The organism is Viridibacillus sp. d25.2, assembly GCF_055456015.2.
This window is the reverse complement of record NZ_CM196652.1, coordinates 1-57,671: the sequence shown is the minus strand read 5'-3', so window position 1 is coordinate 57,671 and position 57,671 is coordinate 1. Positions and strand designations below refer to the sequence as shown.

The 57,671-nt window shown below is 39.9% G+C and carries 57 protein-coding genes, 6 rRNA genes and 1 pseudogene (1 of these 64 running past the window's edge); 60 read left to right on the top strand and 4 right to left on the bottom strand.

Features of this window, described 5'->3' with window-relative positions; all coding sequences use genetic code 11:
* The 47 genes from rpoB to rpsI form a co-directional block, all read left to right on the top strand.
* Positions 1-2,878, top strand: the 3' portion of a protein-coding gene (rpoB, locus tag ACZLO7_RS00320) for a DNA-directed RNA polymerase subunit beta (protein WP_464939391.1). Its footprint begins 686 nt before the window's first position; the window shows 2,878 of its 3,564 coding nt (coding positions 687-3,564); the start codon falls outside the window, past its left edge; it ends in the stop codon at positions 2,876-2,878.
* Between the two features lie 130 nt (positions 2,879-3,008).
* Entirely contained in the window at positions 3,009-6,608 is a 3,600-nt protein-coding gene (gene rpoC, locus ACZLO7_RS00315; RefSeq protein WP_464939390.1) for a DNA-directed RNA polymerase subunit beta', read from the top strand.
* Between the two features lie 132 nt (positions 6,609-6,740).
* Positions 6,741-6,989 carry a ribosomal L7Ae/L30e/S12e/Gadd45 family protein gene (locus tag ACZLO7_RS00310; RefSeq protein WP_464939389.1) on the top strand — a complete coding sequence of 83 codons (249 nt, stop codon included), beginning with the start codon at positions 6,741-6,743 and terminating at the stop codon, positions 6,987-6,989.
* 100 nt (positions 6,990-7,089) lie between these two features.
* Positions 7,090-7,509 (top strand): 30S ribosomal protein S12, encoded by a 420-nt coding sequence (gene rpsL / locus ACZLO7_RS00305; RefSeq protein ID WP_427752584.1) that lies wholly within the window; start codon positions 7,090-7,092, stop codon positions 7,507-7,509.
* Between the two features lie 36 nt (positions 7,510-7,545).
* Complete coding sequence (gene rpsG, locus ACZLO7_RS00300; RefSeq protein ID WP_038179053.1) at positions 7,546-8,016, top strand: 30S ribosomal protein S7; 471 nt, start codon at positions 7,546-7,548, stop codon at positions 8,014-8,016.
* Between the two features lie 42 nt (positions 8,017-8,058).
* The gene (gene fusA, locus ACZLO7_RS00295; protein WP_464939388.1) at positions 8,059-10,137 is read left to right on the top strand and encodes an elongation factor G; all 2,079 of its coding nucleotides are present in this window, start codon (positions 8,059-8,061) and stop codon (positions 10,135-10,137) included.
* Between the two features lie 136 nt (positions 10,138-10,273).
* Positions 10,274-11,461, top strand: a complete 1,188-nt coding sequence (gene tuf / locus ACZLO7_RS00290; protein WP_038179057.1) for an elongation factor Tu — start codon at positions 10,274-10,276, stop codon at positions 11,459-11,461.
* A gap of 145 nt (positions 11,462-11,606) precedes the next feature.
* The gene (locus tag ACZLO7_RS00285) at positions 11,607-12,290 is read left to right on the top strand and encodes a response regulator transcription factor (RefSeq protein ID WP_464939440.1); all 684 of its coding nucleotides are present in this window, start codon (positions 11,607-11,609) and stop codon (positions 12,288-12,290) included.
* Positions 12,291-12,296: 6 nt separating this feature from the next.
* Positions 12,297-13,322, top strand: a complete 1,026-nt coding sequence (locus ACZLO7_RS00280) for a sensor histidine kinase (RefSeq protein ID WP_464939387.1) — start codon at positions 12,297-12,299, stop codon at positions 13,320-13,322.
* Positions 13,323-13,421: 99 nt separating this feature from the next.
* Positions 13,422-14,183: an ABC transporter ATP-binding protein gene (locus tag ACZLO7_RS00275; RefSeq protein ID WP_464939386.1), complete on the top strand. Its 762-nt coding sequence runs from the start codon at positions 13,422-13,424 to the stop codon at positions 14,181-14,183.
* Positions 14,173-16,161: an FtsX-like permease family protein gene (locus ACZLO7_RS00270; RefSeq protein ID WP_464939385.1), complete on the top strand. Its 1,989-nt coding sequence runs from the start codon at positions 14,173-14,175 to the stop codon at positions 16,159-16,161. The genes ACZLO7_RS00275 and ACZLO7_RS00270 overlap by 11 nt, the downstream gene beginning before the upstream one ends.
* 124 nt (positions 16,162-16,285) lie before the next feature.
* Positions 16,286-17,602, top strand: coding sequence for a Na+/H+ antiporter family protein (locus ACZLO7_RS00265; protein ID WP_464939384.1), 1,317 nt, complete (start codon positions 16,286-16,288; stop codon positions 17,600-17,602).
* 314 nt (positions 17,603-17,916) lie between these two features.
* Positions 17,917-18,225 (top strand): 30S ribosomal protein S10, encoded by a 309-nt coding sequence (rpsJ, locus tag ACZLO7_RS00260; protein WP_004233624.1) that lies wholly within the window; start codon positions 17,917-17,919, stop codon positions 18,223-18,225.
* Positions 18,226-18,272: 47 nt separating this feature from the next.
* Entirely contained in the window at positions 18,273-18,902 is a 630-nt protein-coding gene (rplC, locus tag ACZLO7_RS00255; protein WP_464939383.1) for a 50S ribosomal protein L3, read from the top strand.
* Between the two features lie 26 nt (positions 18,903-18,928).
* Positions 18,929-19,552 (top strand): 50S ribosomal protein L4, encoded by a 624-nt coding sequence (gene rplD / locus ACZLO7_RS00250; protein ID WP_427752596.1) that lies wholly within the window; start codon positions 18,929-18,931, stop codon positions 19,550-19,552.
* Positions 19,552-19,833 (top strand): 50S ribosomal protein L23, encoded by a 282-nt coding sequence (gene rplW, locus ACZLO7_RS00245; protein ID WP_038179071.1) that lies wholly within the window; start codon positions 19,552-19,554, stop codon positions 19,831-19,833. Before rplD ends, rplW begins: the two co-directional genes overlap by 1 nt.
* A gap of 41 nt (positions 19,834-19,874) precedes the next feature.
* On the top strand, positions 19,875-20,705 hold the full coding sequence (rplB, locus tag ACZLO7_RS00240; RefSeq protein WP_464939382.1) for a 50S ribosomal protein L2: 831 nt from the start codon (positions 19,875-19,877) through the stop codon (positions 20,703-20,705).
* Positions 20,706-20,765: 60 nt separating this feature from the next.
* On the top strand, positions 20,766-21,047 hold the full coding sequence (gene rpsS / locus ACZLO7_RS00235) for a 30S ribosomal protein S19 (protein ID WP_038179075.1): 282 nt from the start codon (positions 20,766-20,768) through the stop codon (positions 21,045-21,047).
* Between the two features lie 21 nt (positions 21,048-21,068).
* A complete protein-coding gene (gene rplV / locus ACZLO7_RS00230) occupies positions 21,069-21,413 on the top strand; it encodes a 50S ribosomal protein L22 (protein WP_038179077.1) in 345 nt (114 codons plus the stop codon).
* A gap of 3 nt (positions 21,414-21,416) precedes the next feature.
* Complete coding sequence (gene rpsC / locus ACZLO7_RS00225; protein ID WP_464939381.1) at positions 21,417-22,073, top strand: 30S ribosomal protein S3; 657 nt, start codon at positions 21,417-21,419, stop codon at positions 22,071-22,073.
* Position 22,074: 1 nt separating this feature from the next.
* Complete coding sequence (rplP, locus tag ACZLO7_RS00220; protein ID WP_427734157.1) at positions 22,075-22,509, top strand: 50S ribosomal protein L16; 435 nt, start codon at positions 22,075-22,077, stop codon at positions 22,507-22,509.
* Positions 22,499-22,699 carry a 50S ribosomal protein L29 gene (rpmC, locus tag ACZLO7_RS00215; RefSeq protein ID WP_038179082.1) on the top strand — a complete coding sequence of 67 codons (201 nt, stop codon included), beginning with the start codon at positions 22,499-22,501 and terminating at the stop codon, positions 22,697-22,699. Before rplP ends, rpmC begins: the two co-directional genes overlap by 11 nt.
* Positions 22,700-22,716: 17 nt before the next feature.
* Complete coding sequence (gene rpsQ, locus ACZLO7_RS00210; protein ID WP_427752600.1) at positions 22,717-22,980, top strand: 30S ribosomal protein S17; 264 nt, start codon at positions 22,717-22,719, stop codon at positions 22,978-22,980.
* A 42-nt stretch (positions 22,981-23,022) separates the two neighbouring features.
* Entirely contained in the window at positions 23,023-23,391 is a 369-nt protein-coding gene (gene rplN / locus ACZLO7_RS00205; protein ID WP_464939380.1) for a 50S ribosomal protein L14, read from the top strand.
* Between the two features lie 36 nt (positions 23,392-23,427).
* Positions 23,428-23,739 carry a 50S ribosomal protein L24 gene (gene rplX, locus ACZLO7_RS00200; protein WP_427752601.1) on the top strand — a complete coding sequence of 104 codons (312 nt, stop codon included), beginning with the start codon at positions 23,428-23,430 and terminating at the stop codon, positions 23,737-23,739.
* 26 nt (positions 23,740-23,765) lie between these two features.
* Positions 23,766-24,305 (top strand): 50S ribosomal protein L5, encoded by a 540-nt coding sequence (gene rplE, locus ACZLO7_RS00195; protein WP_464939379.1) that lies wholly within the window; start codon positions 23,766-23,768, stop codon positions 24,303-24,305.
* A 21-nt stretch (positions 24,306-24,326) separates the two neighbouring features.
* Positions 24,327-24,512, top strand: coding sequence for a 30S ribosomal protein S14 (rpsN, locus tag ACZLO7_RS00190; RefSeq protein WP_008406949.1), 186 nt, complete (start codon positions 24,327-24,329; stop codon positions 24,510-24,512).
* A 29-nt stretch (positions 24,513-24,541) separates the two neighbouring features.
* Complete coding sequence (gene rpsH, locus ACZLO7_RS00185; protein ID WP_038179093.1) at positions 24,542-24,940, top strand: 30S ribosomal protein S8; 399 nt, start codon at positions 24,542-24,544, stop codon at positions 24,938-24,940.
* A gap of 31 nt (positions 24,941-24,971) precedes the next feature.
* Positions 24,972-25,511, top strand: coding sequence for a 50S ribosomal protein L6 (gene rplF / locus ACZLO7_RS00180; RefSeq protein WP_464939378.1), 540 nt, complete (start codon positions 24,972-24,974; stop codon positions 25,509-25,511).
* A 33-nt stretch (positions 25,512-25,544) separates the two neighbouring features.
* Positions 25,545-25,904: a 50S ribosomal protein L18 gene (gene rplR / locus ACZLO7_RS00175; protein WP_038179097.1), complete on the top strand. Its 360-nt coding sequence runs from the start codon at positions 25,545-25,547 to the stop codon at positions 25,902-25,904.
* Between the two features lie 21 nt (positions 25,905-25,925).
* Positions 25,926-26,426, top strand: a complete 501-nt coding sequence (rpsE, locus tag ACZLO7_RS00170) for a 30S ribosomal protein S5 (RefSeq protein WP_038179099.1) — start codon at positions 25,926-25,928, stop codon at positions 26,424-26,426.
* A 13-nt stretch (positions 26,427-26,439) separates the two neighbouring features.
* Positions 26,440-26,622: a 50S ribosomal protein L30 gene (gene rpmD / locus ACZLO7_RS00165; RefSeq protein WP_038179101.1), complete on the top strand. Its 183-nt coding sequence runs from the start codon at positions 26,440-26,442 to the stop codon at positions 26,620-26,622.
* 33 nt (positions 26,623-26,655) lie between these two features.
* The gene (gene rplO, locus ACZLO7_RS00160) at positions 26,656-27,096 is read left to right on the top strand and encodes a 50S ribosomal protein L15 (RefSeq protein ID WP_464939377.1); all 441 of its coding nucleotides are present in this window, start codon (positions 26,656-26,658) and stop codon (positions 27,094-27,096) included.
* Entirely contained in the window at positions 27,096-28,382 is a 1,287-nt protein-coding gene (secY, locus tag ACZLO7_RS00155) for a preprotein translocase subunit SecY (RefSeq protein WP_464939376.1), read from the top strand. The genes rplO and secY overlap by 1 nt, the downstream gene beginning before the upstream one ends.
* Positions 28,383-28,448: 66 nt before the next feature.
* Positions 28,449-29,102, top strand: a complete 654-nt coding sequence (locus ACZLO7_RS00150; RefSeq protein WP_464939375.1) for an adenylate kinase — start codon at positions 28,449-28,451, stop codon at positions 29,100-29,102.
* Positions 29,103-29,559: 457 nt separating this feature from the next.
* A complete protein-coding gene (gene infA, locus ACZLO7_RS00145) occupies positions 29,560-29,778 on the top strand; it encodes a translation initiation factor IF-1 (protein ID WP_038179110.1) in 219 nt (72 codons plus the stop codon).
* Between the two features lie 37 nt (positions 29,779-29,815).
* Entirely contained in the window at positions 29,816-29,929 is a 114-nt protein-coding gene (rpmJ, locus tag ACZLO7_RS00140) for a 50S ribosomal protein L36 (RefSeq protein WP_000868344.1), read from the top strand.
* 23 nt (positions 29,930-29,952) lie between these two features.
* Positions 29,953-30,318 carry a 30S ribosomal protein S13 gene (rpsM, locus tag ACZLO7_RS00135; protein WP_038179120.1) on the top strand — a complete coding sequence of 122 codons (366 nt, stop codon included), beginning with the start codon at positions 29,953-29,955 and terminating at the stop codon, positions 30,316-30,318.
* 25 nt (positions 30,319-30,343) lie between these two features.
* Positions 30,344-30,733, top strand: a complete 390-nt coding sequence (rpsK, locus tag ACZLO7_RS00130; protein ID WP_053418552.1) for a 30S ribosomal protein S11 — start codon at positions 30,344-30,346, stop codon at positions 30,731-30,733.
* Between the two features lie 140 nt (positions 30,734-30,873).
* Positions 30,874-31,818: a DNA-directed RNA polymerase subunit alpha gene (locus ACZLO7_RS00125; RefSeq protein ID WP_038179123.1), complete on the top strand. Its 945-nt coding sequence runs from the start codon at positions 30,874-30,876 to the stop codon at positions 31,816-31,818.
* Between the two features lie 54 nt (positions 31,819-31,872).
* Entirely contained in the window at positions 31,873-32,253 is a 381-nt protein-coding gene (gene rplQ / locus ACZLO7_RS00120) for a 50S ribosomal protein L17 (RefSeq protein WP_038179125.1), read from the top strand.
* Between the two features lie 421 nt (positions 32,254-32,674).
* Positions 32,675-33,520 carry an energy-coupling factor ABC transporter ATP-binding protein gene (locus ACZLO7_RS00115; RefSeq protein WP_464939374.1) on the top strand — a complete coding sequence of 282 codons (846 nt, stop codon included), beginning with the start codon at positions 32,675-32,677 and terminating at the stop codon, positions 33,518-33,520.
* The gene (locus tag ACZLO7_RS00110; protein WP_464939373.1) at positions 33,496-34,368 is read left to right on the top strand and encodes an energy-coupling factor ABC transporter ATP-binding protein; all 873 of its coding nucleotides are present in this window, start codon (positions 33,496-33,498) and stop codon (positions 34,366-34,368) included. The genes ACZLO7_RS00115 and ACZLO7_RS00110 overlap by 25 nt, the downstream gene beginning before the upstream one ends.
* Positions 34,365-35,162 (top strand): energy-coupling factor transporter transmembrane component T family protein, encoded by a 798-nt coding sequence (locus ACZLO7_RS00105; protein ID WP_464939372.1) that lies wholly within the window; start codon positions 34,365-34,367, stop codon positions 35,160-35,162. The genes ACZLO7_RS00110 and ACZLO7_RS00105 overlap by 4 nt, the downstream gene beginning before the upstream one ends.
* A 22-nt stretch (positions 35,163-35,184) precedes the next feature.
* Entirely contained in the window at positions 35,185-35,934 is a 750-nt protein-coding gene (truA, locus tag ACZLO7_RS00100; RefSeq protein WP_464939371.1) for a tRNA pseudouridine(38-40) synthase TruA, read from the top strand.
* Between the two features lie 172 nt (positions 35,935-36,106).
* Positions 36,107-36,544: a 50S ribosomal protein L13 gene (gene rplM / locus ACZLO7_RS00095; RefSeq protein ID WP_038179134.1), complete on the top strand. Its 438-nt coding sequence runs from the start codon at positions 36,107-36,109 to the stop codon at positions 36,542-36,544.
* 21 nt (positions 36,545-36,565) lie between these two features.
* The gene (gene rpsI, locus ACZLO7_RS00090) at positions 36,566-36,958 is read left to right on the top strand and encodes a 30S ribosomal protein S9 (RefSeq protein ID WP_038179136.1); all 393 of its coding nucleotides are present in this window, start codon (positions 36,566-36,568) and stop codon (positions 36,956-36,958) included.
* A 525-nt stretch (positions 36,959-37,483) separates the two neighbouring features.
* On the opposite strand, the gene ACZLO7_RS00085 is transcribed toward rpsI, so the two are convergent.
* The gene (locus ACZLO7_RS00085) at positions 37,484-38,032 is read right to left on the bottom strand and encodes a DUF4097 family beta strand repeat-containing protein (protein ID WP_464939439.1); all 549 of its coding nucleotides are present in this window, start codon (positions 38,030-38,032) and stop codon (positions 37,484-37,486) included.
* A 256-nt stretch (positions 38,033-38,288) separates the two neighbouring features.
* Between ACZLO7_RS00085 and ACZLO7_RS00080 the strand changes: the two genes are divergently transcribed.
* The 5 genes from ACZLO7_RS00080 (at position 38,289) to salA (ending at position 42,068) form a co-directional block, all read left to right on the top strand.
* Positions 38,289-38,438 carry a hypothetical protein gene (locus ACZLO7_RS00080; protein ID WP_464939370.1) on the top strand — a complete coding sequence of 50 codons (150 nt, stop codon included), beginning with the start codon at positions 38,289-38,291 and terminating at the stop codon, positions 38,436-38,438.
* 15 nt (positions 38,439-38,453) lie between these two features.
* Complete coding sequence (locus ACZLO7_RS00075; protein WP_464939369.1) at positions 38,454-39,194, top strand: MerR family transcriptional regulator; 741 nt, start codon at positions 38,454-38,456, stop codon at positions 39,192-39,194.
* Between the two features lie 34 nt (positions 39,195-39,228).
* Complete coding sequence (locus tag ACZLO7_RS00070; protein ID WP_464939368.1) at positions 39,229-39,885, top strand: GAP family protein; 657 nt, start codon at positions 39,229-39,231, stop codon at positions 39,883-39,885.
* A 328-nt stretch (positions 39,886-40,213) separates the two neighbouring features.
* Positions 40,214-40,927 carry an N-acetylmuramoyl-L-alanine amidase gene (locus ACZLO7_RS00065; RefSeq protein WP_427752614.1) on the top strand — a complete coding sequence of 238 codons (714 nt, stop codon included), beginning with the start codon at positions 40,214-40,216 and terminating at the stop codon, positions 40,925-40,927.
* A gap of 79 nt (positions 40,928-41,006) precedes the next feature.
* Positions 41,007-42,068 (top strand): iron-sulfur carrier protein/transcriptional regulator SalA, encoded by a 1,062-nt coding sequence (gene salA / locus ACZLO7_RS00060; protein WP_464939367.1) that lies wholly within the window; start codon positions 41,007-41,009, stop codon positions 42,066-42,068.
* A 58-nt stretch (positions 42,069-42,126) separates the two neighbouring features.
* On the opposite strand, the gene gerD is transcribed toward salA, so the two are convergent.
* Positions 42,127-42,732, bottom strand: a complete 606-nt coding sequence (gene gerD, locus ACZLO7_RS00055) for a spore germination lipoprotein GerD (RefSeq protein WP_464939366.1) — start codon at positions 42,730-42,732, stop codon at positions 42,127-42,129.
* A 150-nt stretch (positions 42,733-42,882) separates the two neighbouring features.
* Here gerD and ACZLO7_RS00050 point away from each other — a divergent pair, with 150 nt between their 5' ends.
* Entirely contained in the window at positions 42,883-43,563 is a 681-nt protein-coding gene (locus ACZLO7_RS00050; protein WP_464939365.1) for a KinB-signaling pathway activation protein, read from the top strand.
* 145 nt (positions 43,564-43,708) lie between these two features.
* Here ACZLO7_RS00050 and ACZLO7_RS00045 read toward each other — a convergent pair whose 3' ends face one another.
* Complete coding sequence (locus ACZLO7_RS00045; RefSeq protein ID WP_464939364.1) at positions 43,709-44,362, bottom strand: hypothetical protein; 654 nt, start codon at positions 44,360-44,362, stop codon at positions 43,709-43,711.
* A 261-nt stretch (positions 44,363-44,623) separates the two neighbouring features.
* Between ACZLO7_RS00045 and ACZLO7_RS00040 the strand changes: the two genes are divergently transcribed.
* The 4 genes from ACZLO7_RS00040 (at position 44,624) to ACZLO7_RS00025 (ending at position 50,395) form a co-directional block, all read left to right on the top strand.
* A 16S ribosomal RNA gene (locus ACZLO7_RS00040) occupies positions 44,624-46,176 on the top strand.
* A gap of 184 nt (positions 46,177-46,360) precedes the next feature.
* A 23S ribosomal RNA gene (locus ACZLO7_RS00035) occupies positions 46,361-49,290 on the top strand.
* Between the two features lie 187 nt (positions 49,291-49,477).
* Positions 49,478-49,593 (top strand): 5S ribosomal RNA (gene rrf, locus ACZLO7_RS00030).
* The 16S, 23S and 5S rRNA genes sit together here, the layout of an rRNA operon.
* A gap of 187 nt (positions 49,594-49,780) precedes the next feature.
* The gene (locus tag ACZLO7_RS00025) at positions 49,781-50,395 is read left to right on the top strand and encodes a Type 1 glutamine amidotransferase-like domain-containing protein (protein ID WP_464941438.1); all 615 of its coding nucleotides are present in this window, start codon (positions 49,781-49,783) and stop codon (positions 50,393-50,395) included.
* On the opposite strand, the pseudogene ACZLO7_RS00020 reads toward ACZLO7_RS00025, so the two are convergent.
* Positions 50,360-51,361 (bottom strand): annotated as a pseudogene (locus ACZLO7_RS00020) (IS1595 family transposase). The gene ACZLO7_RS00025 and the pseudogene ACZLO7_RS00020 overlap by 36 nt on opposite strands.
* A 1,425-nt stretch (positions 51,362-52,786) precedes the next feature.
* Here ACZLO7_RS00020 and ACZLO7_RS00015 point away from each other — a divergent pair.
* From ACZLO7_RS00015 to rrf (ACZLO7_RS00005), 3 genes are all read left to right on the top strand, one after another.
* Positions 52,787-54,339: ribosomal RNA gene (locus ACZLO7_RS00015) — 16S ribosomal RNA — on the top strand.
* 184 nt (positions 54,340-54,523) lie between these two features.
* Positions 54,524-57,453, top strand: a 23S ribosomal RNA gene (locus ACZLO7_RS00010).
* 99 nt (positions 57,454-57,552) lie between these two features.
* Positions 57,553-57,669: ribosomal RNA gene (rrf, locus tag ACZLO7_RS00005) — 5S ribosomal RNA — on the top strand.
* The last annotated feature ends 2 nt before the right edge of the window (positions 57,670-57,671 follow it).

Sequence of the window (57,671 nt, the reverse complement as noted above, 5' to 3'; positions counted from 1 at the left end):
TGAAAGTACAGAGAAAGCGTTGTTAGAGATTTATGAACGTCTACGCCCAGGTGAACCACCTACAGTAGAAAGCGCTAAAAACCTCCTGTACTCACGTTTCTTTGACCCAAAACGCTATGACTTAGCTAATGTTGGTCGTTATAAAATGAACAAAAAGCTTGATATTAAAAACCGCCTATTCAATCAAACAGTGGCAGAGACACTAGTTGATCCTGAAACAGGTGAGATTTTAGTTGAAGCTGGAACATTAATCGATCGCCGTGTACTAGATCGTTTAATTCCCCATTTAGAAAAGGGTATTGGTTTCCAAACAATGTCTAAAGTTGCAGGCGTTTTAGAAGGCGACGTTTTAATTCAAGAAATTAAAATCTATGCTCCTAATGATGAAGCGCAAAAAGAAATTAAGGTAATCAGTAATGCATACGTAGAAGAAGAAGTGAAACATATCACTCCTGCCGACGTAATAGCATCTGTATCTTACTTCTTCAACTTACTATATGGTGTTGGTAACACAGATGATATCGATCATTTAGGTAATCGTCGTTTACGTTCTGTTGGTGAATTATTACAAAACCAATTCCGTATCGGTTTATCTCGTATGGAACGTGTTGTACGTGAACGTATGTCGATTAACGATACTCAATCTATTGTTCCACAACAATTAATCAATATTCGTCCTGTAATTGCTTCTATCAAGGAATTCTTTGGTAGTTCTCAATTATCTCAATTCATGGACCAAACAAACCCATTAGCTGAATTAACGCACAAACGTCGTCTATCAGCATTAGGACCTGGTGGTTTAACTCGTGAACGTGCTGGTTTCGAAGTACGTGACGTTCACTACTCACACTATGGTCGTATGTGTCCAATTGAGACTCCTGAGGGTCCGAACATTGGTTTAATTAACTCACTTTCAAGTTTCGCGAAAGTAAATAAATTTGGTTTCATTGAAACACCTTACCGTCGCGTAGACCCTGAAACAGGTAAAGTTACTGGTCATATCGACTATTTAACTGCCGACGAAGAAGACAACTACGTAGTGGCACAAGCGAATTCAATCTTAAATCCAGATGGTTCATTTGTTAAAGAAGAAATTGTAGGTCGTTTCCGTGGTGATAACACTATCTTCAAACGTGAAAACGTTGACTACATGGATGTATCACCAAAACAAGTCGTTTCTGCTGCGACTGCATGTATTCCTTTCTTAGAAAACGATGACTCTAACCGTGCTCTAATGGGAGCGAACATGCAACGTCAAGCTGTTCCGTTATTAAATCCAGAAGCGCCATTCGTTGGTACTGGTATGGAACACGTAGATGCACGTGATTCTGGTGCTGCAGTAGTTGCAAAATATTCAGGTATTGTTGAACATGTTGAGGCTCGCTCTATTCACATTCGTCGCATTGAAGAAATCGACGGCAAAGAAGTAAAAGGCGACTTAACTAAATATAAATTACAGAAATTCATTCGTTCTAACCAAGGTACAAGTTATAACCAACGTCCAATTGTTAAAGTTGGCGACCGCGTAAATCCACGTGATATTCTTGCTGATGGTCCTTCAATGGAATGTGGTGAGCTAGCACTTGGCCGTAACGTAGTAGTTGGTTTCATGACTTGGAACGGTTATAACTATGAAGATGCCGTGATCATGAGCGAACGTCTTGTTAAAGATGACGTTTACACATCTGTTCATATTGAAGAATATGAATCAGAAGCACGTGATACAAAATTAGGACCTGAAGAAATCACTCGTGATATTCCGAACGTTGGTGAAGAAGCTTTACGCAACCTTGACGAACGTGGAATCATCCGTATTGGTGCTGAAGTTCATGACGGAGATATCCTTGTAGGTAAAGTAACTCCTAAAGGTGTAACTGAATTGACAGCTGAAGAACGCTTATTACATGCAATCTTCGGTGAAAAAGCACGTGAAGTACGTGATACATCACTACGTGTTCCTCATGGTGCCGGCGGTATTGTTCTTGATGTTAAAGTCTTCAACCGCGAAGATGGCGATGAATTACCTCCAGGCGTAAACCAACTTGTACGCGCATATATCGTTCAAAAACGTAAAATTCGCGTAGGAGATAAAATGGCCGGACGTCACGGTAATAAAGGTGTAATTTCTCGTATCCTTCCAGAAGAAGATATGCCATTCCTTCCAGACGGCACACCAATTGATATCATGTTAAACCCACTTGGTGTACCATCACGTATGAACATCGGTCAAGTATTAGAGCTACATTTAGGTATGGCAGCTCGCTACTTAGGCGTTCACATGGCAACACCAGTATTTGATGGTGCCAACGAAGAAGATGTTTGGGAAACGATGGAAGAAGCGGGTATGAACCGTGATGGTAAAACAATTCTTTATGATGGACGTTCAGGTGAACCATTTGATAACCGAGTATCTGTTGGTGTCATGTACATGATCAAACTTGCTCACATGGTTGATGATAAACTTCACGCACGTTCAACAGGACCATACTCATTAGTAACGCAACAACCATTGGGTGGTAAAGCTCAATTCGGTGGACAACGTTTCGGTGAGATGGAAGTTTGGGCTCTTGAAGCTTATGGCGCTGCTTATACTCTTCAAGAAATCTTGACAGTTAAATCTGATGACGTTGTAGGTCGTGTGAAAACATACGAGGCAATTGTTAAAGGTGAAAGTGTTCCAGAACCAGGCGTTCCTGAATCATTTAAAGTATTAATTAAAGAACTTCAAAGTTTAGGTTTAGATGTGAAAATGCTAACAATTGACGATGAAGAAATTGAGCTTCGTGACATGGATGAAGATGAAGATCTTCAACCAGCAGACGCGCTTAATATCTTGCCAAGCGCTGATGAAGAAGCACCAGTAGGATCTGTTGAATAATTATAAATAACAAATAATTGAAAGGCGGGCAGGTCCATTTGGGCTTGTCCAGCTTTCCAATTATCATTAAATCAATCGTCGAGCTAAGAATAAAGTCGAAAAGACTTCATACTAAAGGGAGGTAGGCTCCTTGATAGACGTTAATAATTTTGAGTATATGAAAATTGGTTTAGCTTCACCTGATAAAATCCGCTCATGGTCTTATGGAGAAGTAAAAAAACCAGAAACTATTAACTATCGTACACTCAAACCAGAAAAAGATGGTTTGTTCTGTGAACGAATTTTCGGACCTACAAAGGACTGGGAATGTCACTGCGGTAAGTACAAACGTGTACGTTATAAAGGCGTAGTTTGTGATCGTTGTGGAGTTGAAGTAACGCGTGCAAAAGTACGTCGTGAGCGCATGGGTCATATTGAATTAGCTGCTCCAGTCTCACACATTTGGTATTTCAAAGGAATTCCAAGCCGTATGGGGCTTATTTTAGATATGTCTCCACGTGCATTAGAAGAAGTAATCTACTTCGCTTCTTATGTTGTAGTAGAGCCTGGCGATACTGCACTTGAGAAAAAACAATTGCTTTCAGAAAAAGAATATCGCGCGTATCGTGAAAAATACGGCAATACATTCCAAGCTGCAATGGGCGCTGAAGCAATTAAACGTCTTTTACAAGAAATTGATCTTGATAAAGAAACAGAATCTTTAAAAGAAGAACTTAAAACTGCACAAGGTCAACGTCGTACTCGTGCAATTAAACGATTAGAAGTTGTTGAATCATTCCGTCATTCTGGTAACCGTCCAGATTGGATGATTTTAGACGTACTACCTGTTATTCCACCAGAGCTTCGTCCAATGGTGCAATTAGATGGTGGACGTTTTGCAACAAGTGACTTGAACGATTTATATCGTCGAGTTATTAACCGTAACAACCGTTTAAAACGTCTTCTTGATCTTGGAGCACCTGGGATTATCGTTCAAAACGAGAAACGTATGCTTCAAGAAGCAGTAGATGCTTTAATCGATAATGGTCGCCGTGGCCGTCCAGTAACTGGTCCAGGTAACCGTCCATTAAAATCTCTTTCTCATATGTTGAAAGGTAAACAAGGTCGTTTCCGTCAAAACTTACTTGGTAAACGTGTTGACTATTCAGGTCGTTCTGTAATCGTTGTAGGACCTAGCTTGAAAATGTATCAATGTGGTTTACCGAAAGAAATGGCAATCGAATTGTTCAAACCTTTCGTTATGAAAGAACTTGTTGAACGCGGTCTTGCTCACAACATTAAATCAGCAAAACGTAAAATTGAACGTATGCACTACGAAGTGTGGGATGTTTTAGAAGATATCATTCGTGAACACCCAGTATTACTTAACCGTGCACCAACTCTTCATAGACTTGGTATTCAAGCTTTTGAACCAACTTTAGTTGAAGGGAAAGCAATCCGCCTTCACCCACTAGTATGTACAGCATATAATGCTGACTTTGATGGTGACCAAATGGCGGTCCATGTTCCTCTATCAGCAGAAGCACAAGCGGAAGCACGTTTATTAATGCTTGCAGCTCAAAATATCTTGAACCCTAAAGATGGTAAACCTGTTGTTACACCATCTCAAGATATGGTACTAGGTAACTACTACCTAACTCTTGAACGTAATGGTGCTCGAGGCGAAGGCGCTGTATTTTATGGTCCTGAGGAATTGATGGTTGCTTATGAAAACCATGAAGTTCACTTGCATACACGTATCGCTATTAAAGCTTCATCATTAAATAATCAAACATTTACAGAAGAGCAAAATAGCAAGCTGTTATTAACTTCAGTTGGTAAGGTTTTATTTAATGAAATTTTACCGGAATCGTTCCCGTATATTAATGAACCAACAATTACTAACTTGCAAGTTGAAACACCAGCGAAATATTTTGTTCCTACAAATACAGATGTTAAGAAATACTTATCAGAGGTTGATCCAGTTAAACCATTCACTAAGAGCTATTTAGGTAAAGTTATTGCTGAAGTATTTGCAAACTTCCACATTACTGAAACTTCTAAAATGCTTGACCGTCTTAAAGATCTTGGGTTCAAATATGCAACAAGAGCTGGTATTACAATCGGTATCTCGGATATCTTAGTACTACCTGACAAACAAGAAATTCTTGAAGAGGCTCAAGAAAAAGTTGATAAAGTATTGAAACAGTTCCGTCGTGGTTTAATTACAGAAGAAGAACGTTACGATCGTGTAATCTCTTATTGGAGTGCAGCGAAAGACGTAATCCAAGAGAAACTTATGAAATCATTAGATAGCTTTAACCCTATCTTCATGATGAGTGACTCTGGGGCCCGTGGTAACGCATCTAACTTTACTCAACTTGCTGGTATGCGTGGTCTGATGGCCAACCCGGCTGGTCGTATTATTGAACTTCCAATCAAATCTTCATTCCGTGAAGGTTTAACAGTATTGGAATACTTCATCTCTACTCATGGTGCGCGTAAAGGTCTTACCGATACAGCACTTAAAACAGCCGATTCAGGTTACCTTACTCGTCGTCTAGTTGACGTAGCACAAGATGTTATTGTCCGCGAAGATGACTGTGGTACTGACCGTGGTTTAACAATAGGTTCATTAAAAGAGGGTACAGAAGTAATCGAAGCTCTTGAAGAACGTATTCTTGGCCGTTATGTTAAGAAAACAATTCGTCATCCAGAAACAAATGAAGTTATGGTTGAGAGAAATGCATTAGTAACACCAGAGCTTGCTCGTAAAGTAATTGAAGCTGGAATTGAAGAAGTAACAATCCGCTCAGCATTTACATGTAACACTAAACATGGTGTATGTAAAAAATGTTACGGCATGAACTTAGCAACTGGTGACAAAGTAGAAGTCGGTGAAGCCGTTGGTATCATTGCAGCCCAATCTATTGGTGAGCCAGGTACACAGTTAACAATGCGTACTTTCCATACAGGTGGGGTAGCAAGTAGCGATATTACACAAGGTCTTCCACGTATCCAAGAGATTTTCGAAGCGCGTAACCCTAAAGGTCAAGCGGTTATTACGGAAATCAATGGTACTGTAGTTGACATTGATGAAATTCGTGAAGGCCAAAAAGAAATTACAATTCAAGGTGCAGTAGAAACTCGTAAGTATTTAGCTCCTTATAATGGTCGTATAATAGTACATGTTAACGATCAAGTTCACCAAGGACAGACGCTTACTGATGGTTCTATTGATCCAAAAGAATTAATTAAAGTAACTGATGTAGCAACAGTTCAAGAATACTTATTGAAAGAAGTTCAAAAAGTATATCGTATGCAAGGTGTAGAAATTGGAGACAAACATATCGAAGTAATGGTTCGCCAAATGCTTCGTAAAGTACGTGTAATTGAAGCTGGTGAAACAGATGTACTTCCTGGTTCATTACTTGATATTCACCAATTCTCTGAAGCCAATGCAGAGGCGTTGTTAAATGGAAAACTTCCAGCAACTTGTCGTCCTCTTATCCTTGGTATCACTAAAGCATCTCTTGAAACTGAATCATTCTTATCTGCAGCATCATTCCAAGAAACAACTCGTGTGTTAACGGATGCAGCTATTAAAGGTAAGCGTGATGAACTTCTAGGACTGAAAGAAAATGTTATCTTAGGTAAACTTGTTCCAGCTGGTACAGGTATGCAACGATATCGCCAAATCAAAATTGAAGACAGCGAAATTGAAGATACTGACGCAGTTTTAGCAGAATAATAAAAAGGACCGGGAAGAAGAGGTTTTCCCTTCTTCTCGGAATTTTTATGATTTTAATTGACAATAAATACATTGAGTGATAATATATTTTAGGTTGATAGTTGATTGTCTATCATTTCGGAGGATATGCAAATGTCTTATGAAAAAGTCAAAAAGGCTAAAAAAACAATCATCGGTACTAAGCAAGCAGTAAAAGCAATGTGTACTGGTCATGTTACTGAAATTTTCGTTGCTCTAAATGCAGATGATCGAATTACCACGCATGCGGTGCAATTTGCACAAAAAAATGGTGTTCCCATTGTATTTGTAGACTCGAAAAAAGAACTTGGTAGAGCCTGCGGAATTCAAGTAGGTGCTGCAGTTGTTGCAATTACTGAATGATGGTTTTTGTGTATGATACACAAAGACTTTGTTTTTTACCTAAAAATGAACCACCTGGATGTGTGGATTTAAACTGAAGATATGAAGGGAGGAAAAACCGATGCCTACAATTAACCAATTAGTACGTAAGCCTCGCCAATCCAAAAGCAAGAAATCAAACTCACCAGCGTTAAACAAAAGTTATAACAGCTTCCAAAAAGCTTTAACTGATGTTAACTCACCACAAAAACGCGGTGTATGTACACGTGTTGGTACAATGACACCTAAAAAACCTAACTCAGCGTTACGTAAATACGCTCGTGTACGTTTAACAAACCAAATCGAGGTTAACGCTTATATTCCTGGTGAAGGCCACAACTTACAAGAACACAGTGTTGTACTTATCCGTGGAGGTCGTGTAAAAGACTTACCAGGTGTACGTTATCACATCGTTCGTGGTGCGCTTGATACTGCTGCAGTATCTGGCCGTATGCAATCTCGTTCTCTATATGGTGCTAAAAAACCAAAAGAAAAAAAATAATTAAAAATTAAGCTCTAATCGAAAGGAGGAAAACACATGCCTCGTAAAGGTCCTGTTTCCAAACGTGACGTGTTACCAGATCCAATTTATAATTCAAAACTAGTAACTCGTTTAATCAATAAAATGATGGTAGATGGTAAAAGAGGTACTTCTCAAAAGATTTTATACGGTGCGTTCGAATTAGTTAAAGAACGTTCTGGTAATAATCCAATCGAAGTATTTGAAGCTGCATTAAACAACGTAATGCCAGTTCTTGAAGTTCGTGCTCGCCGTGTAGGTGGTACTAACTATCAAGTACCAGTAGAAGTACGTCCAGAACGTCGTACGACTCTTGGTCTTCGTTACCTAGTAAACTACTCTCGTCTTCGTGGCGAAAAAACTATGGAAGAACGTCTAGCTAATGAAATTCTAGATGCTTCTAACAACACTGGTGCGTCAGTTAAAAAACGTGAAGATATGCATAAAATGGCTGAAGCAAACAAAGCATTTGCTCACTACCGTTGGTAATATAAAATCGGCTTAACCCCAATATGGAAGGAGAAATTTCCTATGAAACGCGAATTCTCACTTGAGAATACTCGTAATATTGGGATCATGGCTCACATTGATGCTGGTAAAACAACAACAACTGAGCGTATCCTTTATTACACTGGTAAGATTCACAAAATCGGTGAAACTCATGAAGGTGCTTCTCAAATGGACTGGATGGAGCAAGAGCAAGAACGTGGTATTACAATCACTTCTGCTGCGACAACAGCCCAATGGGAAGGCCACCGTGTAAATATCATCGATACTCCTGGACACGTAGACTTCACTGTAGAAGTAGAGCGTTCATTACGCGTACTTGACGGTGCTGTAACAGTACTTGATGCTCAATCTGGTGTTGAGCCTCAAACTGAAACAGTATGGCGTCAAGCTACAACATACGGTGTTCCACGTATTGTATTCATTAACAAAATGGATAAAACAGGAGCAGATTTCTTATATTCTGTAGGAACTCTTCATGAGCGTTTACAAGCAAACGCTCACCCTGTTCAATTACCAATCGGCGCTGAAGATGAGTTCTCTGCAATCATCGACTTAGTTGAAATGAAAGCTACTTTCTACGGCGACGAAAAAGGTACAGCAGTAACTGAAGGAGAAATTCCTGAAGAACACCGCGAACTAGCTGAAGAATACCGTGAAAAATTAATCGATGCTGTTGCAAGTGTTGATGAAGAAATCATGGAAAAATATTTAGAAGGCGAAGAAATTACTATTGCTGAACTTAAAGCGGCTATCCGTCGTGCTACGATCGCAGTAGAATTTTACCCAGTAATCTGTGGTACAGCATTCAAACATAAAGGCGTACGCCCTATGTTAAATGCAGTTATCGATTACTTACCATCTCCATTAGATGTACCAGCAATCAAAGGTACAGATATTGATGGTGATGAGGAATTAGAACGTCATTCTTCTGATGAAGAGCCATTCTCAGCTCTTGCATTCAAAGTTATGACTGACCCATTCGTAGGTAAATTAACTTTCTTCCGTGTGTACTCTGGAACATTAGATTCAGGTTCATACGTACAAAACTCTTCTAAAGGTAAACGTGAACGCGTAGGTCGTATCCTACAAATGCACGCTAACTCTCGTGAAGAAATCTCTAAAGTGTTTGCTGGGGACATCGCAGCAGCAGTAGGTCTTAAAGATACTACTACTGGTGATACTCTATGTGACGAGAAAAACCTAGTTATTCTTGAATCAATGGAATTCCCTGAGCCAGTAATCTCACTTTCTGTAGAACCAAAATCTAAAGCAGACCAAGATAAAATGGGTCAAGCTTTACAAAAACTACAAGAAGAAGATCCAACTTTCCGTGCTCACACTGACACTGAAACTGGTCAAACAATCATCTCTGGTATGGGTGAGCTTCACCTTGATATCTTAGTTGACCGTATGCGCCGTGAATTCAAAGTAGAAGCTAACGTAGGTGCTCCAATGGTATCTTACCGTGAAACATTCCGTGGCTCTGCAAAAGTTCAAGGTAAATTCACTCGCCAATCTGGTGGTCGTGGACAATACGGAGACGTTACGATTGAGTTCTCTCCAAATGAAGAAGGTAAAGGCTTTGAATTCGAAAACGCTATCGTTGGTGGTGTAGTACCTCGTGAATACATTCCTGCAGTAGAAGCGGGTCTTCGTGACTCTCTTGACCGCGGTGTAGTTGCTGGATACCCACTAATCGACATTAAAGCGAAATTAGTATTCGGTTCTTACCATGACGTTGACTCGAATGAGATGGCGTTCAAAATTGCTGCATCTATGGCTCTTAAAGAAGCATCGAAACAATGTAACGCTGTTATCTTAGAACCAATGATGAAAGTTGAAGTTGTAATTCCAGAAGAGTACCTTGGTGATATCATGGGTAACATTACTGCTCGTCGCGGACGCGTTGAGGGTATGGATGCTCGCGGTAACTCTCAAGTAGTACGTGCTATGGTTCCGCTATCTGAAATGTTCGGATATGCTACAACTTTACGTTCTGGTACACAAGGTCGCGGTGTATTCTCTATGACATTCGATCATTATGAAGAAGTACCAAAATCAATTGCTGCAGAAATCATCAAAAAAAATCAAGGTGAATAATTTCTAAGTTGAATTTTCACTCTAATTAAAGTATAAATAACTTGTATGCTATATATGGAAGAGGATAGGGCCCTATTCTCTGAAATATATGACTATAAAACTAAAATTATAAACATTATTGAGGAGGCATTTTCTAATGGCTAAAGAAAAATTTGACCGTTCTAAAACGCATGCTAACATTGGTACAATCGGACACGTTGACCATGGTAAAACAACTTTAACTGCTGCAATCGCTACAGTTCTTTCTAAAAAAATGGGTGGAGAAGCTAAGTCATACGCTGATATCGACAACGCTCCAGAAGAAAAAGAGCGTGGTATCACAATCAATACTTCTCACGTAGAATACGAAACTGATACTCGTCACTATGCACACGTTGACTGCCCAGGACACGCTGACTATGTTAAAAACATGATCACAGGCGCTGCTCAAATGGATGGCGGTATCTTAGTAGTATCTGCTGCTGATGGTCCAATGCCACAAACTCGTGAACACATCCTTTTATCTCGTCAAGTAGGTGTTCCATACCTAGTAGTATTCATGAACAAATGTGATATGGTTGACGACGAAGAACTACTTGAATTAGTAGAAATGGAAGTTCGTGACCTATTATCTGAATATGATTTCCCAGGCGATGATCTTCCTGTAATTAAAGGTTCTGCTCTTAAAGCTCTTGAAGGCGAAGCAGAATGGGAAGAAAAAATCGTTGAATTAATGGACGCTGTTGATTCTTATATCCCAACTCCAGAACGTCAAACTGACAAACCATTCATGATGCCAGTAGAGGATGTATTCTCTATCACTGGTCGTGGTACAGTTGCAACTGGCCGTGTTGAACGTGGTCAAGTTAAAGTCGGCGACGTTGTAGACATCGTTGGTATTGCTGAAGAAGCTAAACAAACAACTGTAACAGGTGTTGAAATGTTCCGTAAATTATTAGACTACGCTGAAGCTGGAGACAACATTGGTGCTCTTCTTCGTGGTGTAGCTCGTGAAGATATCCAACGTGGACAAGTACTTGCTAAACCAGGTTCAATCACTCCACACACAGACTTCAAAGCTGAAGTTTATGTTCTTTCTAAAGAAGAGGGTGGACGTCATACTCCATTCTTCTCAAACTACCGTCCTCAGTTCTACTTCCGTACAACTGACGTAACTGGTGTTTGTAATCTTCCTGAAGGCGTAGAAATGGTTATGCCTGGAGATAACATTGAAATGACTGTTTCTTTGATCTCTCCTATCGCTCTTGAAGAAGGTACTAAGTTCTCTATCCGTGAGGGTGGACGTACTGTAGGCGCTGGCGTTGTAGCTTCAATCACTAAGTAATTTCTATTACTTTTTTTAAAACCATCTCGTGACGACGAGATGGTTTTTTTATTTATAAATTTATTTAAGTTTTCCCTTTTACTGGAGAAAGCTTTTTTTATTTGCGCTATTTCTTGTACAATATAATATGAGAGGGTGAAAAATGATGAAAGTTTTTATTATTGAAGACGATCAGGCTATTTTTGAAATTATTAGAGAACGATTTAGTCAATGGTCAATGGAAGTTACAAAACCTGCTGATTTCCATAAAGTGATGGAATGCTTTCATGATGAAGCTCCACAGCTAGTAATAATTGATATTCAGTTACCTTCCTTTGATGGTTTTCATTGGTGTCGTGAGATTCGTCATATTTCAAAAGTGCCGATAATTTTCTTGTCTTCACGTGATCATCCGATGGATCAAGTTATGGCTATGCAAATGGGCGCAGATGATTTCATACAAAAACCATTTAATATGGATGTACTATTAGCTAAAGTGCAAGCCATTGTACGGAGAACTTATGACTATAAGCAAGAACAACTACATAGTACATTATGGAATGGAGCTACCATTGATTATTCAAGAAGTACCATTGTGCAACAAGACCGTTCAGTTGAGTTAACTAAAAATGAATTATTTATTTTAAGAATTTTAATTGAACATATAAATCAGATTGTATCTCGTGACGAATTAATGAGAAAGCTATGGGATGATGAACGTTTTGTTAATGATAATACATTATCAGTTAATGTAAATCGTTTACGCATGAAGCTTGAAGAAATTGGATTGGAAGAAGTTATTCTTACAAAAAAAGGACTGGGCTATATGGCAATTGCGAAGGAGGTCTGATTAGTAATGCTGTTAATATTTCTCAACGAAAAAAGGTCGTGGATACTTTTTTTTATAGTCATTCAGCTGTGGTTGAATTTAATTCTTTTTTTAGATATTGGATTAACTAGTGTATCAACAGTTTATCTAAATTTAACTAATACAGCTCTATTTCTGCTTTTTTTATCATGGCGATATATAAAAGAAACCAAATCAATTCGTAGACTTAAACATTTCCTGGGAAATGACTTGGATATTGAGAGTGCTCTACCTGTCTCTTCAGAAAAACTATCTAGTTTTGAAAAAGTATATTTTGAAGTAATCGAAAATGTAGAGTTAAAATGGCGAGAACAATTAAATAGAGTGCATGTTGATTTTTCAGAAGATCAGGATAGAGCAATAGGGTGGATACACGAAGTGAAAACGCCATTAACTGCTATGAAGCTTATGATTGACTCGTTAGATGATAATACTTTAAAGAATCGCCTTGAAATAGAATGGTTGAGAATCCATTTGTTACTTGATCAAGAATTACATCATATTCGACTATCTTCAATAGAGAATGACAATAGGATGGAGATAATATCGATTAGACAAACAACACTTAGAGAGATTAAGAATTTACAAACGTGGTGCATTGAGAAGGGTATAGGCTTTGATATTGAAAATCTCGACGCTGAAGTACTAACTGATCAAAAGTGGACATCCTTTATTATCCGTCAATTGCTTTCAAATGCAGTGAAATATAGTAATGATAATTCAGATATACAGGTATACGCATCAAAGGATTCAGATGGTCATGTATATCTATATATTAAAGACTCTGGTACTGGAATTAGCCAAGCTGATTTACCACGTATTTTTAATAAGTCTTTTACTGGTACGATTGGTCGACATCAGACTGCATCAACTGGTATGGGATTATATTTGGCCAAAAACGCAGCATCAAAATTAGGTATCCAAATTTTTGTACAGTCTGAAGAGAACGTAGGAACAGTCTTTTCCTTGCGTTTTCCTTTGAAAAATGAATTCGTTAAAATCATGAGTAGATGACGAAAATGTCACCTACTCTTTTTGTTTGTCATGTTAATCAAACGATTCTTTTTCAAAAACTATATAGAATGGTTATATAAGCGAGAGGGAGGAATTGTATTGGTTATTTTAAAAGCGCGTAAAGTTAAAAAAGTATATGGACGTAAATTAACTGCTCAAGAAGTATTGAAGGGTATTGATATAGAGGTTAATGAGGGGGAATTTGTTGGTATCATGGGGCCATCGGGTTCTGGAAAGACGACTTTGTTAAATGTTCTTTGTTCCATTGATCATGCTACTGAAGGCGTTATTGAAATCGAAGGCAATGATTTAAGAAAGATGAAAGAAAAGGAACTATCCAAGTTTCGTCGTGAACAATTAGGTTTCATCTTCCAAGACTATAACTTACTAGATACATTAACTGTGAAAGAAAATATATTGTTACCACTATCTATTAGTAAAGTATCAAAGTCTGAAGCTGAAAGTCGTTTTAACACTCTAACAAAGTTATTAGATATTCGTGAATTGGCTAATAAATATCCAAATGAAATTTCAGGTGGACAAAAACAAAGGACATCTGCAGCGCGTGCGCTTATTTCAAATCCATCAATCGTTTTTGGAGACGAGCCAACAGGTGCGCTAGATTCAAAATCAGCTACAGCTCTTCTTGAGAACTTAGCTACTATAAATGAAAAGCAACGTGTGACCATTATGATGGTTACTCATGATCCAGTCGCAGCAAGCTTTTGTAGCCGAGTATTGTTCTTGAAAGACGGTCAGCTTTACACAGAACTATATAAAGGTGAAAAGAACCGTAGAATGTTCTTCCAAGAAATTATGAATACGCAAGGTGTTTTAGGCGGTGACGGTTATGACAATTAGTCAACTCGTACTCCGAAGTATGAAAAAGAATATTACACATTATTATTTATACTTTTTTGCATTAATATTTAGTGTGACATTGTACTTTTCGTTCGTGACTTTGCAGTTTAACCCGAGCATTTTAGAGATGACGAAAGACAGTACTACAGGAACAGCGGGATTTAAAGCTGCTTCGGTAATGTTAGTATTCATTGTGACTTTTTTTGTAATTTACGCGAATCATTTGTTTATGAAGCGTAGAAGTAAAGAGATTGGTTTATATCAATTGATAGGTATGTCTAAGAGTATCGTTGTGCGTTTATTATCCATTGAAAACATCTTATTGTGGATTGGTGCAACAGCCATTGGTGTAAGTATTGGTTTTTTTACGTCACGTGTATTTGCGATGATTCTATTGAAGCTAATTACTAAAGATGCTCTTGTGGAAATTGCATTTTCTCCACAGGCACTGATTCAAACACTTATCGTCTTTTTGGCGCTACTAGTATTAATAACTATTCAAACCATGTTTGTAATTCGTCGCTCAACACTGCTTGATTTGTTCTCTGCAAGTAAAAAAGGAGATACAAGAGTAAAACGTTTTGGACTGTTTCAAATGCTTTTAGGTCTTATAGGCTTAGTACTAATTATCTTTGGATATTATAAATCAACGCATTTATTTGATTTTGATTCTGTTACTATTAATCAGTTAGTTATTAAGATGATTACAATATTAGCTGCAACTATTATAGGGACGTTCTTCGTTTTCCGTTTTTCAGTATCTTTAATTATGAATATAATTCGTAAAGGGAAGAAGGGACATTTATCATTAACTGACGTATTGGCATTAACACCTATCATGCACCGTATGAAAGGTAATGCAAAGTCTTTAACACTTATTACAGTAATGACTGCTGTTGCTTTAGCTATAATGTCATTATCTTATATTGCGTACTATTCAGTAGGTGCAAACGCAAAGCAATTTGTCCCTTTTGACGTCATTACATTAAATGAACAAAATAAAGCGTTTGAAGAACAACTTCAAAAAGAAAATATAAACTATAACAAATATGAGTTTTCTTTATTAAATGTAGATATTGATATTTCCAACTTGATGGAGAAACCATTAACAAGTGAGATTAAAAAAAACATAAAACTAGATTCTATCGTGACAAAGTTAAGCGATATGAAGCAAATCTACCCTGAAGCAAATTTAAAAGAGGGGGAAGCGTATCTAGTTGGATATAGTGGGATGCTTGCAGAATTAATGCCCTTAGAAATTGGCAAATCAATGACAGTGCATACTCGAGAAGGTAAAAATAAACTAACAATGATAGGGCTTGAGAAAAGAGGTATTATTACAAGCCAACTTTCATATGGCAGTGCAGCTATCGTTGTCACAGACCAGTATTTTGATAAGCTGGCAACAGACAAGAAAATTAAAAAGAATTCCATCTGGTATGAGCAGGAAGGTTACTCTTTTAAAGGGGAAGATTTAAAGAAGGTTCATGAAATCTATAGCAAGACAACCAATGAAGGGGCGTTTACTACGAAAGATATAAAAGGTAAAGAAAAGCAGTTTTTTGCATCAACTCAGGAAGGGAATAAAAATAATGCGTTAGAATTATGGGGTAATGTCATTTTCATTACGGCATTCCTTGGTCTTGCATTCTTACTAGCTACAGGTAGCGTTTTATACTTTAAGCAAATGTCTGATGCAGAAGATGAAAGAGAATCGTATACAGTTCTTCGTAAAATCGGCTTTACAAAGTCAGAGATTATGAAAGGAATATATATGAAGCAAGCTTTTAACTTTGGTGTACCTCTGTTAATCGGCTTACTACATAGTTATTTTGCAGTTAAATCAGGTTGGATGCTATTTGGTACAGAGTTAACAACACCATTAATCATAACAATGAGCATCTATGCGTTACTCTATTCGGTATTTGCTTTGTTATCTGTTACGTACTACCGTAAAGTAGTGAATGAAAGTTTATAATTATAGAGGGATCTCACGTAGGTTATTTACTTGCGTGAGCTTTTTTTATTGACACTGATAACTAATCTATCTATAATTACTTTATCGAACTAGAGAACTAGAGTGTGAAAGTGGAGTGAAAAGTATGAATGCAGTAATTATAGCGATAGCTGTTATGTTGATATTAAGCTTATTACGTATAAACGTAGTACTCTCTCTTGTGTTAGGTGCATTTGCTGGGGGCCTAACAAGTGGTATGGGAATTACTAAAACCGTAGAGACTTTTACAGAAGGTCTAGGAGCAGGAGCAACGATTGCTTTAAGTTACGGCTTATTAGGTGGATTTGCAATTGCCATTTCAAAAACGGGAATTCCTGAATTAATGATTGCATCTATTTTAAAACTTCTAAATAAGAATGGTGAAAGTAATAGAAATGGACTAGTGAAGGCTTTGATTTTTCTTTTAATCTTTGCGATGGCAGTTTTTTCTCAAAACTTAATCCCAATTCATATAGCTTTTATACCGTTATTAATTCCACCAATTTTAAAAATACTAAATATGCTTGAAGTAGATCGCCGAATCATTGCTACGATCATTGCAGTAGGCTTAGTCGGTACATATAGTTTTGTACCAGCAGGATTCGGTTCTATTTTCCAAGAGATTATAGCAACTCAAGTAACAAAAGCTGGAATGAATGTATCAGTAAGTGACGTCCCTACAGCAATGGCTATCCCGGTATTTGGTATGATTGTTGGTTTAGTTATCGCTCTATTCTTTTATAGAAAACCACGACGTTATGAAGAAACCGATGTTAATACTGATTCTATTGAATTAAAGGTCAGTAAAAGAGTGATTTTCTCAACTATCCTGGCATTAGTTGTTTCTCTATATACACAGATTGCGACAGATTCTATGATTGTAGGTGCGTTTGCAGGTATTACAGCCATGTATGTGACTGGAGCATTAAAATGGAGAGAAGCGGATGAGGTCTTAACAGATGGTATGCGTATGATGTCATTTATCGGTTTTGTTATGATAGCAGCAAACGGATTTGCATCTGTTATTAATGCAACAGGGGATATAGATACCTTAATTACCAGTTCTCTAAATGTTTTAGAGGGTAATACTAGTCTAGCGGTATTTGTTATGCTAATCATCGGATTAATCGTAACAATGGGAATTGGTTCGTCATTTGCGACGATTCCTATCGTCGCAACATTATTTGTACCATTATCTGTAGAACTAGGATTAAGTCCATTAGCTATTATGTGTCTGATTGGAACAGCGGGTGCCTTAGGAGATGCTGGGTCACCTGCATCTGATTCGACTCTTGGACCAACGGCTGGGTTGAATGTTGATGGACAGCACAATCATATTTGGGATACATGTGTACCGACATTTATCTTCGTGAATATTCCACTAATAATCTTTGGTTGGATTGCTTGCGTATTCTTCTTATAATAGTAAAGATGCAATTCTTGTTGAATTGCATCTTTTTTTATACCAAATTATTTGCAATTTAGAAGTTTATTTTATATACTTGGAATCTGCTGAAGAGCAAAATGTGAAGGTAACATAGAATAAATGTGACACTGAAAAGAGTTTAGCGAAAAGACTTGCTTATTCTTTTTTTTATGTGTATAATATCTAATGTTGGTCTTCGACTGCGATGAAGCGGGAGGTTGCCGACACACCCGGCCGCATTGCCATGGCGCGTGTGACGGAGAAATTTCCGTGGAGAATGTCTAGGAAATAGGCGAAAAGGAGGGAAAGTAATGGCAAAACAAAAGATCCGTATCCGTTTGAAAGCATATGATCACAGAATTCTTGATCAATCTGCTGAGAAAATTGTGGAAACTGCTAAACGTTCAGGTGCAAGTGTATCAGGTCCGATTCCACTTCCAACTGAAAAATCGGTGTACACAATTCTGCGTGCCGTGCATAAGTACAAAGATTCTCGTGAGCAATTCGAGATGCGTACTCATAAACGTCTGATCGATATCGTTAACCCAACACCACAAACTGTTGACGCGTTAATGAAACTTGATTTACCATCTGGCGTTGATATTGAAATCAAACTTTAATGGTAAAAATGAAAATAGAAAAACAATAATCACAGGAGGTGTGACAAATGACCAAAGGAATCTTAGGTAGAAAAATCGGTATGACGCAAGTTTTTGCTGAGAACGGTGATTTAATCCCTGTAACTGTAGTTGAAGCTACTCCAAACGTAGTTCTTCAAAAGAAATCAGTTGATACAGATGGTTACGAAGCAATCCAAATTGGTTTTGAGGATAAGCGCGATAAGCTTTCTAATAAACCTGAAAAAGGACACGTAGCTAAAGCAAGCACTGCTCCTAAGCGCTTCATCCGCGAAATCCGCGATGTAAACTTAGCTGAGTACGAGGTTGGTCAAGAAGTCAAGGTTGAAATTTTCGCAGAAGGCGATGTAGTAGATGTAACAGGTGTTACTAAAGGTAAAGGTTTCCAAGGTGTTATTAAACGCCACGGACAATCTCGTGGTCCTATGGCCCACGGTTCTCGTTACCACCGTCGTCCTGGTTCAATGGGTCCAGTTGCTCCGAACCGCGTATTCAAACAAAAGAAATTACCTGGTCAAATGGGTGGTGGAGTTGTTACAATCCAAAATTTACAAATTGTAAAAGTTGACGTTGAACGCAACTTACTACTTATTAAAGGTAATGTTCCTGGTTCTCGTAAAGCATTAGTAACAGTGAAAGCTGCTATTAAAGCTAACTAACTTACCGAAGAAAGGAGGAAACAGGAATGACAAAAGTATCTTTGCTTAGTCAAACGGGTTCTTCTGTTGGTGAAATCGAATTAAACGATGCAATCTTCGGAATCGAACCAAACCAAAACGTGTTATTCGACGCAGTAATCGCTCAACGCGCTTCATTACGTCAAGGTAACCACAAAGTTAAAAACCGTTCTGAAGTTGCTGGTGGTGGTCGTAAACCATGGAAGCAAAAAGGAACAGGCCGTGCTCGTCAAGGTTCTATCCGCTCTCCACAATGGCGTGGTGGTGGTGTAGTATTCGGTCCAGTACCTCGTAGCTACAGCTACAAACTACCGAAAAAAGTTCGTCGTTTAGCACTTAAATCAGCTTTATCTGCTAAAGTATTAGAAACTAATTTCTTAGTACTAGACACTCTTAAACTAGACGCACCAAAAACTAAAGATTTCGTAAAAGTTCTTAAAGATCTTTCAATCGAATCTAAAGCATTATTCGTAACTGCTAATTTAGATGAAAACGTAGCATTATCTGCTCGTAACATCCAAGGCGTTACTGTTGTACCAGCTGCTGGTATCAACGTACTTGATCTTTTAGGTCACGAAAAAGTAGTTTTCACTAAAGCTGCTGTAGAAAAAGTTGAGGAGGTGCTTGGTTAATGGAAGCACGTGATATTTTAAAACGTCCTGTCATTACTGAGCGTTCTTCAGAACTAATGGCAGAAAACAAATATACATTTGAAGTTGACACTCGTGCCAACAAAACTGAAGTTAAAGATGCAGTTGAATCTATCTTTGGTGTTAAAGTTGAGAAAGTAAACATCATGAACTACAAAGGTAAATACAAACGCGTTGGTAAATTCGGTGGTTACACAAACAAACGCCGTAAAGCAATTGTTAAATTAGTTGCTGGCAACGAAATCGAATTATTCGAAATGTAATTTTCGTTCATTATTGAACAATAAAGAAGGAGGGAACTCAAATGGCGATTAAAAAGTATAAGCCTACCTCAAATGGTCGTCGTAACATGACGTCATCTGACTTTGCTGAAATCACAACTAACAAGCCTGAGAAATCATTGTTAGAGCCGACTAAACGCAAAGCTGGTCGTAACAACCAAGGTAAAATCACTGTTCGTCATAATGGTGGTGGACATAAACGCCAATACCGTGTCATCGATTTCAAACGTTTGAAAGATGGCATTCCAGGACGCGTTGCTACTATCGAATATGATCCAAACCGTTCTGCAAACATCGCATTAATTAATTATGCAGATGGTGAAAAACGCTACATCCTAGCACCTAAAGGTCTAGTTGTAGGAATGACAATTATTTCAGGTGCAGATGTTGATATTAAAGTAGGTAACGCGTTACCACTTGAAAATATCCCAATGGGTACTACAATCCATAACATCGAAATGAAACCTGGTAAAGGTGGACAATTAGTACGTTCTGCTGGTACATCAGCTCAAGTCCTTGGTAAAGAGGGTAAGTACGTAATAGTTCGTCTTCAATCTGGTGAAGTTCGCATGATCCTTGCTACTTGCCGTGCTACAATCGGTCAAGTTGGTAACGAACAACACGAATTAATCAACATCGGTAAAGCAGGTCGTACTCGTTGGTTAGGCAAACGCCCAACTGTACGTGGATCTGTAATGAACCCGAACGATCACCCACACGGTGGTGGTGAAGGACGTTCTCCAATCGGACGTAAATCACCTATGACTCCATGGGGTAAACCAGCTCTTGGTTACAAAACTCGTAACAAGAAAAACAAATCCGACAAACTTATCATTCGTCGTCGTAAAAAATAAAGTGATTAGACTGCGGTTCGTTGAAAGAACCGTAGTGGGATCACGGAGGGAGGCTCCAATATGGGTCGCAGCTTGAAAAAAGGACCTTTTGTCGATGACCACTTAATGAAAAAAGTGGAAGCACAAGAGGCTTCTGAGAAAAAACAAGTTATCAAGACTTGGTCTCGCCGTTCTACAATCTTCCCGAACTTTATCGGACTAACTATCGCTGTATATGATGGACGTAAACATGTTCCTGTATACGTGACTGAAGATATGGTAGGTCATAAACTAGGTGAGTTCGCACCAACACGCACATATAAAGGTCATGGTGCAGATGATAAGAAAACATCAGTACGCTAATATGAGGGGAGGTAAATCCTGATGCAAGAAGCTAAAGCTATTGCTCGCACAGTTCGCATTGCTCCTCGTAAAGTCCGCTTAGTGGTTGATTTAATCCGAGGCAAGCAAATTGGCGAAGCGGTTGCAATTTTACGTCACACTCCAAGAGCAGCGTCTCCTGTAGTTGAAAAAGTACTAAAATCTGCAGTTGCAAATGCTGAACATAACTATGATTTAGATGTAAATAACTTAGTTATTTCAGAAGTATTCGTTGATGAAGGTCCAACGTTAAAACGTTTCCGTCCACGCGCACAAGGACGTGCAAGCGCAATTAACAAACGTACAAGCCACATTACTCTAGTGGTATCTGAGAAGAAGGAGGGATAATACGTGGGTCAAAAAGTACATCCAATAGGATTACGTGTTGGTGTCATTCGTGATTGGGAATCTAGATGGTACGCTGAAAAAGAGTACGCTACTTTACTTCATGAAGACATTAAAGTACGTAAATACATTGAAACAAGCTTAAAAGAAGCTTCAGTTTCTAAAGTAGAAATCGAACGCGCTGCAAACCGTGTTAATATTACAATTCACACTGCGAAGCCAGGTATGGTAATTGGTAAGGGCGGTACTGAAGTGGAATCACTTCGTAAAAACCTTGGCAAAATCACTGGTAAACGCGTTCACATCAATATTGTTGAAATCAAACGTGCAGATCTTGACGCTAAATTGGTAGCAGAAAACATTGCTCGCCAATTAGAAGGCCGTGTATCATTCCGTCGTGCACAAAAACAAACTATTCAACGCACAATGCGTGCAGGCGCTAAAGGGATTAAAACTCAAGTATCTGGTCGTCTAGGCGGCGCTGATATCGCGCGTGCTGAACATTATAGTGAAGGAACTGTTCCGCTTCATACTCTTCGTGCTGACATTGATTATGCTCATGCAGAAGCTGACACTACTTATGGTAAATTAGGTGTTAAAGTATGGATTTACCGCGGTGAAGTCCTTCCAGTGAAGAAGAACTCTGAGGAAGGAGGCAAATAATATGTTATTGCCAAAACGCGTAAAATACCGTCGTGTACACCGCGGAAAAATGCGTGGAGAAGCGAAAGGCGGTAAAGAAATTGCATTCGGCGAATTCGGTTTACAAGCAACTGAAGCTAGCTGGATCACTAACCGTCAAATCGAATCTGCTCGTATCGCGATGACTCGTTACATGAAACGTGGCGGTAAAGTTTGGATTAAAATCTTCCCACATAAACCATATACGAAAAAGCCTCTAGAAGTTCGTATGGGTTCAGGTAAAGGTGCTCCTGAGGGATGGGTAGCAGTAGTTAAACCAGGAAAAATTATGTTCGAAATCGGAGGCGTTTCTGAGGAAATCTCTCGTGAAGCACTTCGTTTAGCATCTCATAAACTTCCTGTGAAATGTAAGATCGTTAAACGTGAAGAAATTGGTGGTGAATCTAATGAAAGCTAATGAAATCCGTGAACTTACAACAGCAGAGATCGAAACTAAAGTAAAATCACTGAAAGAAGAGCTTTTTAACCTTCGCTTCCAATTGGCGACTGGTCAATTAGAAAACACAGCTCGCATCCGCGAAGTACGCAAAGCAATTGCGCGTATGAAAACTGTGATTCGTGAAAGAGAAATCAGTGCAAATAACTGATAAAGGAGGTTTGCAGCATGACTGAGCGTAACCAACGCAAAGTTTACACTGGCCGTGTAGTTTCAGATAAAATGGATAAAACTATCTCAGTTTTAATCGAAACACACAAAAAGCACAAGCTTTATGGCAAACGTGTAAAATACTCTAAGAAATTCAAGGCGCATGATGAAAACAACGAAGCAAAAGTTGGAGATATCGTCCGCATTATGGAAACTCGTCCGCTATCAGCTACTAAACGTTTCCGTTTGATTGAAGTAGTAGAAAAAGCGGTTATTATCTAATTAAATTTCGGAACTAACAACGTCCGAAGGGAGGTAACCTAAGTGATCCAACAAGAAACCCGTTTAAAAGTTGCTGACAACTCAGGTGCGAAAGAAGTATTAACTATCAAAGTACTTGGTGGTTCTGGCCGTAAAACAGCGAACATCGGCGATGTAATCGTATGTACTGTCAAGAAAGCAACACCAGGTGGCGTTGTCAAGAAGGGTGAAGTAGTAAAAGCTGTAATCGTTCGTACGAAAAGCGGCGTTCGTCGTAAAGACGGTACTTACATCAAATTCGATGAAAACGCATGTGTAATCATCAAAGATGACAAATCACCACGCGGAACTCGTATTTTCGGACCTGTAGCACGTGAACTACGTGACAACAGCTACATGAAAATCGTATCTTTAGCTCCGGAAGTTCTTTAATTTTCATGAAAGTGCCAATCAAGGAGGTGCGACAGAATGCATGTTAAAAAAGGCGACAAGGTAAAGGTTATTTCAGGTAAAGAAAAAGGCAAAACAGGTATCATTCTTGCTGCTTTCCCTAAAAATGATCGTGTACTAGTTGAAGGTGTAAACATCGTCAAAAAACACGTGAAACCTAACCAAGTTAACCCACAAGGTGGAATTGTCAGCCAAGAGGCAGCAATTCACGTTTCGAACGTAATGCTAATCGATCCAAAATCTGGCGAGCCGACTCGCGTAGGTTATAAAATCGAAGATGGCAAAAAAGTTCGTGTAGCAAAAAAATCAGGTGCTGTAATCGATAAATAAGTTATAGAGAAGGGAGGTACAAACACATGAGCCGCCTAAAAGAAAAATTTGTAAACGAAGTTTCACCTGCTCTTATGAGCAAGTTTGAATATACATCAGTTATGCAAGTTCCTAAAGTTGACAAAATCGTTATTAACATGGGTGTTGGTGACGCAGTTCAAAACTCTAAAGTTCTTGACTCAGCTGTTGAAGAATTAGCATTAATCACAGGTCAAAAACCTGTTGTAACTAAAGCTAAAAAATCTATCGCAGGTTTCCGTCTTCGTGAAGGAATGCCAATCGGTGCGAAAGTTACATTACGCGGTGAGCGTATGTATGAATTCTTGGATAAACTAATCGCTGTTTCTCTTCCACGTGTACGTGACTTCCGTGGTGTTTCTAAAAAAGCATTTGACGGTCGCGGTAACTATACTCTTGGTGTTAAAGAGCAATTAATCTTCCCAGAAATCGACTACGATAAAGTTTCTAAAGTACGCGGTATGGATATCGTTATCGTAACTACTGCGAACTCTGATGAAGAAGCTCGCGAGTTACTAACTCAATTCGGTATGCCGTTCCAAAAGTAATAAAACAAGGAGGGCGAAAACGTGGCTAAAAAATCAATGATCGTTAAACAACAACGCACGCAAAAGTTTAAAGTGCAAGAATACACTCGTTGTGAACGCTGTGGGCGTCCACACTCTGTATACCGCAAATTTAAACTTTGCCGTATTTGTTTCCGAGAACTTGCATATAAGGGACAAATTCCTGGCGTGAAAAAAGCCAGCTGGTAATCCCCTAATTTGGGAAGGAGGTAAATGTAATGACAATGACAGATCCGATTGCAGATATGCTTACACGCATTCGTAACGCTAACATGGTCCGTCACGAGAAATTAGAGGTTCCGGCTTCTAACATCAAAAAAGAGATCGCTGAAATTCTTAAGCGTGAAGGTTTTGTACGTGACGTTGAGTATGTAGAAGATGACAAACAAGGTATCATCCGTATCTTCTTAAAATACGGCCAAGAAAACGAACGTGTTATTACAGGATTAAAACGTATTTCTAAACCAGGTTTACGCGTTTACGCGAAAACTAACGAAGTACCTAAAGTGTTGAACGGACTAGGAATCGCTTTAGTTTCAACTTCAAACGGTTTATTAACTGATAAAGAAGCTCGCGCTAAACAAGTTGGCGGAGAAATCTTAGCTTACGTTTGGTAATTAGCAACAAAAGAATGGAGGTGCAACATTAATGTCTCGCGTAGGTAAAAAACCAATCGAGGTACCTGCAACAGTAACTGTAACTATCGCTGCTGATAACACAGTAACTGTTAAAGGACCAAAAGGTGAACTTGTTCGCTCTTTTAACAAAGATATGAAAATTGAACAAGAAGGTAACGTGATCACTGTATCTCGTCCTTCTGAATCAAAAGACCACCGTACTAACCATGGTACAACTCGTGCTCTTTTAGCAAACATGATTACTGGTGTTTCTGAAGGATTTGAACGTGCACTTGAATTAGTTGGTGTAGGTTACCGTGCTCAATTACAAGGAACTAAACTTGTATTGAACGTAGGTTACTCACACCCAGTTGAGTTCACACCTGAAGAAGGAGTAACTATTGAAGTTCCTTCAAACACTAAAGTTGTCATTAAAGGGATTAGCAAAGAACGTGTTGGAGCTCTTGCTTCAAACATCCGTCAAGTGCGTCCACCAGAACCTTATAAAGGTAAAGGTATCCGTTATGAAGGCGAATTCGTTCGTCGTAAAGAAGGTAAAACAGGTAAATAATGCTGCTTAAAGCATTAGAAAGGAGTGACCTCTGTGATTACGAAACAAGATAAAAATCAAGTTCGTAAAAAACGTCATGCGCGCGTGCGTTCTAAAATTACTGGTACTGCTGAATGTCCACGTTTAAACGTATTCCGTTCAAACAAACACATTTACGCACAAATTATCGATGATTCTAAAGGCCTAACACTAGTAAGTGCTTCAACTATGGATAAAGAGTTTGAAGGAACTGCTGGTAACTTAGAAGCTGCTACAAAAATCGGTGAAACTATCGCTAAAGGCGCTGCGGAAAAAAACATCAAAGCTGTTGTATTTGACCGTGGTGGTTACTTATATCATGGACGTGTAAAAGCTTTAGCTGAAGCTGCACGTGCTAATGGTTTAGAATTTTAATAAGAAGGAGGTACACATTTCATGAGTCGCATTGACGCAAACAAACTAGAACTTGAAGAACGCGTTGTTACGATCAACCGCGTTGCTAAGGTTGTTAAAGGTGGACGTCGTTTCCGCTTCACTGCACTAGTAGTGGTTGGAGACCGTAACGGCCATGTTGGTTTCGGTACAGGTAAAGCTCAGGAAGTACCTGATGCAATTCGCAAAGCAGTAGAAGATGCGAAGAAAAACTTGATCGAAGTTCCACGTGTTGGTGGTACAACACCACACTTAATCATGGGCCGCTTCGGTGCAGGTAACATCATGATTAAACCTGCTGCTCCTGGTACAGGAGTTATCGCTGGTGGACCAGTTCGTGCTGTATTAGAGCTTGCTGGTATCACTGATATTCTTTCAAAATCACTTGGTTCAAATACGCCAATTAACATGGTTCGCGCTACTGTTAGAGGTTTATCTGAACTTAAACATGCTGAAGAAGTTGCAAAACTTCGCGGTAAATCAGTAGAAGAACTATTAGGTTAAGGGGGGAAATAATATGTCAACTAAACTACAAATTACCCTTACTAAAAGTTTAATCGGTACTAAACCTGCTCAACGTAAAACAATCGAAGCGCTTGGCTTACGTAAAGTAAATCATACTGTTGAACATCCAGATAACGTGGCTGTTCGCGGTGCGATCACAAAAGTAGCACACTTAGTTACTGTTACAGAGATTTAATTCAAAAATCAATAACAAGGAGGTGCCACCCAAATGAAACTTCATGAGTTAGAACCAGCTTTAGGTTCACGTAAAGAACGTAACCGCGTAGGTCGTGGTATCGGTTCTGGTAACGGTAAAACTTCTGGTAGAGGTCATAAAGGTCAAAAAGCTCGTTCTGGCGGCGGCGTTCGTCCAGGATTTGAAGGCGGTCAAAACCCATTGTTCCGTCGTTTACCTAAACGTGGATTTACGAACATTAATCGTAAAGAATACGCTATCGTAAACCTTGACGCTTTAAATCGTTTTGAAGACGGCACAGAAGTAACACCAGCTTTATTAATTGAAACTGGTGTTGTGAGCAACGAGAAAGCTGGAATCAAAGTTCTAGGCAATGGAACTGTTGAGAAAAAGCTTACTGTTAAAGCTCATAAATTCTCAGCTTCTGCTAAAAAAGCAATTGAGAATGCCGGCGGACAAATCGAGGTGATTTAATGTTTCAAACAATCTCTAACTTTATGCGCGTGAGAGATATTAGAAATAAAATCATTTTCACTCTTTTGATGTTGGTCGTATTCCGTCTTGGAACGTTTATACCAGTACCAAACGTCGACGCTAATGTATTAAAAGCCACTGATCAAAATAGTTTAGTTGGTTTCTTAAATACATTTGGTGGAGGAGCTTTGAAAAACTTCTCGATTTTTGCTATGGGTATAATGCCATACATTACGGCTTCAATTATAGTTCAGCTATTGCAAATGGATGTTGTCCAAAAGTTCACCGAGTGGTCAAAACAAGGTGAAGTTGGTCGACGTAAAATCGCTCAATTTACACGTTACTTCGCAATTATTCTTGCATTTATTCAATCAATCGCAATGTCTTACGGTTTCAACCGTATGTATGGCGGTTCATTGATTAAAGACGAGGGTGTTATGACGTACTTAACAATTGCGATTGTGTTAACTGCTGGTACTGCATTTTTACTTTGGTTAGGTGAGCAAATTACTGAAAAAGGTGTCGGAAATGGTATTTCCATTATCATCTTCGCAGGTATCGTAGCTGCATTGCCAAACAGTGTGAATCAAATTTATGCTTCGCAATTCGAAAATGCGGGAGAGCAATTGTTCATCCGTATTATCGTGATGGCTCTTATTGTATTGGCCGCTCTTGTTATTGTAGTAGGTGTTATTTACGTTCAACAAGCTTTGCGTAAAATTCCTATTCAATATGCAAAACGTGCTGGTGCTCAAAGAGGTGCACAACAATCTCATTTACCATTGAAAGTAAATGCAGCTGGGGTTATCCCAGTAATCTTCGCTGTTGCGTTTATTGTAACGCCTAGAACAATTGCGACTTTCTTTGGAGATAATAAAGCAACTCGGTTCATTGAAACAACGTTTAATTATTCTCAACCAGTTGGGATGATGATGTATGTAGCGTTAATTGTAGCGTTTGCATATTTCTATGCGTTCGTTCAAGTGAATCCTGAAAAAGTTGCAGATAACCTGAAGAAACAGGGTGCCTATATCCCGGGTATTCGCCCAGGTAAAAGCACTCAAGATTATCTAACAACTGTTTTATATCGCTTAACGTTTGTAGGTGCGATCTTCTTGTCGCTTGTTGCGATCCTTCCGATCATTTTCATTAATGTTGCGAAGCTTCCAGAATCGGCACAAATTGGCGGTACTAGTTTACTAATCGTTGTTGGTGTTGCACTGGAAACGATGAAACAATTAGAATCACAACTTGTGAAGCGTCACTACAAAGGTTTCATGAAATAATGTTGGTTTTTAGGGACGGTTTTCGTTCCTTAAACCTTCACAATAACTTGAGGGGGCTCTCTCTGTATGAATATCGTTTTGATGGGTTTGCCTGGTGCTGGTAAAGGCACTCAAGCAGATAAAATTGTTGAGAAGTACGCAATCCCTCATATTTCTACAGGCGATATGTTCCGTGCAGCTATTAAAGGTGGTACGGAATTAGGTCTTTTAGCGAAATCGTTTATTGATAAAGGTGCTCTTGTACCTGATGAAGTGACGATTGGTATCGTTCGCGAACGCTTAAGCCAACCTGATTGTGATCAAGGCTTCCTATTAGATGGTTTCCCACGTACTATTGAACAAGCTGAATCATTAGATAATATTTTATCTGATTTCGGTAAGAAGATAGAGTATGTAGTAAATATTCAAGTAGAACAAGAAGAATTGATTAAACGTTTAACAGGTCGTCGTATCTGTAAAGTATGTGGCTCTGCTTATCACTTAGTGTTTAATCCTCCAAAAGAGGAAGGCATTTGTGATAAAGACGGAGGAGAACTTTATCAAAGAGCAGACGATAATCCAGAAACGGTTACTAACCGTCTGGAAATAAATATCAAACAAACGCAACCTTTACTTGATTTTTATCAAGCTAAAGATGTGTTAACAAATATCAACGGACAGCAAGATATCTCTGATGTATTTGCTGACGTAGATGCTCTATTACAGGGCAGCCGCAACTAATACCCGAATCCCGGGTGCAGATAACTGCCTCCGCGGGGAGTATGCGGTAGCAACGGAAATGTATTTTCGAGAGCTGCAAAAGCATATTGTGCCCGGTCTATGCACTGATGAATTAGATGTATCTGTATATAGGATACCCTTTGTCCTTGATGCAATCCTAGTTCTGAAAGGGTATAATGGGTTTCGTGGAAGCATCTATGTAAACGGGTATGGAAGGATCTTATCCAAGGCAATTCCGTATGGGCGTGTTGACATGAGGGAAACAGGGTTCAAACGGGAAGTCAATTCCATGGGTTGTAAGAAGCGAAACCTGATGAGCGTCTTTCGAACATCTCTCATACAATCCAAACATATGTTGAGACGAGTCGCTTCTTTCAAGAAAGAAAGACACTTGAAGCAAATTCCGTTTGATTTGAAGATGGGAACCTGAATTGCATATAGAAGGGAGACAGGGTCGATGGCGAAAGACGATGTAATTGAAATCGAAGGCACAGTTGTTGAGACTTTGCCAAACGCGATGTTTAAGGTAGAATTAGAAAATGGTCATACAGTTCTTGCTCATGTATCGGGCAAAATTCGTATGCACTTTATTCGCATCTTGCCTGGAGATAAAGTAACAATTGAGTTATCTCCATATGACTTAACTCGCGGTCGTATCACATACCGTTTTAAATAATCTTTTGCACTCCGGACCACTAAGGAGGTTAGGTTAGATGAAAGTGAGACCATCTGTGAAACCGATCTGCGAAAAATGTAAAGTTATTCGCCGACGCGGTAAAGTAATGGTAATCTGTGAAAATCCTAAACACAAACAAAAACAAGGTTAATTTGAAGGAGGTGCACAACGTATATGGCACGTATTGCTGGTGTTGACATTCCTCGCGACAAACGCGTTGTAATTTCATTAACTTACATTTACGGAGTAGGTAACACTACTGCTAAGCAAGTTCTTGCTGGTGCAGGTGTTTCTGAAAGTACTCGAGTTCGCGATCTTACTGAAGACGAACTTAACAAAATTCGTGAACAATTAGACACATATAAATTAGAAGGTGATCTTCGTCGTGAGATCTCTCTAAACATCAAACGTTTGATGGAAATCGGATCTTTCCGTGGTATCCGTCACCGTCGCGGTTTACCTGTTCGCGGTCAAAATACGAAGAACAATGCGCGTACGCGTAAAGGTCCTCGTAAAACTGTAGCGAACAAGAAAAAATAATCGGTAAAGGAGGTTTCTTCTTAACATGGCACGTAAACAACAATCTCGTAAACGTCGTGTGAAAAAGAATATCGAATCTGGTATTGCTCACATCCGTTCTACATTTAATAATACAATTGTAACCATCACTGACATGCAAGGTAACGCTGTTTCTTGGTCAAGTGCAGGTGCTCTAGGATTCCGTGGTTCTCGTAAATCAACTCCTTTTGCTGCACAAATGGCTGCTGAAACTGCTGCTAAAACATCAATCGAGCATGGTTTAAAAACTTTAGAAGTAACTGTTAAGGGTCCTGGTGCAGGTCGTGAAGCTGCTATTCGTGCGCTTCAAGCTGCAGGTTTAGACGTTACAGCAATTAAAGATGTAACTCCAGTTCCACATAACGGTTGCCGCCCACCAAAACGTCGTCGTGTATAATTGATGAATCTCAATCTATTGATTGAGAATCTCATTTCTTGTACAAACTGAATTGTGCAAACACATGATTGATTAGACATTCGATTTTATGTAGGAAATAAAAATCATACATTCGATGTTTTGAAGGAGGGTAAATTTGAATGATCGAAATTGAAAAACCAAAGATTGAAACCGTTGAGATCAGCGATGATGCCAAATACGGCAAGTTTGTTGTAGAACCACTTGAACGTGGATATGGAAACACTTTGGGAAATTCTTTACGTCGTATCCTTCTGTCTTCTTTACCAGGAGCTGCTGTTACTTCAATCCAAATTGACGGCGTACTACACGAATTCTCTACTATTGAGGGCGTTGTAGAAGATGTTGCATCAATTATTTTGAACATTAAAAAGCTAGCTTTAAAAATCTATTCTGATGAAGAAAAAGTCATTGAAATAGATTTCAAAGGTGACGGAGTAGTAACTGCTGCGGATATTACGCATGACAGTGACGTTGAAGTGTTAAACCCAGATCTATATATTGCAACTATTGCTAAAAATGGTCATCTTCGTATGCGTATGTATGCGCAACGTGGACGTGGTTACACTCCTGCTGATCAAAACAAACGCGAGGATCTTCCAATTGGCGTGATCCCGATCGACTCTATTTACACTCCAGTTTCACGCGTCAACTTCCAAGTAGAAAATACTCGTGTTGGACAATCGTCTGATTTCGATAAACTTTCTCTTGATGTATGGACAGATGGTAGCATCGGTCCTAAAGAGGCGATTTCGCTCGGAGCAAAAATATTAACCGAGCACTTAAATATCTTCGTTGGTTTAACAGACGAGGCACAAACTGCTGAAATCATGGTTGAAAAAGAAGAAGACCAAAAAGAAAAAGTCTTAGAGATGACTATCGAAGAGCTTGATCTTTCGGTTCGTTCTTACAACTGTTTAAAACGAGCAGGTATCAACACTGTTCTTGAACTTGCTAACAAGTCTGAGGACGACATGATGAAAGTTCGTAACCTAGGACGTAAATCATTAGAAGAAGTAAAAGCGAAGTTAGAAGAGCTTGGTTTAGGGTTACGCGAAGAAGACTAAGCGAACTTTTATATAAAAGACTGATCAGTTATTGAACAAAGGAGGGAAACATCCATGGGTTACAGAAAACTTGGACGTACAAGTTCTCAACGTAAAGCGATGTTACGCGATTTAGCGACTGACTTAATCATCAATGAGCGCATTGAAACAACAGAAACTCGTGCTAAAGAATTACGTTCGGTTGTTGAGAAAATGATTACTTTAGGCAAACGCGGAGACTTGCATGCTCGTCGTCAAGCAGCTACATTTATTCGTCGTGAATTAGCTACTACAACTGACGCTGAAGGCAATGAATCAACAGTTTACGCTTTGCAAAAATTGTTCGATGATGTAGCACCACGCTACGCTGAACGCCAAGGCGGTTATACACGCATTATGAAAATGGGACCTCGCCGCGGTGACGGTGCGCCTGTAGTTGTGATTGAACTAGTTTAATCATACGATGCGGAGGAGGGTGTTTGGTTCATAGCTATTTGAACTGCACCCTCTTTTTTTAAAAATTAGAATTAAGATTTATACGACAAATTTAAAAGCAGAGTGTTATGATGAGCGGACATAAGTGCCGTCTCGTTTAGCTCTACGCACCTCATTCACTCTTAAAGTCTGAGCAACTTTAAGAACGGAGATACGAAACAAAGCGCATTTCTCTGAATGGGGTGCGCGCTTTTTTATTTAATTTGGAAGAGCACTTGCTCCTGTCCACTAAATATTAGCAATGAAGAGAATCGACTTTCGCCATATTGAGCAAAAGTCGTATTTTTCTAATATAGAATCTTTTCAGGTAGTATTAATACATTAAACAGTGTAAGTTAGAAAGAACAGCAGAGCGAAGTTGAGCGAGAGGAGTTTTGAGCAAATGGATGAAATCTTATCACTGGATCACATAACATTTACATATTCCCCGGATGACCCGGATATTAAGAACGCGGTTGAAGACGTGTCATTTACTGTCCAAGAAGGAGAATGGATAGCAATCGTTGGCCATAACGGATCTGGCAAATCAACTATCGCGCGCCTTATGAATGGCTTATTGTTTCCACAAGAAGGAACGATTAAGGTTATGAATGAGTCATTAACAGAAGAAAATCTATGGGATATAAGGTCTCAAATGGGTATGGTGTTTCAAAACCCTGATAATCAGTTTGTAGGAGCGACAGTACAGGATGATGTTGCATTCGCACTTGAGAATAATGGAATACCATATAAAGATATGGTAGAACGTGTACAGGAAGCACTGAAACAAGTAAAGATGGATCAATTTTTAAATCATGAGCCACAGCACTTATCAGGAGGGCAAAAGCAACGTGTAGCTATTGCAGGTGCTCTAGCACTAAAACCGAGATTACTGATTTTGGATGAAGCGACATCAATGTTAGATCCTCAAGGGCGTGCCGAAGTACTTGCTACTGTACAAGCATTACGTGAGGAGACAGGATTAACTGTCCTATCAATTACGCATGATCTAGAAGAAGCTATTTTAGCTGACCGTATGTTATTTATGAATGGTGGCAAGAAATTTGCTGAAGGAACACCATCTGAAATTTTCGCTTTAGGCGACCAATTAGTAGAGCTTGGATTAGATCTACCATTTGCTATGAAGCTAACAAAGCTTTTGAATGAAAATGGTGTGAAGCTTCTAAGCGAGCACATGACAGAAGAAGAGCTGGTGAATGACTTATGGAAATCCAACTTCAAAAAGTAAGTTATGCTTATGCACAAGGGACGCCTTTTGAAAATAGAGCGTTATTTGATGTTGAATTGGCTATTCCTTCAGGTAGCTATCAAGCAATTATAGGTCATACAGGTTCAGGGAAGTCTACAATTTTACAGCATTTAAATGCACTTTTAAAACCTACAGAAGGTACTATACAAATTGGGGACAGAACTATTACAGCTGGTAAAAAGGTGAAGGATTTAAAACCGGTTCGTCAAAAAGTAGGGATTGTATTTCAATTTCCCGAACATCAGTTATTTGAAGAAACGGTTTTAAAAGATATTATTTTTGGTCCTATGAATTTTGGTGTCTCTGAAGATGAAGCTATAAAACGTGCGCAGCAACTAATCGAGCTCGTGGGTTTACCACATACGGTACTTGATAAGTCACCCTTTGATTTATCGGGTGGTCAAATGCGACGTGTTGCTATTGCAGGAGTGCTCGCTATGGAACCAGAGGTAATTGTCCTTGATGAGCCAACAGCTGGACTTGATCCGCGAGGTCGTAAAGAAATTATGGATTTATTCCTACAATTACACAAGGAAAAGAATTTAACAACAATTCTTGTGACACATAGTATGGAAGATGCGGCACGGTATGCAGATCGAATTGCGATTATGCATGAAGGCAAATGCGTATTAACAGGGAGTCCGGAAGAAATCTTCGGTAATGCTGAGCAATTGGCAAAGTATCGATTAGAGCCTCCGCGTATTGTACGCTTTCAGAGAGCGTTTGAAGAGAAGATGGGCTGCAAGTTACCAACGCTTTGTCTAACGGAAGAAGAGCTTGCTTCTGCGATTGCGGTAGCTGTTAGAGAGGAGCGTGCGGGTCAATGATGGAGAAAATGATTTTTGGCCGCTTTATGCCAGGGGAATCTTTCGTGCATAAATTAGATCCCCGCTCGAAACTTTTATTTGTATTTGCATTTATCATTATCGTGTTTTTAGCTAACAACCCTGTGACATATGCAGCGCTGCTTGTGTTTACATTACTTGTTACTTTTGTTTCGCGGATTAAATTATACTTTTTAATAAATGGCTTGAAGCCGGTTATTATCTTAATGGCATTTACATTCTTACTTCATATTTTCTTTACTAAAGAAGGAAATTTACTTTATCATTGGAAGTTTATCAGTATATATGAAGAAGGTTTGAAACAGGGTATTTTCATTTCTATTAGATTTTTAGTATTAGTATTTATGACATCAATTTTGACATTAACAACTTCACCTATTTCGATTACAGATGGTTTAGAAGTGCTTTTAAATCCATTCAAAAAATTAAAATTGCCTGTGCATGAGTTAGCACTAATGATGTCAATATCACTTCGTTTCATTCCAACACTAATGGATGAAACTGATAAGATTATGAAGGCTCAAATGGCACGTGGGTCAGATCTTAGTACAGGACCAATCAAAGAACGCGTAAAAGCTGTTGTACCACTGCTAGTACCGCTCTTCGTCAGCGCATTTAAACGTGCTGAGGATTTGGCGACGGCAATGGAAGTACGTGGTTATCGTGGCGGAGAAGGCCGCACACGCTATCGCCAATTGAAGTGGGATAGTAAGGATACATTAGCGATCCTGTTACTTGTAGCCATGACAGCATTATTAATAACCCTTCGTAGTTAATGAATGAGGAGATTGCATAACGATGAAAAGAAGAATGAAAGCTACAATCACATATGATGGAACGAATTTCTCTGGTTACCAAGTGCAACCGGAGAAACGTACTGTGCAAGAAGAGCTTCAGAAAGTGCTTACCGTCATGCATAAAAATGAGATTGTCCAGGTGACAGCAAGTGGAAGAACAGATGCTAAAGTGCATGCAACTGGCCAAGTCATCCATTTTGACACTACACTGTCCATTCCTCTTGATCGTTATGCACAAGCATTAAACGTTCAATTACCGAGAGACATCCGAATTGTTCAAATAGAAGAGGTGTCTGGTGACTTTCACGCAAGGTTTAGCGTACATGGTAAGCGGTATCGCTATATCTGGTCTTGTGAAGCCATACAGAGCCCTTTTAGACGTTTTTATGCGACACCTACCAATGGTGTAAAGCCAAATGTTATGGCAATGCAAGAAGCAGCACAGTATATTCTGGGGACACATGATTTTTCATGCTTTTGTGCAGCCAATACAAGTGTGAAAGATAAAGTGCGTACTGTTGCAAAGTTGGACTTTGAATGGCATGGTGAGGAATTGCATATGACAATCCAAGGAAATGGCTTTTTGTATAATATGGTGCGAATTATTGCAGGTACTTTATGGGAAGTCGGAATTGGTAAACGCCAAGCTGATGAGCTCGCCTTAATTATTGCTTCAATGAATCGAGGGAATGCCGGTAAAACGGCGCCACCACACGGATTGTACTTAGAATCTGTGTTCTATAGCGACTGAAGCAACATCTCCAGGTGTTTTTGGTTAAGCCCTTGACAAAAGTTGTTATTCGTTATATTATGACATATGGTATTTTCATTACCCCACTCGATAAGCCCCGAATCTTATAGTGTTGTGGATAAAGAAAACAATTGGAACAGAAAATAGAAACAATTAGTAGGAGGATACTAACATGCGTACAACATTCATGGCTAAAGGTCACGAAGTAGAGCGTAAATGGTTAGTAGTTGATGCAGAAGGCAAAACTCTTGGTCGTTTAGCTTCTGAAGTAGCTGCTATCTTACGCGGTAAACATAAAGCAATTTTCACACCAAACGTTGACACTGGGGATCACGTAATCCTTATCAACGCTGGTAAAATCGAATTAACAGGTAAAAAATTACAAGATAAAATTTATTACCGTCACACTCAATTTGCAGGTGGTTTAAAAACTCGTACTGCAGGTGAGATGAAAGAAAAATATCCAAAACAAATGCTAGAATTAGCTATCAAAGGGATGCTTCCTAAAAACTCTTTAGGTCGTCAAATGTTCACTAAACTTCACGTATACGCTGGAGCAGAACACCCACACGCAGCACAAAAACCAGAAGCATATGAGCTTCGCGGATAATTATTAGAGGAGGAAATACCCTTGGCACAAGTTCAATATATCGGCACAGGTCGTCGTAAAAGTTCTGTAGCTCGCGTACGTTTAGTACCAGGCGAAGGAAATATCGTTATTAACAATCGCGACGTTGAAAACTACGTCCCATTCGCTGCTTTACGCGAAATTATTAAACAACCATTAGTAGCAACTGAAACAGTTGGAAGCTACGACATTCACGTTAACGTGAATGGTGGTGGATATACAGGTCAAGCTGGCGCAATCCGCCACGGTATTGCACGTGCATTACTAACAGTTGATCCTGATTTCCGTCCAGCACTTAAATCAGCAGGTCTACTTACTCGTGACCCACGTATGAAAGAACGTAAGAAGCCAGGTCTTCGCGGCGCTCGTCGTGCACCTCAATTCTCAAAACGTTAATTCGTCCGTACTTCAAAGCACTTTCCAATATTTTTGGAAGGTGCTTTTTTATGTTCATTTTGTACTTTTGACCACCTGAGTTTTTATTATCTCCATTTTGCATATAATCTATCAATAAATTTGGAGTTTGACCCGTTTCTTCTTTAGTAATATGAGTTTAAATATTCATGGTTGTCTCTAATCTTGCATGGCCCAACCTCATTTGGACCTTTCGTCGTGCACCTCAATTCTCAAAGCGTTAATCAATTCCTTTTTGCATCAACGTTTACAAAGGTTTTTTGGTTTCAGTTGGTTCAAATCAGCTTGAACTTCATAAAGAGCTTAACAGGAAAAAAGCATCAGCATCTTGCTGGTGCTTTTTTGGGGCGTTAATTCCAGATAATAATTTTGTGTGGTTTGAATATTTATATGACCTAGCCGTTTGGAAACATAAGCAATATCTATATCTTGAGCAAATAAAAATGGTGGGTGTGTATCTCTCAGACCATGAAATGGCATAGCATATTTAAATTTGTCTATCCTTTATTAATTCAAATCTATATTTCCTGACTTTGTTACAATTTGCATCTTATGATCACCATTACCTGAAAAACCCTGTATCCTCTTTTTTGTCTTTGAATTATCATGAAGAGTTAAGTCAATTGATTGTCTACCACTGTTTGTATTGATATCTAATTCTAAATTAGGCCGTTCTTCATCAAAATCCACTGATACTTTACCACTTGTGGTTGTTACCTTTACATCATTATTCAATTCTATAAAATGAAGTTTAACATTACCGCTGCTTGAGCGTATTTCAATGTTATTTTGAATTAATTCCTTTCCAGTAACATTACCAGAAGATCCATCAAGAATTATTTTCCGTTTGAATTGCTTAGGTACTTTTACTTCTAAAGTCGGTTTTTTACTAAGGTTAAACAATCGTGTAATATCAGTACCTAACTCAATCGATAACTGTTTCGAAGATTTCTCTAATATTACACCCGGCCCGTCATCGTGAACCGTTAAATTTGCTTCTATTTCATTTGTTTCGCTTGGAGAAAACACAACATCTGTACTTGCGAAGTTTATGATAATCTCCTCAATATCTTCTATGGATTCTTTATTTACGACGACTTCCTCTTCGCGTAATTAGTAATAAAAGTAAACTAATGGTTGTTTGTTTAAACATTTTCCTCACTCCTTAAACGTGATTATATTAGATGACGTAAAGTCAGTTTCAAATTTTATGCAACAAGATGTTTAAATTACTTGAAAGTGACCTTGCGTCATCTTCTATACTGTTATTAGAGCTTTTACTTTAACTCTAATTTAAAAGGAGAATCCTATTATGAAGAAAGACGATGTTATTATTTATGCTTGCGTTATTATTGGAGCAGGAGTCGGTTTATTTTTTGATAATGCTTTTCCAGGGGTACTAATTGGATTAGGAATTGGTTACGTATTAAAAACTATGTTTTTTAATAATACAAATGAATAAGAAAGTAGGGTTAGCTTGTTTCATATTAACGAATTTAAAAAACTGAGCGGTGTATCAGTTAGAACCTTTAGATATTATGACAAAATTGGACTTCTGAAACCTGTATCAAAAACTGAAGGAGGTCATCGATTATACTCAAACGCTGAATTGAAGAAACTTCAGCAAATACAATTCTTAAAAACTATAGGATTTCAATTGAATGAGATTAAAATTATGTTAGAGTCCGAAGAATGGGATTGGTCCAATAGTCTAATGAAACAATTATCTTATGTTATAAGTGAAAAGGACCGTCTTTCAAAGATAGAAATTAGTTTAAGGGAACTAATAAACGGTATAGCGATTGATGGAGAAGAATTTAGGATTAAAAAAATCATGGATTTATATAATAATAAGGATTCTAAAGAAGTGTTAAATAATAATCGAGATAAATTAAATCTTAAAAACACGGAATTACTAGGGAAACTTCCAAAGATGGGGAGTAGCGATCCAGACTCTTTAGAGTGGATTGCTTTAGTAGGGCAATTAAAAAAATATATGTACCTTGGTTATAGTAATACAAGAATACAAAATATCATTAAGAGAATGGATGTAAAAAAAGGTGAAGACTATAATGGCGAAGATGCTTTTTTAGATAAACTTTGGGACATTAGAATGTCACCTGAGGAATCCAAAAAATATAATTTATATCCAATTGATCAGGAAATCCTTAACTTTATGGAAAAGGCATATATATATTATCTCGATAATAAATCATAGTTATTTGAACTTAATTGTTCATGTGGAGGGAAAGATGGGAACAGGTATATTAGTTTATTTAGGTGGCTTAGCTCTTTTAGATGCATTAAGCCCTACAATTATTGGTGTTACTTTATTTCTCGTTTTAACAGACAAAAAAAATTTAACATCAAGATTATTAACATATCTTTTTACGGTTGTGCTACTATATTTTTCATTAGGTATTATCATGATGTTAGGCCTAAATTTTATTATGGAAGCATTCTCGAACATTTTTCAAAATAAAATATTTAGCTGGGTAATCTTTATAATAGGTGGAATATTATTTACTGCTAGCTTTTTTATCCCTGCAAATAAAAAAAGTAATATTCCAAAGCCTAAAACTCAAAGCATATTCTCAATTATTATTATTGGTGTTACGACTTTTATCATTGAGGCAGGCATGGCTTTCCCGTATTTTGCCGCTGTTGGCTTATTAACGACAATAGATATACCTTTTTATCAGTGGCTTCCAATTATAGCAGCATACAATATTATTATGGTTCTACCAGCTTTGTTTATATTTTTAGGATATAAATTGTTTGGAAAGTTGATAAACCCTACCTTAGTTAATCTTCGGAATAAAATATCAAGCAGTTCAAGTTCTGCCGTATCCTGGATTATGTGTATAGTTGGGGTAATATTAATTTTTTACTCAATAGATTATCTATAATAAGTCTTTGTGAATGTAACGGATACAAAAAGTAACAAGACGATTAAAAGCAGTAATAAACGTGAATACAATTTTAAATTTTATTTGGGATTTGATTACTATAATAATGGGTTACATACTTCAAGAAGGATACTTAAAATTTATAAGTATATTTCTCAAAACGTTAATCATTCGTGTATGCGAATTCAAACCGTCCCATTTTTATGGTGCGGTTTTTTTAAAAAAGAAATTATAAGGTATTAGTATAAATGATTTTATATAAGCTAATCATTACGACATATCGTCCAAGCATATAGCATATATTAATGCAAAAGGGCGGTGTCGTTATTTGAAGCGGTGGCTTATTTTAGGGACAATTTTACTTTGTTGTATACTATTTGTTGTATATGGAGTAAAAGCATCGGATCGAGGGTTTTTCATTTCAGAAACACTTGGCGGAGTGAAAATAGTAGTAGATGCTGGACATGGTGGGATCGATGGGGGTGCATCTACAGCGGATATTATTGAAAAAGATATCACACTTGCCATTTCACAAAAGGTAGAGCAGAAGCTGAAGAAAAAAGGTGCGACGGTATTTATGACGCGTACTAAAAATGATGATGTTATTGCTGAACATGCCTCTGATCAAACCTATAACACATTAAGAGAGCGTAAAAAAGAAGATATTTTCTTAAGAGAGCGACTTGTAGCCGAACAAAAACCAGATCTCTTTATAAGTATTCATGCAAATGCAATTCCTGAAACGAAATGGAGAGGTGCTCAGGTATTCTATCATCAAAATGGACATCCTGGTGGTGAGTTTTTGGCAAAAGAAATTCAATCATCTATACGAGAGAATTTGAAGAATACAAAACGAGAAGCATTGTCTATTAAGCAAGTGTATTTATTGAAAAAAGCAACGATGCCTTCTGCACTAATAGAGACAGGCTTTATAAGCAATCCAGAAGAAAGAAAATTACTTACATCACCGAAATACCAAGATCAAATGGCAGATGCAATTGTTCAAGGGATTGAACAATATTTTGAGATCAATATTGAATAAGGCAACTCTTAAACCTAATCTATACCCTTTGTGATATACTAAAATTCGAAAAAAGATATTTACTAGAGGAGTGTCTATTGTGATTAATGAACAACAAGTCCGTGAATTAGTCGGAGAGCTAAAAGATCCTTTTTTACATAAAACATTAGCAGAAACAAACGGTATTACGAATATATCAATAAAAGAAGAAAAAAATCATGTAAGTGTGAAAGTAGCAATTGCTAAAACTGGTACACCAGAACAAATGCAATTACAAATGCAAGTTGTAGATGCTTTGAAAAATGCTGGAGTAGAAACAGTAGGCATTCGATTTGAAGAACTTCCACAAGAAACTTTAGAGCAATTCCGTGGTACAGCTACAAGAGCGGAGGCACAAGATGTATTATCGCCACTTAATAATGTGAAATTCATTTCAATAGCTTCAGGTAAAGGTGGCGTAGGTAAATCAACAGTATCTGTTAACCTTGCTGTAGCTCTTGCGCGTCTTGGCAAAAAGGTCGGCCTAATTGATGCTGATATCTATGGCTTTAGTGTACCTGATATGATGGGTGTACAAACAATGCCAGTGGTAGAAGAAAATCGTATTATTCCTGTTGATCGCTTAGGTGTAAAAATGATTTCTATGGGCTTCTTTGTTGAAGATAACGCACCAGTGGTATGGCGCGGACCAATGCTTGGAAAAGTGTTAGACCAATTCTTCCGCGACGTAGAATGGGGCGAGCTTGACTATTTACTATTGGACTTACCTCCAGGTACAGGGGATATTGCACTTGATATTCACCAAATGCTACCTGAATCAAATGAAATCGTTGTGACAACGCCGCACCCGACTGCTGCATTCGTAGCAGCTCGAGCAGGCGCAATGGCAATTAAAACAGATCATAACATCCTTGGTGTTATTGAAAATATGTCTTGGTTCCAATCAAAAGTATCTGGCGAACGAGAATTTGTTTTCGGCGAAGGCGGCGGTCCTAAATTAGCTGAAGAACTTCGAACAGAATTACTTGGTCAAATTCCTTTAGGTCAACCTGATTGGAATGACGTAGATTTCGCACCATCTGTTTATGCAAAAAATCACTCTACAGGTCAAATTTATCTTGATATCGCACGCAACGTAATTGGAAAGTTAGAAGAGAAGTAATCATAAAAAGAAGCGGGTACCTTTTATAAGGTACTCGCTTCTTTTTCTATGTTGGTTATTATTGTCCTTCTTTCTTTTTCCCTCCGCCGGACTCGTCGCTACTCTTGCCACCCTTGGAGTTCTCTTCACCACCAGCTGCTTCACCAGCAGATTGAATGAGTTTTAGCCACTTTTCTTGTAGAAGCGGACTTTCAATCGTTTCCGCAATAATTTTTTCTAGATTTTCTTTCGAATTTGCTGATTTTAAAATCTTCTCAAGTTGTTTTTGCATATCAGGCTGACCAAAAAATTGTTCAAGGTCTTTTTGGAATGAAGCATCTTTAATTAAGTCCTTCATAACGCCCTCTTGTTCCTTTTTTATGCTTTTTGCAAATGTTTCGCGGAATTTTGGATCTTCAAACTGCTTTTTCCAATAAGCTTCAGCTTTTTTGGATAGTAAGGTTTCTTCGATTGCCTTTTTTACCTCTGCGTTCTCTAATATAAGTAAATCCCGGAAACTGTTATCTTCAAGAAGCTGTCGTATTGCCTTTTTACCATCTTCAGATTGCAGTGCATCGAGCATAATTTTTTTTACTTCATCATAGGACTGCGTATTTTGTTGGTTAGCAGAACAACCAGCCAAGAAAACAATGAAGCAAAATGAAAAGATGATCCTTTTGGCCATTTTAATTCCTCACTTTCTCCGTATTGCTTTCAATTATTGTTCACAATTAACGAAGTAATATGTATTGAATTGAAGGAGAAATAGATTTTTTACGCATTCGTTGTTAGAATGAAACAAGAAATTGTTTTTATAAACGGAGGACTTTTAGTCGTGACGATACGAAATTGGTTTAAATTTTTCTTAAATGCAATGTTAATCGGTGGTTCCATAACGGGAGTTTTTAGTTTATTCATTAGATGGAATGACTTTTATGCTGTACATTTTTCGAATGGAGAATGGGCAGAGTTCTTTTTAGGGCTTGTTTGGTTTGTTATTTTGGGTTTTACAATGAGTGTTATTGCACAAACGGGATTCTTTGCATATTTAACTGTGCACCAAATTGGAGTGAATATTTTCCGTTCCTTAACATTATGGAATTGGGTACAAATGCTGATTATCGTTGTCACGTTAATTGATTTAGTATTGGTTCGCTTCAAACCATATGCCCATACTTCGCAAGATTGGTTATTGTATATTGTTCTATTGCTTGTCTTACTTACGGGCTCCATAGCGACTGCTATACAAAAGACAAAATTAACGAAGAAACATGTTCTTATTCCTTCCTTATTTTTTATGATAGTAGTAACTACACTGGAATGGTTAATCGCGTTATGGGTGCGTACTGATGGTGGAGATGAATATGTAACGTTACTACTATTCCCTCTGTTAGCGGTTAACGCTTTTCAATTGCTAAGTTTGCCGAAATATAATGCGAAATCTGATGAAGATCGATTGAAATTAGAAGAACGCCGAAAAGCACGTCGATTAGCTGAAGCATCAAAAGTAAAGTAACAAGTAAAGTGATGTCCTATAAGGACATCACTTTTTTTATGGACTAAATGTTATTAATCGAAACGTTATGAAATGCAATGTATTTTTATTAATGAATAACGGAAATTAAGTAATAATTATCCCCGTTTTAGAAATGAAAACTCTCCTAAGGGAACTTTTTATCTTTCACATCGTAGCCGAAAATTGTCTTTTCCAAGGTAGAGAAATCATATTTAGCTCGTAATGCATCGATTTTTTTAAAACTTATACGTTGTTCTTGATGCATAGGAGCAGTAATAATATCTCCTTTGACAAGTGTGGGGAGTTTATCCTTTGACCATACTTTAGAAGATCCAAGCATATTAATTTGTTCTTGCCATAAATGTTGACGCATATCACTAGGGAATAGTTGGTCTTTTGTTCTAAACCATAAAGGCTTTACACCAAAATGTTTCTCATAAATAGTGATTTCTTCTCCTAAGGCCTGTAGATTACTTTCATAATATGCACTTTCTTTTCCTAATAATCCGGTAGGTATCTTTTTCTCTTTAAGTAATTGTACAATCGCAGGGGAACGATTTATCCAATCCTTATCTAATAGTAATAGAGGATATGGGGGAGACAAAGTTTTTATCCATTGCTCCAGCTCTTGATCTCCAAAAGAAACATCAATTGTTAACGTTTGACCATAAGTTCCTTTTGCAATAATATCTGGCCCATCAGTTACATTAAAAACTTCTAAAAGTTTCTCTTTCGTAGGTATAAATAATAAAAAAACAACCAAAATAAAACTACTAAGAATGATAGTTTTCCGCATCATATCAACGCTCCCACTCATTTTTTATTAACACTAAAAAAATCCCCTATTACTTTTTTATGATAATGTGTTGACAATAATGCAAAAAGGATGATAAGATATGGAAGTCGTCAAAACAAAACGATAAAATGAACCTTGAAAACTGAACATGCAAGACGTTAATCAATAAATGTTTTTGGACATCAACTCTGTTGGTGGATCAAAACGAAATAGATATCATCTTCGGATGATACGCTAGCAAAGCTAATGAGCTTTCAAACTACTTTTATGGAGAGTTTGATCCTGGCTCAGGACGAACGCTGGCGGCGTGCCTAATACATGCAAGTCGAGCGAATGATGAAGAAGCTTGCTTCTTCTGATTTAGCGGCGGACGGGTGAGTAACACGTGGGCAACCTACCTAGTAGATTGGGATAACTCCGGGAAACCGGGGCTAATACCGAATAATCCATTTTGTCACATGGCAAAATGCTGAAAGGCGGTTTCGGCTGTCACTACTAGATGGGCCCGCGGTGCATTAGCTAGTTGGTGGGGTAACGGCCTACCAAGGCAACGATGCATAGCCGACCTGAGAGGGTGATCGGCCACATTGGGACTGAGACACGGCCCAAACTCCTACGGGAGGCAGCAGTAGGGAATCTTCCACAATGGACGAAAGTCTGATGGAGCAACGCCGCGTGAGTGATGAAGGTTTTCGGATCGTAAAACTCTGTTGTAAGGGAAGAACAAGTACGTTAGTAACTGAACGTACCTTGACGGTACCTTATTAGAAAGCCACGGCTAACTACGTGCCAGCAGCCGCGGTAATACGTAGGTGGCAAGCGTTGTCCGGATTTATTGGGCGTAAAGCGCGCGCAGGTGGTTTCTTAAGTCTGATGTGAAAGCCCACGGCTCAACCGTGGAGGGTCATTGGAAACTGGGAGACTTGAGTGCAGAAGAGGAAAGTGGAATTCCAAGTGTAGCGGTGAAATGCGTAGAGATTTGGAGGAACACCAGTGGCGAAGGCGACTTTCTGGTCTGTAACTGACACTGAGGCGCGAAAGCGTGGGGAGCAAACAGGATTAGATACCCTGGTAGTCCACGCCGTAAACGATGAGTGCTAAGTGTTAGGGGGTTTCCGCCCCTTAGTGCTGCAGCTAACGCATTAAGCACTCCGCCTGGGGAGTACGGCCGCAAGGTTGAAACTCAAAGGAATTGACGGGGGCCCGCACAAGCGGTGGAGCATGTGGTTTAATTCGAAGCAACGCGAAGAACCTTACCAGGTCTTGACATCCCAATGACCGCTCTAGAGATAGAGTTTTCCCTTCGGGGACATTGGTGACAGGTGGTGCATGGTTGTCGTCAGCTCGTGTCGTGAGATGTTGGGTTAAGTCCCGCAACGAGCGCAACCCTTGATCTTAGTTGCCATCATTTAGTTGGGCACTCTAAGGTGACTGCCGGTGACAAACCGGAGGAAGGTGGGGATGACGTCAAATCATCATGCCCCTTATGACCTGGGCTACACACGTGCTACAATGGACGATACAAAGAGTCGCTAACTCGCGAGGGTATGCTAATCTCATAAAATCGTTCTCAGTTCGGATTGTAGGCTGCAACTCGCCTACATGAAGCCGGAATCGCTAGTAATCGTGGATCAGCATGCCACGGTGAATACGTTCCCGGGCCTTGTACACACCGCCCGTCACACCACGAGAGTTTGTAACACCCGAAGTCGGTGAGGTAACCTTTATGGAGCCAGCCGCCGAAGGTGGGATAGATGATTGGGGTGAAGTCGTAACAAGGTAGCCGTATCGGAAGGTGCGGCTGGATCACCTCCTTTCTAAGGATAATTACGGAAACAGATCTTGGATCTGTCGATTAACGTCTTGCGTTCAGTTTTGAAGGCTCATTGTAAAATGATCTTCAAAACCTTGTTCTTTGAAAACTGGATAAAACGACATTGAAGCAAATTAAGTAACACATTTTTTATTATTAAGTTTTTTAGGCTTAATAACTAACTTTTAGGTTAAGTTATTAAGGGCGCATGGCGGATGCCTTGGCACTAGGAGCCGAAGAAGGACGGCACTAACACCGATATGCTTCGGGGAGCTGTAAGTGAGCTTTGATCCGGAGATTTCCGAATGGGGGAACCCACTGTTCGTAATGGAGCAGTATCTTGACGTGAATACATAGCGTCTTGATGGCAGACCCAGGGAACTGAAACATCTAAGTACCTGGAGGAAGAGAAAGAAAAATCGATTCCCTGAGTAGCGGCGAGCGAAACGGGAATAGCCCAAACCAAGAGGCTTGCCTCTTGGGGTTGTAGGACACTCTATATGGAGTTACAAAGGAATGAGTTAAACGAAGCGGTCTGGAAAGGCCCGCCAGAGCAGGTAACAGCCCTGTAGTTGAAAGTTCATTCTCTCTTGAGTGTATCCTGAGTACGGCGGAACACGTGAAATTCCGTCGGAATCTGGGAGGACCATCTCCCAAGGCTAAATACTACCTAGTGACCGATAGTGAACCAGTACCGTGAGGGAAAGGTGAAAAGCACCCCGGAAGGGGAGTGAAATAGATCCTGAAACCATGTGCCTACAAGTAGTTAGAGCCCGTTAATGGGTGATAGCGTGCCTTTTGTAGAATGAACCGGCGAGTTACGATTACATGCGAGGTTAAGTTTTAGAAGACGGAGCCGTAGCGAAAGCGAGTCTGAATAGGGCGAATGAGTATGTGGTTGTAGACCCGAAACCAGGTGATCTACCCATGTCCAGGGTGAAGGTAAGGTAACACTTACTGGAGGCCCGAACCCACGTACGTTGAAAAGTGCGGGGATGAGGTGTGGGTAGCGGAGAAATTCCAATCGAACCTGGAGATAGCTGGTTCTCTCCGAAATAGCTTTAGGGCTAGCCTCGTGATAGAGAATCCTGGAGGTAGAGCACTGTTTGAACTAGGGGTCCATCCCGGATTACCGAATTCAGACAAACTCCGAATGCCAGTGATTTATGCACGGGAGTCAGACTGCGAGTGATAAGATCCGTAGTCAAAAGGGAAACAGCCCAGACCACCAGCTAAGGTCCCAAAGTAATTGTTAAGTGGAAAAGGATGTGACGTTGCTTAGACAACCAGGATGTTGGCTCAGAAGCAGCCATCATTTAAAGAGTGCGTAATAGCTCACTGGTCGAGTGACGCTGCGCCGAAAATGTATCGGGGCTAAACAATTCACCGAAGCTGTGGATGGACATCTTAGATGTCCGTGGTAGGAGAGCGTTCTAAGTGCTGTGAAGTCAGACCGGAAGGACTGGTGGAGCGCTTAGAAGTGAGAATGCCGGTATGAGTAGCGAAAGACGGGTGAGAATCCCGTCCACCGAATGACTAAGGTTTCCTGAGGAAGGCTCGTCCGCTCAGGGTTAGTCGGGACCTAAGCCGAGGCCGATAGGCGTAGGCGATGGACAACAGGTTGATATTCCTGTACCACCTATTTACCATTTGAGCAATGGGGGGACGCAGTAGGATAGGGTAAGCATGCTGTTGGTTATGCATGTTCAAGCAGTGAGGCGTGAAATGAGGCAAATCCCATTTCTATAACGTTGAGCTGTGATGACGAGGACGTATGTCCGGAGTTCCTGATTTCACACTGCCAAGAAAAGCCTCTAGCGAGGTAAAAGGTGCCCGTACCGCAAACCGACACAGGTAGTCGAGGAGAGAATCCTAAGGTGTGCGAGAGAACTCTCGTTAAGGAACTCGGCAAAATGACCCCGTAACTTCGGGAGAAGGGGTGCTCTAGTAGGGTGAAAGCCCGAGAGAGCCGCAGTGAATAGGCCCAGGCGACTGTTTAGCAAAAACACAGGTCTCTGCAAAACCGTAAGGTGACGTATAGGGGCTGACGCCTGCCCGGTGCTGGAAGGTTAAGAGGAGTGCTTAGCGCAAGCGAAGGTGCGAATTGAAGCCCCAGTAAACGGCGGCCGTAACTATAACGGTCCTAAGGTAGCGAAATTCCTTGTCGGGTAAGTTCCGACCCGCACGAAAGGCGTAACGATCTGGGCACTGTCTCAACGAGAGACTCGGTGAAATTATAGTACCTGTGAAGATGCAGGTTACCCGCGACAGGACGGAAAGACCCCGTGGAGCTTTACTGTAGCCTGATATTGAATTTTGATACAGCTTGTACAGGATAGGTAGGAGCCAGAGATTCCGGAGCGCCAGCTTCGGAGGAGGCGTTGGTGGGATACTACCCTAGCTGTATTGAACTTCTAACCCATGCCCCTTAGCGGGGTAGGAGACAGTGTCAGGCGGGCAGTTTGACTGGGGCGGTCGCCTCCTAAAGAGTAACGGAGGCGCCCAAAGGTTCCCTCAGAATGGTTGGAAATCATTCGTAGAGTGTAAAGGCATAAGGGAGCTTGACTGCGAGACCTACAAGTCGAGCAGGGTCGAAAGACGGGCTTAGTGATCCGGTGGTTCCGCATGGAAGGGCCATCGCTCAACGGATAAAAGCTACCCCGGGGATAACAGGCTTATCTCCCCCAAGAGTCCACATCGACGGGGAGGTTTGGCACCTCGATGTCGGCTCATCGCATCCTGGGGCTGTAGTCGGTCCCAAGGGTTGGGCTGTTCGCCCATTAAAGCGGTACGCGAGCTGGGTTCAGAACGTCGTGAGACAGTTCGGTCCCTATCCGTCGTGGGCGTAGGAAATTTGAGAGGAGCTGTCCTTAGTACGAGAGGACCGGGATGGACACACCGCTGGTGTACCAGTTGTTCTGCCAAGGGCATCGCTGGGTAGCTATGTGTGGACGGGATAAGTGCTGAAAGCATCTAAGCATGAAGCCCCCCTCAAGATGAGATTTCCCATTACGCAAGTAAGTAAGATCCCTCAAAGACGATGAGGTAGATAGGTTCGAGGTGGAAGTGTGGCGACATACGGAGCTGACGAATACTAATAGATCGAGGACTTAACCAAATTTTACTTAACGAACTTCAATGTAATTTATCCAGTTTTGAGAGAACAAGTTCTCCAAATGAGAGTTTCAAGACACGAGCAGTACGAGGAAATGAACGAATGAAAACCGGAATGTACTTTTGTACATGAGGATTTGAATGAGTGAAATTGACGAAGTAATGCGATGTGTATTGAAAGTCGAATATAGTCTAGTGATGATGGCAAAGAGGTCACACCCGTTCCCATGCCGAACACGGAAGTTAAGCTCTTTAGCGCCGATGGTAGTTGGGGGTTTCCCCCTGTGAGAGTAGGACGTTGCTAGGCAAACTAAAGCACAGCTGATTTAATCAGTTGTGCTTTTTTATTGTTGAATTTTATTCTCATATTTGTATATTAATCATAGGTTGTTTTCTCAAAGATTGTTGTTTTTGAATCAAAAGTTCTAACCTCTTTAATTTTTTGCTAAAATAAGGATAACAAAAACAAAATAGAGAATAGAAGGAGGCTGATTATGTTGAAATTATTATTAACTTCTAATGGTTTTTATACTGACGCTATTAAAAACCACTTTTTAATACTCATTGATGGTGAAGTTAACAATATGAAGGTCGCTATTATCACAACTGCTTCACCACACAGGGAGAATAATAGATATGCACAAAAAGCAAAAGAAGATTTTAGAGAAATGGGGTTCCAAAACATTGATTTCATTGACTTGGAATTTGATAACCCAGAAAGTCTTACACAGAAAGATGTCATATACATAAACGGTGGAAATCCATTTAACTTGCTATTTCATACTAAACAAAGTGGTGCAGATAAAATCCTAAGACAGTTAGTTTCAAAAAATGTAGTTATTGTAGGCGTTAGTGCTGGTGCTATTCTACTTGGTCCCAACATCAAAGTCGTTCATTCCTTTACTCCGCAAATGGATACACTAAATACTAAAGATTTTTCAGCATTAGGATTAACGGACCAACTTGTTTTTCCTCACTACGACAGAGAAGATTTGTTCAAGGATAGTACAAGCAAGACAATTGAAGATAGACTCAAAGAATTTGAAGCCCTTGAAAATTGCGAAATTACAAGACTAAAAGATGATGAATATATCACAGTAGAAAAGTAATTTATTGACCTCTATTTCGAGGTCTATTTTATGTCTTCGCAACATCTCAACCGTTGTATAGTTCGACTTTTGACACGCTGAAATAAGTATTTGCTCTACTCTTTTATCAAATGATAAATTCTTGCCTAATTCAAGCCACCGGAACCAATAGAGGTATTTGTCCAAATAATGAGTTCCCACACCTTGGAAACGCTCCAGCCATCCCTTTAAGCGATTGTGGAAGTTATTAACGTGTTGTATGTGGAATATCCCTTTCTTACTTGTTGATTTTGATTAAGATTAATTGTTTCGTGTTTAAGATCTTTTGCTGCTGCGAATTTTTTATAGTTGGTAGCTGTATCTGTACATAACAAAGAAGAACGGGCTATATGATCCCCGATAACCGCATCAATTCCATCTGCTTTTACACGATTTCTACCTGCTATCCTCGCAATAATATTGTTATTTCGATCTTGTGCTACAACTACAGCAATTTTTTGATTTGGAATTCCTCGTTTTTCATCCTTTTCTCCTCGTTTTTTTGGTTTACGATGTGTGAATCTACGACCTTTTAAAGATTCGCGAAAGAAAGTCTCATCACTTTCAATAATGCCAGATAATTGATTGAAGCCGTGACTTCCTAAAGCATTTAAAACCTTGTGTCTCCAATAAAATGTATTTAATCCATTTTTCTGGATAACTCGAACCTGAAAAAGGCGTATTTGTCATATCATTAAATGTTTTTCCACAATCCTCCTTATATAAATATCTTTGTCTAGAACGATATTTACCATTGCGTTTTACGGCAGTACTTCCGCATTGAAGACAACCTAAACCAGACGAAAAGTGAGACTCCTTGATCTTAGGAAGTAATTCCTCCATTATATTTTCTTCTTTTGGATATAGGTCTTGTTTCATCGCCTTAAATAAGGCTAGCTGATCTGCTTTTTTTAATTCTCCGACTGCTTCATAAAAGAAAATATTAATAATAAGTAAATAAAAAACACATTTAAAGTCTATTTTTGAGTTTATTATTTAACTAGATACCGGTTTAAGAAGATAAATTGATAATCTTATAACTTTCCAAGTAAATTATTGGTTCTTTATTTTGATGAGACACATTAATTATGCGACTTTTTTATTTTCCCATATATGTTTTTATTTCTTTTTAAACAGTAATTAAGTGCTTCTGATAATTTTGAGACAACCTTTTAGCTAAAGTACAGTACGGTCGATGATTAGGATGAAATTCAATTAATTTCTTTGTAATAATGTAGGTAAGGGCATATTGTTAAGTCTTATTTAGATAAAGCAGAAGATAGAATACCATACATCACTTTAGCTAGCTTCAATTGCTTCATTTTTGAATTCAGGAGCATTGTTGTTTCTTGCAGCTGAATATAAAAGCACCTCCAGGTTTACGAGATTTGCTATCGTCTTTTTGCGATCTAACTTTATTGTTCAAAATTTAATTGTTTAAGATTTGATAATAATTAGAGCCACTAATAGAACAGGGGTACGAAAGGACTTTAATTTCCTCTGATATAGTAAGGGATGACCCCTCAACATTCATTAGATTCAATGACCCATGATGAGAAGGGCGGGGAGGGTGTAAGATATAGGTGCTATTGTAATCGTCTTTAGGTATCTTAATAGCAATAGCATTGATACTTAACTATCTCCATTCTAAATTTAGGTAAATGCATACCGAAGTAAACAAAATTTTAATGATAGTAAAACTCTATTAAAGTATATTGGTTAGATGAGATAAGTTTTCTATTCTCTTTAAAAATCTTATACAAGGCTATTAATTCGATGCCAATCTCTATTGTTCTTTTCTCGTGATTACAGAACAATTGTTCATTTTATTTAAATATCAATAGAGTCTAACTAAAATTATTCGAAAGTATGGGGCATTTAAAAATCAATTAAGATAAATGTATTAATTCTTGCTCACAAAGGGATTAAGGTGAATTGCAAAAGGGGGAGTCTCATTTAATTCAGAATCTGCTCATTAATAGATACCTAAAACCTTTGTTCATCAGTGTAAGCGCCCGTTTTTTTAAACATTTTTATAAACGCAAAAACACCTATTACATTTTTTTCTCATAAAGTGTTGACAAGTATATCTAGTATGTTGTATTATATTAATTGTCGCTAAGACGTACTGAACAAAACTTAAAAACTTCATTTTAAACAAAACTTTTTCAAAAAAGTAGTTGACACTTGAAGATATAAATGTTAAGATTTAAAAGTCGTCAAAACAGCACGACAAAATGAACCTTGAAAACTGAACATGCAAGACGTTAATCAATAAATGTTTTTGGACATCAACTCTGTTGATGGATCAAAACGAAATAGATATCATCTTCTGATGATACGCTAGCAAAGCTAATGAGCTTTCAAACTACTTTTATGGAGAGTTTGATCCTGGCTCAGGACGAACGCTGGCGGCGTGCCTAATACATGCAAGTCGAGCGAATGATGAAGAAGCTTGCTTCTTCTGATTTAGCGGCGGACGGGTGAGTAACACGTGGGCAACCTACCTAGTAGATTGGGATAACTCCGGGAAACCGGGGCTAATACCGAATAATCCATTTTGTCACATGGCAAAATGCTGAAAGGCGGTTTCGGCTGTCACTACTAGATGGGCCCGCGGTGCATTAGCTAGTTGGTGGGGTAACGGCCTACCAAGGCAACGATGCATAGCCGACCTGAGAGGGTGATCGGCCACATTGGGACTGAGACACGGCCCAAACTCCTACGGGAGGCAGCAGTAGGGAATCTTCCACAATGGACGAAAGTCTGATGGAGCAACGCCGCGTGAGTGATGAAGGTTTTCGGATCGTAAAACTCTGTTGTAAGGGAAGAACAAGTACGTTAGTAACTGAACGTACCTTGACGGTACCTTATTAGAAAGCCACGGCTAACTACGTGCCAGCAGCCGCGGTAATACGTAGGTGGCAAGCGTTGTCCGGATTTATTGGGCGTAAAGCGCGCGCAGGTGGTTTCTTAAGTCTGATGTGAAAGCCCACGGCTCAACCGTGGAGGGTCATTGGAAACTGGGAGACTTGAGTGCAGAAGAGGAAAGTGGAATTCCAAGTGTAGCGGTGAAATGCGTAGAGATTTGGAGGAACACCAGTGGCGAAGGCGACTTTCTGGTCTGTAACTGACACTGAGGCGCGAAAGCGTGGGGAGCAAACAGGATTAGATACCCTGGTAGTCCACGCCGTAAACGATGAGTGCTAAGTGTTAGGGGGTTTCCGCCCCTTAGTGCTGCAGCTAACGCATTAAGCACTCCGCCTGGGGAGTACGGCCGCAAGGTTGAAACTCAAAGGAATTGACGGGGGCCCGCACAAGCGGTGGAGCATGTGGTTTAATTCGAAGCAACGCGAAGAACCTTACCAGGTCTTGACATCCCAATGACCGCTCTAGAGATAGAGTTTTCCCTTCGGGGACATTGGTGACAGGTGGTGCATGGTTGTCGTCAGCTCGTGTCGTGAGATGTTGGGTTAAGTCCCGCAACGAGCGCAACCCTTGATCTTAGTTGCCATCATTTAGTTGGGCACTCTAAGGTGACTGCCGGTGACAAACCGGAGGAAGGTGGGGATGACGTCAAATCATCATGCCCCTTATGACCTGGGCTACACACGTGCTACAATGGACGATACAAAGAGTCGCTAACTCGCGAGGGTATGCTAATCTCATAAAATCGTTCTCAGTTCGGATTGTAGGCTGCAACTCGCCTACATGAAGCCGGAATCGCTAGTAATCGTGGATCAGCATGCCACGGTGAATACGTTCCCGGGCCTTGTACACACCGCCCGTCACACCACGAGAGTTTGTAACACCCGAAGTCGGTGAGGTAACCTTTATGGAGCCAGCCGCCGAAGGTGGGATAGATGATTGGGGTGAAGTCGTAACAAGGTAGCCGTATCGGAAGGTGCGGCTGGATCACCTCCTTTCTAAGGATAATTACGGAAACAGATCTTGGATCTGTCGATTAACGTCTTGCGTTCAGTTTTGAAGGCTCATTGTAAAATGATCTTCAAAACCTTGTTCTTTGAAAACTGGATAAAACGACATTGAAGCAAATTAAGTAACACATTTTTTATTATTAAGTTTTTTAGGCTTAATAACTAACTTTTAGGTTAAGTTATTAAGGGCGCATGGCGGATGCCTTGGCACTAGGAGCCGAAGAAGGACGGCACTAACACCGATATGCTTCGGGGAGCTGTAAGTGAGCTTTGATCCGGAGATTTCCGAATGGGGGAACCCACTGTTCGTAATGGAGCAGTATCTTGACGTGAATACATAGCGTCTTGATGGCAGACCCAGGGAACTGAAACATCTAAGTACCTGGAGGAAGAGAAAGAAAAATCGATTCCCTGAGTAGCGGCGAGCGAAACGGGAATAGCCCAAACCAAGAGGCTTGCCTCTTGGGGTTGTAGGACACTCTATATGGAGTTACAAAGGAATGAGTTAAACGAAGCGGTCTGGAAAGGCCCGCCAGAGCAGGTAACAGCCCTGTAGTTGAAAGTTCATTCTCTCTTGAGTGTATCCTGAGTACGGCGGAACACGTGAAATTCCGTCGGAATCTGGGAGGACCATCTCCCAAGGCTAAATACTACCTAGTGACCGATAGTGAACCAGTACCGTGAGGGAAAGGTGAAAAGCACCCCGGAAGGGGAGTGAAATAGATCCTGAAACCATGTGCCTACAAGTAGTTAGAGCCCGTTAATGGGTGATAGCGTGCCTTTTGTAGAATGAACCGGCGAGTTACGATTACATGCGAGGTTAAGTTTTAGAAGACGGAGCCGTAGCGAAAGCGAGTCTGAATAGGGCGAATGAGTATGTGGTTGTAGACCCGAAACCAGGTGATCTACCCATGTCCAGGGTGAAGGTAAGGTAACACTTACTGGAGGCCCGAACCCACGTACGTTGAAAAGTGCGGGGATGAGGTGTGGGTAGCGGAGAAATTCCAATCGAACCTGGAGATAGCTGGTTCTCTCCGAAATAGCTTTAGGGCTAGCCTCGTGATAGAGAATCCTGGAGGTAGAGCACTGTTTGAACTAGGGGTCCATCCCGGATTACCGAATTCAGACAAACTCCGAATGCCAGTGATTTATGCACGGGAGTCAGACTGCGAGTGATAAGATCCGTAGTCAAAAGGGAAACAGCCCAGACCACCAGCTAAGGTCCCAAAGTAATTGTTAAGTGGAAAAGGATGTGACGTTGCTTAGACAACCAGGATGTTGGCTCAGAAGCAGCCATCATTTAAAGAGTGCGTAATAGCTCACTGGTCGAGTGACGCTGCGCCGAAAATGTATCGGGGCTAAACAATTCACCGAAGCTGTGGATGGACATCTTAGATGTCCGTGGTAGGAGAGCGTTCTAAGTGCTGTGAAGTCAGACCGGAAGGACTGGTGGAGCGCTTAGAAGTGAGAATGCCGGTATGAGTAGCGAAAGACGGGTGAGAATCCCGTCCACCGAATGACTAAGGTTTCCTGAGGAAGGCTCGTCCGCTCAGGGTTAGTCGGGACCTAAGCCGAGGCCGATAGGCGTAGGCGATGGACAACAGGTTGATATTCCTGTACCACCTATTTACCATTTGAGCAATGGGGGGACGCAGTAGGATAGGGTAAGCATGCTGTTGGTTATGCATGTTCAAGCAGTGAGGCGTGAAATGAGGCAAATCCCATTTCTATAACGTTGAGCTGTGATGACGAGGACGTATGTCCGGAGTTCCTGATTTCACACTGCCAAGAAAAGCCTCTAGCGAGGTAAAAGGTGCCCGTACCGCAAACCGACACAGGTAGTCGAGGAGAGAATCCTAAGGTGTGCGAGAGAACTCTCGTTAAGGAACTCGGCAAAATGACCCCGTAACTTCGGGAGAAGGGGTGCTCTAGTAGGGTGAAAGCCCGAGAGAGCCGCAGTGAATAGGCCCAGGCGACTGTTTAGCAAAAACACAGGTCTCTGCAAAACCGTAAGGTGACGTATAGGGGCTGACGCCTGCCCGGTGCTGGAAGGTTAAGAGGAGTGCTTAGCGCAAGCGAAGGTGCGAATTGAAGCCCCAGTAAACGGCGGCCGTAACTATAACGGTCCTAAGGTAGCGAAATTCCTTGTCGGGTAAGTTCCGACCCGCACGAAAGGCGTAACGATCTGGGCACTGTCTCAACGAGAGACTCGGTGAAATTATAGTACCTGTGAAGATGCAGGTTACCCGCGACAGGACGGAAAGACCCCGTGGAGCTTTACTGTAGCCTGATATTGAATTTTGATACAGCTTGTACAGGATAGGTAGGAGCCAGAGATTCCGGAGCGCCAGCTTCGGAGGAGGCGTTGGTGGGATACTACCCTAGCTGTATTGAACTTCTAACCCATGCCCCTTAGCGGGGTAGGAGACAGTGTCAGGCGGGCAGTTTGACTGGGGCGGTCGCCTCCTAAAGAGTAACGGAGGCGCCCAAAGGTTCCCTCAGAATGGTTGGAAATCATTCGTAGAGTGTAAAGGCATAAGGGAGCTTGACTGCGAGACCTACAAGTCGAGCAGGGTCGAAAGACGGGCTTAGTGATCCGGTGGTTCCGCATGGAAGGGCCATCGCTCAACGGATAAAAGCTACCCCGGGGATAACAGGCTTATCTCCCCCAAGAGTCCACATCGACGGGGAGGTTTGGCACCTCGATGTCGGCTCATCGCATCCTGGGGCTGTAGTCGGTCCCAAGGGTTGGGCTGTTCGCCCATTAAAGCGGTACGCGAGCTGGGTTCAGAACGTCGTGAGACAGTTCGGTCCCTATCCGTCGTGGGCGTAGGAAATTTGAGAGGAGCTGTCCTTAGTACGAGAGGACCGGGATGGACACACCGCTGGTGTACCAGTTGTTCTGCCAAGGGCATCGCTGGGTAGCTATGTGTGGACGGGATAAGTGCTGAAAGCATCTAAGCATGAAGCCCCCCTCAAGATGAGATTTCCCATTACGCAAGTAAGTAAGATCCCTCAAAGACGATGAGGTAGATAGGTTCGAGGTGGAAGTGTGGCGACATACGGAGCTGACGAATACTAATAGATCGAGGACTTAACCAAATTTTACTTAACAAACTTCAATGAAATTTATCCAGTTTTGAGAGAACAAGTTCTTCAAATGAGAGTTTCAATACAACATGTATTGGAAGTCGAATATAGTCTAGTGATGATGGCAAAGAGGTCACACCCGTTCCCATGCCGAACACGGAAGTTAAGCTCTTTAGCGCCGATGGTAGTTGGGGGTTTCCCCCTGTGAGAGTGGTTACGCGCCTTGGAGC

Excerpts from the sequence above, each read along its gene's own strand:
- ACZLO7_RS00070 (WP_464939368.1), top strand. The coding sequence starts at position 39,229 with ATGGGAACAGGTATATTAGTTTATTTAGGTGGCTTAGCTCTTTTAGAT.
- infA (WP_038179110.1), top strand. The coding sequence starts at position 29,560 with ATGGCGAAAGACGATGTAATTGAAATCGAAGGCACAGTTGTTGAGACT.
- rpsK (WP_053418552.1), top strand. The coding sequence starts at position 30,344 with ATGGCACGTAAACAACAATCTCGTAAACGTCGTGTGAAAAAGAATATC.
- ACZLO7_RS00045 (WP_464939364.1), bottom strand. The coding sequence starts at position 44,362 with ATGATGCGGAAAACTATCATTCTTAGTAGTTTTATTTTGGTTGTTTTT.
- gerD (WP_464939366.1), bottom strand. The coding sequence starts at position 42,732 with ATGGCCAAAAGGATCATCTTTTCATTTTGCTTCATTGTTTTCTTGGCT.
- ACZLO7_RS00280 (WP_464939387.1), top strand. The coding sequence starts at position 12,297 with ATGCTGTTAATATTTCTCAACGAAAAAAGGTCGTGGATACTTTTTTTT.
- rplM (WP_038179134.1), top strand. The coding sequence starts at position 36,107 with ATGCGTACAACATTCATGGCTAAAGGTCACGAAGTAGAGCGTAAATGG.
- truA (WP_464939371.1), top strand. The coding sequence starts at position 35,185 with ATGAAAAGAAGAATGAAAGCTACAATCACATATGATGGAACGAATTTC.
- tuf (WP_038179057.1), top strand. The coding sequence starts at position 10,274 with ATGGCTAAAGAAAAATTTGACCGTTCTAAAACGCATGCTAACATTGGT.
- rplQ (WP_038179125.1), top strand. The coding sequence starts at position 31,873 with ATGGGTTACAGAAAACTTGGACGTACAAGTTCTCAACGTAAAGCGATG.
- rpmD (WP_038179101.1), top strand. The coding sequence starts at position 26,440 with ATGTCAACTAAACTACAAATTACCCTTACTAAAAGTTTAATCGGTACT.
- rpsS (WP_038179075.1), top strand. The coding sequence starts at position 20,766 with ATGGGTCGCAGCTTGAAAAAAGGACCTTTTGTCGATGACCACTTAATG.
- rplP (WP_427734157.1), top strand. The coding sequence starts at position 22,075 with ATGTTATTGCCAAAACGCGTAAAATACCGTCGTGTACACCGCGGAAAA.
- ACZLO7_RS00150 (WP_464939375.1), top strand. The coding sequence starts at position 28,449 with ATGAATATCGTTTTGATGGGTTTGCCTGGTGCTGGTAAAGGCACTCAA.
- rpsG (WP_038179053.1), top strand. The coding sequence starts at position 7,546 with ATGCCTCGTAAAGGTCCTGTTTCCAAACGTGACGTGTTACCAGATCCA.
- rplV (WP_038179077.1), top strand. The coding sequence starts at position 21,069 with ATGCAAGAAGCTAAAGCTATTGCTCGCACAGTTCGCATTGCTCCTCGT.
- rplB (WP_464939382.1), top strand. The coding sequence starts at position 19,875 with ATGGCGATTAAAAAGTATAAGCCTACCTCAAATGGTCGTCGTAACATG.
- ACZLO7_RS00310 (WP_464939389.1), top strand. The coding sequence starts at position 6,741 with ATGTCTTATGAAAAAGTCAAAAAGGCTAAAAAAACAATCATCGGTACT.
- rpsM (WP_038179120.1), top strand. The coding sequence starts at position 29,953 with ATGGCACGTATTGCTGGTGTTGACATTCCTCGCGACAAACGCGTTGTA.
- ACZLO7_RS00125 (WP_038179123.1), top strand. The coding sequence starts at position 30,874 with ATGATCGAAATTGAAAAACCAAAGATTGAAACCGTTGAGATCAGCGAT.
- ACZLO7_RS00115 (WP_464939374.1), top strand. The coding sequence starts at position 32,675 with ATGGATGAAATCTTATCACTGGATCACATAACATTTACATATTCCCCG.
- ACZLO7_RS00080 (WP_464939370.1), top strand. The coding sequence starts at position 38,289 with ATGAAGAAAGACGATGTTATTATTTATGCTTGCGTTATTATTGGAGCA.
- rpsQ (WP_427752600.1), top strand. The coding sequence starts at position 22,717 with ATGACTGAGCGTAACCAACGCAAAGTTTACACTGGCCGTGTAGTTTCA.
- ACZLO7_RS00105 (WP_464939372.1), top strand. The coding sequence starts at position 34,365 with ATGATGGAGAAAATGATTTTTGGCCGCTTTATGCCAGGGGAATCTTTC.
- rplW (WP_038179071.1), top strand. The coding sequence starts at position 19,552 with ATGGAAGCACGTGATATTTTAAAACGTCCTGTCATTACTGAGCGTTCT.
- rpsH (WP_038179093.1), top strand. The coding sequence starts at position 24,542 with ATGACAATGACAGATCCGATTGCAGATATGCTTACACGCATTCGTAAC.
- ACZLO7_RS00285 (WP_464939440.1), top strand. The coding sequence starts at position 11,607 with ATGAAAGTTTTTATTATTGAAGACGATCAGGCTATTTTTGAAATTATT.
- rplC (WP_464939383.1), top strand. The coding sequence starts at position 18,273 with ATGACCAAAGGAATCTTAGGTAGAAAAATCGGTATGACGCAAGTTTTT.
- ACZLO7_RS00110 (WP_464939373.1), top strand. The coding sequence starts at position 33,496 with ATGGAAATCCAACTTCAAAAAGTAAGTTATGCTTATGCACAAGGGACG.
- rplE (WP_464939379.1), top strand. The coding sequence starts at position 23,766 with ATGAGCCGCCTAAAAGAAAAATTTGTAAACGAAGTTTCACCTGCTCTT.
- rplX (WP_427752601.1), top strand. The coding sequence starts at position 23,428 with ATGCATGTTAAAAAAGGCGACAAGGTAAAGGTTATTTCAGGTAAAGAA.
- ACZLO7_RS00025 (WP_464941438.1), top strand. The coding sequence starts at position 49,781 with ATGTTGAAATTATTATTAACTTCTAATGGTTTTTATACTGACGCTATT.
- rpmJ (WP_000868344.1), top strand. The coding sequence starts at position 29,816 with ATGAAAGTGAGACCATCTGTGAAACCGATCTGCGAAAAATGTAAAGTT.
- rpsE (WP_038179099.1), top strand. The coding sequence starts at position 25,926 with ATGAGTCGCATTGACGCAAACAAACTAGAACTTGAAGAACGCGTTGTT.
- rpsJ (WP_004233624.1), top strand. The coding sequence starts at position 17,917 with ATGGCAAAACAAAAGATCCGTATCCGTTTGAAAGCATATGATCACAGA.
- rplF (WP_464939378.1), top strand. The coding sequence starts at position 24,972 with ATGTCTCGCGTAGGTAAAAAACCAATCGAGGTACCTGCAACAGTAACT.
- rpsL (WP_427752584.1), top strand. The coding sequence starts at position 7,090 with ATGCCTACAATTAACCAATTAGTACGTAAGCCTCGCCAATCCAAAAGC.
- rplD (WP_427752596.1), top strand. The coding sequence starts at position 18,929 with ATGACAAAAGTATCTTTGCTTAGTCAAACGGGTTCTTCTGTTGGTGAA.
- secY (WP_464939376.1), top strand. The coding sequence starts at position 27,096 with ATGTTTCAAACAATCTCTAACTTTATGCGCGTGAGAGATATTAGAAAT.
- rpmC (WP_038179082.1), top strand. The coding sequence starts at position 22,499 with ATGAAAGCTAATGAAATCCGTGAACTTACAACAGCAGAGATCGAAACT.
- fusA (WP_464939388.1), top strand. The coding sequence starts at position 8,059 with ATGAAACGCGAATTCTCACTTGAGAATACTCGTAATATTGGGATCATG.
- ACZLO7_RS00270 (WP_464939385.1), top strand. The coding sequence starts at position 14,173 with ATGACAATTAGTCAACTCGTACTCCGAAGTATGAAAAAGAATATTACA.
- ACZLO7_RS00265 (WP_464939384.1), top strand. The coding sequence starts at position 16,286 with ATGAATGCAGTAATTATAGCGATAGCTGTTATGTTGATATTAAGCTTA.
- rplO (WP_464939377.1), top strand. The coding sequence starts at position 26,656 with ATGAAACTTCATGAGTTAGAACCAGCTTTAGGTTCACGTAAAGAACGT.